Origin of the sequence: Sporosarcina sp. OR05 (genome assembly GCF_041414805.1) — a bacterium.
GTDB classification, from domain to species: Bacteria; Bacillota; Bacilli; order Bacillales_A; family Planococcaceae; genus Sporosarcina; species Sporosarcina saromensis.
Genome location: NZ_JANKJL010000007.1, coordinates 115,343 through 160,464, shown reverse-complemented (window position 1 = coordinate 160,464; position 45,122 = coordinate 115,343). Strand labels below are relative to the sequence as shown.

Here is a 45,122-nt window from a genome sequence, read left to right as displayed (position 1 = left end):
CGATATGCGGCGAATGGGAGAAGTATGCCGCGATTTTTGGAGATATACGACGATTGGACGCGGGTGGTTGGAGTATGAAGGATGCGTGGTCGCGCAGGAAGCTCTTCACAAGCTAGGGGCTTAAGTAAGCAATAACGTGTGTTAATGATTAAGTTGATTCACAAAAATTGTTGTAAATTGGTTAGATTTTCATGAAATCCTTTTTCACTCCTATGCTAAAATAAAGTCAAAAGCCCATGAATAGGAGTGTTGCAGTATGAAGATCATCCCCTCAAAGAAAATGTCAATTTTTTCTCCAGCAATTTTTGGAGACTTGAAAGCTGCAGCAACTGCCAAGAAGAATACGGGTGCAAACGTTGTCGATTTAAGTCTAGGCAGTCCGGATTTGCCACCAGATGAAAAAATCAGACAAGTGCTATCTGAGCAAAGTGCATTAGCAACCTCTTACGGATACACGTTAGGTGGTACAAAAAGGTTTAACGAAGCGGTTGCAAACTATTATAAACGCCGTTCAGGAGTACAATTGAATCCGGAAACGGAGATACTTCAAACGATGGGCTCGCAAGAAGGATTGGTCCACCTTCCTTTTGCTTTTTGTGATGAAGGGGATGTCGTCTTAACGACAAATCCCGCATACGTTGCGTATGATGCAGGTATTAAATTAGCGGGTGCAGAACCTTATTATATGCCGTTAAAAGCAGAGAATGGCTTTTTGCCAGATCTAAGCGCAGTCCCAACTGAGGTTGCCGAGAAAGCGAAACTCATGATCCTAAACCTTCCGGGGAATCCGGTGCCGGCCATGCCGAGTCCAGAATTCTTTGAAGAAGTTGTTGAGTTTGCAAAAAAACACAATGTCATCATTTTGCATGACGCTGCGTATTCAGAATACTATTTCACTGGAGATCAACCGATGAGTTTCTTGTCGACACCTGGCGCAATGGAAGTTGGAATGGAGATCAATTCCCTATCAAAAAGCTTCAGTCTCGCAGGTGCGCGGATTGCTTATATTGCAGGGAACGAGGAAATGGTCCAACTCATCAAACAGCTCAAGTCGAATTTGGATTACGGTACATTCGGTCCAATTCAAGAGGCGGCAGCTGTGGCACTTGATCATGGAGAAGAGATAACGGACCGGTTGCGGAAAGAGTTTTCCCTTCGCCATAAAGTACTAATGGAGGGATTAGCGAAAATCGCCTGGACAGCAACACCATCAGCGGGTGGGATGTTCGTATGGGCAAAGTATCCTTACGACATAGATGATGTGGAATTTGTATTTAAAGCAATTCATGAAGCCGGTGTCGTCATGGTACCTGGAAGTATTTTTGGTTCTGAAGGGAAAGGGTATGTCCGAATGGCACTCGTGCAGAACGAACAAGCGTTGAGCCAAGCGGTTGACCAATTGAGTAAATTAACGATCGATAAATAAGATGAAGCGTTAGTGGACACGTCGATATTCCGTGGACACTAACGTTTTTAATTATGTCTTAAGTTAAGGGAATATATATACCTTTTTCAATGTTCATGGTTATAAGCGCTAATTCATTCATGGTTGAATAGGAAAATAGTACGCTCTTGAAAAGAGAGAGTAAATCTATAAGACATTGTTTACATGGTGACATATGACGCAATGAACATGTTATTTCAATTTGGATTTTTCCTCGCAGCAGCGGTAACAGCCTTTGTAGCGATTATTGCGTTGTTCATTAACAGAAAAAAGTAACCACCCTCCGCTACTGCTAGGAAGCTGAGTGGTTACTCCTTGTAACACCTTAATCTTTTTCCTGGCCAACCGCACTTCATGCGGATGTCAGCTGCATTGACTAGGTGTTTGCGCACCTGGTCTTTTTTAGAATATGCCTAGTTTAGCACAATTATGTTAAGAATACACATATAAAATGCCGTGGAAAAGAGTTAAAAGAGTCTCGCTAGAAATAGTTTTCAGTTGAGGAGAGAATAAAACAAAGAAATTAGCTTCGAGTCTTTTTGTGCACCAAATTGGCTGGCGGCGGTCTAAAAAAACACTTGCAAAAAAACTTAATAGGAAGTATGATAATGACTAGATGACCAAATTCGTATTTTGGTCATAACGGTAGAAGAGGTGAGGAAGTGGATCGTAGACAGGAAATTATGGAAGCAGCCGCTAAATCATTTTCCTTGTTTGGGTATAAGGCGACGACGATGGATCAGGTGGCGAAGATCGCGAATGTCGGCAAGGGAACAATTTACACGTTCTTTTCAAATAAAGAAGAATTGTTCAATGCGATTGTGTTGAAAATGATTGCTGAGATGCAAGCTTCTACAGATGCTGTAACAGTGGAAGGCGCGCCGTTTGCACAAAATGCACATGCACGTCTCATGCAAATCTTAACATTTCGGAAGACGCATCAATTGTATGCAAAGCTGATCGAAGAAGAAAAAGAGCTTCGTACGCCTGCGGTCATTGAAGTATTAGCGAACATAGAAAGTGAAATCGTCTCCACCATCCAAGCGAAAATCGAACGGGCCATCCATAAAGGCGAATTAAAACCTTGTGATAGCGAACTCGTTGCTTATCTCCTCTTTAAATCGTATATGGCGTTAGTCGTCGACTGGGGAAAAACGCATGACGAGGAATTGACGGAAAAACGGATTGCGGGCTTATTAAGTGGTACAATTTTTAAATGTCTCTTAGCTTGAGACTCTTTTTTTATTCTAAAATGACCAATTGAGCATTTTGGTCAATTCGTATTAAATGGAGGAATTGTAGATGAAAAAATCAATGATAGGTGCTGAATGGAAGCAGTTGTTTCGGACGAGAAAAATGCTCGTACCACTAATTGCGATTCTATTTATCCCTGTTTTATATGCAGGTATGTTCTTATGGGCGTTTTGGGATCCGTATGCGAATATGGATGCATTGCCTGTGGCGGTCGTCAATTCGGATGAAGGTGCTGAGTTGGAAGGCAAACAGCTTGCGATCGGTGACGAGCTTGTGGATAAACTGATGGAGAGTAAGAATTTCAACTTCCAAGTTGTATCCAAAATGGATGCGGAAGAAGGCTTGAAAGGACAAGAATACTACATCGCGATTGAAATACCGGAGAACTTCTCGGAGCATGCAACAACGTTGTTGGATGAAAGTCCTGAGAAGCTGACGATTATTTACAAGCCGAACGAGGGGTATAATTTCCTTTCCGCTCAAATCGGTGAAACGGCGATGGATCGCATTCGGGCTGAGGTGAACGAGAAAGTTGCTTCGACGTACGCTGAGCAGTTGTTTGACTCGATCGCAACAATGGGTGACGGTTTTGGCGAAGCTGCGGACGGTGCAGGTGCGTTGCACGATGGGGCGAGCAAACTTGCGGATGGTGCCAATGATTTGAAAGGATACTTGGAAACATTGGCGTCAAGTACAGTTACACTGAAAGACGGTTCCGATCGTTTGGCGAAAGGAACTGCAGACGCTGCAAAAGGCGCTGCTGAGTTGGATCAAGGGATTGGCACATTAGCTGCTGGTGCGAAAGAGTTGGAGGCAGGTGCTCAACAAGCTTCCGGCGGAGCGGCTGATTTGCAGAACGGCATTACAAATTATACAGCTGCAGTCGCAAAATTGAAGGACAGTTATGCACAAATCGGTCAAAAAGAGCAAGAGTTTGGCCAAGCGGTTGCGACGGTTGACGAGAAGACAGGTACGTTAAACGGGGCGGCACAAAAACTAACAGCCGGCTCTAAAAATGTCCAAACGGGCATTACGAACTTGTCCGATCAATTAAGCCCCGTGCTCGCTTCACTCCCTGAGGAACAGCAGGCGGCGCTCAAAAATGCACTTGCTCAATTGCAACAAGGCAGTGCGGAATTGGCAGGCGGCATGCAGGAGTTATCAGCAGGAACAGCGGCACTTCATGAAGGAACGACACAATTGCGTGACGCAGCTGGACAGTTGAGTGGCGCGCATGGGCAAGCACTTGCAGGAATCAATCAACTGGATGAATCATCTAGCCAATTGGTAAATGGTTCGGAAAAACTTGCAACAGGAAACACCGCTTTGGCGCAAGGTCTTGCACAGCTTGCGGATGGTGCAGATAAGGCGCAAGCTGGATCATCCAGTCTTGTTGCTGGATTAAATGAATTAAATGCAGGAACAGGTTCGTTGAAAGAGGGAACAGGTACACTGGCAACGAAATCGAAGGAGCTTGCGGATGGATCAACAACGTTGACAGACGGCATGAAAGAGTTGGACGAAGGGACACTCACTTTGCAGGAGAAATTAAAGGAAGCGAATGAAACTGCGAGTGAAGTAAATCCGAATGAAAAAACGTACGACATGGCAGCCGCTCCGGTCGATGTCGACAAAGAGGGGATAAACGAAGTACCAAACTACGGTACCGGTTTTGCACCGTATTTCTTGTCACTCGGTTTATTCGTAGGTGCGTTGTTATTATCGATCGTCTTCCCGCTCGTCGAACCGGCCATTCACCCGACCGGCGCATTCAGATGGTTGGCAAGTAAAGTTTCCGTCTTAGCAGTCGTCGGTTTGATACAAGCGCTTGTTGCGGTTGTCATCATTAAATACGGACTCGGGATGGAAACTGTCAGCACGCCGTTGTTCATCTTGACGGCAATCATTACGAGCTATACGTTCATCGCGATCGTCCAAATGTTCGTATCGATCTTTGGTGACCCGGGCCGCTTTATGGCGATCATCGTATTGATCTTGCAATTAACGACAAGTGCAGGAACGTTCCCATTGGAATTAATTCCTGAACCGCTGCAAGTATTTAATACAATCTTGCCGATGACGTATTCAGTCCAAGCGTTTAAAGCAGCGATTTCGACAGGCGATTTCACACATTTATGGAACAGCAATGGCATCATGATCGGCTTCATGGTCGCATGCCTTGCGTTAACGTTTGGCTATTTCGCGCTGTTGTTCAAAAAACGATATTCACGAGAAACAGTAGAAGCATAAGCAAAAGCGATCCCCGGATACGTTCGGAGGATCGCTTTTTTGAATCGCGTTATGATGGTGCGTCGAGAGAGATTGAACGGTCCGCGTATTGGGAGTAGGTGTTGCTCCACGTCTAAAGTGAAGTGCTCCGCGCTCAAGCTAGCGAGTCCCGCGATCAACCAAGCGAAATCCACGCGAAAAAAAGAGCGGCTCGCTTACCCGAACCGCTCAACTCTAATATTCAACCGCTTTAAGATCCGACAAAATCGCCGCCGTCCACATGAATCGTTTGACCTGTCATATAACTGGAGTCAGTTGATGCAAGAAATACATAAGCAGGTGCATTTTCGGCTGGCTGTCCTCGACGTTTGACCGGGGTATCCGCGCCATGCTGCTCCACTTGTTTTGCGTCAAATGTAGCAGGAATGAGTGGTGTCCAAATAGGTCCCGGTGCCACGGCATTTACGCGGATGCCTTTGTCTGCTAAATTTAATGCAAGGGAGCGCGTGAAAGTCGTAATGGCCCCTTTAGTTGCCGAGTAATCGATTAAGCCTGGCGAGCCGTTGTACGCGGTGACGGATGACGTATTGATAATCGTATCGCCTTTTTGCATATGTGCCAATGCAGCTTTTGATAAATAAAACAACCCGAAGAAGTTTGTATCGAATGTTTCGCGCAGTTGATCGCTTGAGATGTTCGCAATGTCGTCTTGAGGGAATTGCTTCCCAGCGTTATTAACTAATATGTTCAAACTTCCAAATTCGCGTACCACGTTGTCAATCAACGATTCGCAATTCTCTTCTTCACTAATATCAATCCGAAACTTTTTAGCTTTGCCACCATATTTTTCAATGAGCTCCACGGTTTTATTCGCATCGACATCTTCTTCCTCATCCAAGTACGCAATGGCGACGTTTGCACCTTCTTTTGCGAAAGCGACCGCTACTGCTCGTCCAATCCCGCTATCTCCACCAGTAATTAATGCGTTCTTCCCTTTCAATTTTCCTGAGCCTTTGTAATTTTCATCGTCATAAATCGGAGCAGGATCCATTTCTGCTTCAATGCCTGGTTGGTGTTGTTGCGTCTGTGGTGTAACTTGTTCATCTGTTTTTTCATATTTATTATTCATCGAAAGTCTCCTCCTTGAATAATGTCTGCTTCAAGTATTCCCTCTGACATTGTTCGTAAACGTTCACGAATTTAGGGAAAAGAATGTGAAGTGACAAGTGCATGCTGTAAATCCGTTATAATGAATCGGAGGGGGTTGATGATTGTGAAGACATTATTACTGACAGGATTTGAACCGTTTTTGAAGTATCCCGTAAATCCGACAATGAAGATTGCACAGGAACTACATGGAATGGAGATTGGTGGATACCGCATTCATAGCGAGATTTTGCCGGTGGAGTTCAGTGTGTCGGGCGACCGACTTGTGGAGCATATCGAAGAAGTAAAACCGGATGCTGTTCTGTCATTAGGATTATCTGGTGGGAGATTCAAAATAACACCAGAGCGTATTGCGATTAATGTGAATGATGGGCCAGCAGACAACAGTGGACATGTACCAGTTGACGAGCCGATTATGGAAGATGGTGCGGATGGGTATTTTACGAATATGCCAATTCGAAAAATGGTGGATCGTTTGAAGCAAGAAGAGTTGCCAGCAGCCATTTCTAATACAGCTGGGGCTTACTTGTGCAACAACGTCATGTACCGCGCGCTTCACTATGCGCACGTTCAACAACGAGGAATGCTTGCGGGTTTCATCCATATTCCAGCCTCGCACGAACTCGCCGTCGAACATGGCCGCGTACCGAGTTGGTCACATGCGGATTTAAAGCGTGGCATCATTGCATGTATTGAAGTTTTAGGTGAATAAAACAAAACGCCAAAGTGCAATCACTGCACGATTGGCGTTTTTTTTCACGGATTTATTCGCGTAAGCTATCTATTGCTAAACTGATCGATACAATTCTTTTCGCTATGTTTTGTCTCCGTCGTAATGGACTCGCCACTTGCATGATGTTTGCTGCAAAACTGTACGACGTTCTTACCTTTTTTCGTTACGCCATAATAATATTGCAGGTCAGGTTCGTCGTGAAAAGTGACTGCATAATGACCGTGATAGACATCTTTTGAAATCGTGTGTTTGGGTTGAGCATAGCTTTGCCATTGTATGTCGCTATCCGTATACCCTGCCTCTTCCAAGTGCTGAGGGATATATTTATTGACGAGGTATTTATGATAGGGATTACCATTGTTCAAAAAATAAATCGTAATAAATGGTGCTGCTACAAATGCGACCAATCCGAGAATCCCAATAATGATCGGTAGCCGCTTTTTCTTTGACCGATTCGTAATGACAAACACCTCCACGTAGCAAATGAAAACACAAATGCTTGTATTTTCTATATTTTACCACAAGTCGCTTACTCGTCAAAGAATCCCCCTACACAAACCATAAAAATCCGTAACCTGAACTGCGAGATTACGGATCAAAAACTTATAAGAAGAACAGTCCTAGACTTACAACAATCCCACTTAACACTAACACGAACACACAATAGCCCATAATATCTTTTGCACGCAAGCCTGCAATTGCAAGAGCTGGTAAAGCCCAGAAAGGTTGGATCATATTCGTCCATGCATCTCCCCAAGCGATTGCCATCGCCGTCTTGGAATAACTCACGCCAAGCGTTTGTGCAGCATCCAGCATGATCGGTGCCTGCACCGCCCATTGTCCACCGCCTGAAGGGACAAAGAAGTTAACGAGACCAGCTGCAAAAAAGGTGAGCACAGGGAACGTCGCTGCTGTAGAAATACTAACGAACCATTCGGACATTACCAGGGCAAGACCTGACATGACCATCATGCCCATAATCCCTGCGTAGAATGGGAACTGGATGATGATTCCTCCAGACGTTTTCACTGCATTAGCAACTGCAGCTAGAAAACGTTTCGGTGTGCCGTGGAAAATGATACCGAGAATAAAGAATATCATATTCACGATATTTAGATTCAAGTCAAATCCTTTAGAATAAAAGTGCATGAATAAGTAAACAAGACCTAAAATACCGATGAGCATGGATAAGGTGAAACTGTTTTCAAGGCGGGAAGCGGGTGTAAGGATTTCCTCCTGCTTCACTTCCACTTTCTCTTCCAATAGCTTCGGATCAATCGATACTGTGTCTGCAGGCTTAGGCATCATGAAACGATTCAATAGCGGTATTGTAATGAATAAAATCGCTATGATGACTAGGTTATATGTTGAGAAAATAGTTTCTGACGTCGGGATGATACCCATCGTAGATTCAAAGTCATGATTAGGTGTTGCAATCGCTAACGGAATCGATCCGCCAAGCCCTCCATGCCAAATAATAAATCCGGAGTAAGCGCTTGCAATTAACAGACGATAATCGACCGTTGTTACTTTTCTTGCAATCTCTTTCGCGAATAAAGCACCGATGACAAGTCCGAAGCCCCAGTTAATCCAGCAAGCAATTAACGAAACGACCGTGACGAGTAAAATTGCGGTACCTGGTGACTTTGCCAAGCTAGCTAACGAACTTAATAATTTTTTGAACAAAGGACTACTGGCCAACACATGTCCCGCAACGAGTACAATGACCATTTGCATCGTAAATGCTAACAGTTTCCAAAATCCATCTCCCCAATGGACGACCATGTCTAGTGGTCCTGAGTCAGTAAATACAATGCCTAGTCCGAATACGATGACCGTTAAAATCGCTACGAATATGTACGGATCTGGTAAATAACGTTCCATAATCGTATTCGAAAACCTTGTGAGTGTTTTCATTTCCAATTCTCCCTCCTATTTCCCTCGATTTAAGACTATCATATTTAACTCAGTTAGTAGATATGTTTTTTTAGAAAAATGAAACGAAATTGAAATACAACAGTCTACTCTTGTAAAGGGACAGAAAAGGAAGGGTGTTTCAAATGCGGAAACCAGTCATTTGGCTTGGCGTATCAGCTGTTATCGGCGTAATGGCGCTGACATTTGCATTTTTTATTGAGAAGGTGACCGTCTTGGCGACAGAAACCGCACTGACGGAGAGCGGTTGGCAAGTGTATTTTTCGGAACCGTTAGCGAGCGACTCAGTTGAAGCGGGGCATCTTTATGTAACGGATCAGCATGGGAAGAAGATGCAGCCAGAATTTGAATTGCTTGCAGGGAATAAAAAACTGCAAGTGGCCGGTTTAAAACCGGGTACGTACACGTTACACATGAACAAGAAAGCCGTTAACGGAAATTTCTACAAAGTGATGAAGACCGAGAAACTCGAATTTACTGTGTACGACGAGATTGAATCAATTCGTTCGAACGAAGATTTATTGACCTATTTCAAACGGGCAAAAGATCACATGACTCTTATACGAGCGGATATGGAGTTTGAGGAAAGTGCGATGGAGAGTGATACTTCCGCTGAATCCTCCAAGGAATCCTCCAAAGTTGCGAGTGACGGCGATTATTCTACAACGAATGTACAAGTGGAAGGGATCGACGAGTCGGATATTGTCAAGACAGACGGGCGATTCGTGTACTCTGTATTCGGAGAAAATGAAGTCGAAGTCCTTGATATTCAAGATCCTCAACGTATGAAGGTAGCTTCACGAATTAAAATGGATACGAACTATTATCCATCACAGCTATTTCTTCATGATGATGTACTCATTGTCATCGGTAGTAAGAGCGAAGTAATTACTGAAGATAAAGCGCAGGCAAAGCATTTTGCACCGTCTACTAGTTTTACGACAGTCCGTTTCTATAATGTAAGCAATCCACAACAACCTGAATTCATTCGTGAAGTAGGGGCGGAAGGCTACTTGAACAGTGCAAGAAAAACAGAGAATATGTTGTATGTTGTAACGAATGTCCATCCGCATTTCTGGGCGATGGACGAAATCGAAGAAGATGCTTTGCGTCCGAAAGTTTTTGATTCCTCAAACGAAGAGGATACGTCTTATATGAACTTTGACGATATTTCGATTTTGCCCGGGGCTACGGAACCAAGCTACTCCGTCATTACAGCCATTGATGTATCTTCACCGGAAAGTAGTCAGCTCGAGACGAAAGGGTTTCTCGGCAGTAGCGAGCAACTGTATATGACGAAGGACCATCTTTACTTAACGGCTACCACTTATGACGTGGAGCAGTCCAATAAGGCGTCAAGGACGACAATTTGGAATCCTGCCAACGTCCAAACAGAATTCTTTAAGTTCAAGCTGAACGGAAGTAAAGTGGACTATTTTAGTCATGCTGCATTGAAAGGTAGCATCTTGAACCAATTTTCCATGGATGAACACGAAGGGCATTTCCGGGTCGTCATGACGGAAGGAAATATGTGGGATGACAGTAATCCATCAAAAAACCATTTGTATATTCTCGATGAAAGCATGGAACTGACCGGTTCCGTTGAAGGCCTTGCGAAAGGAGAACGCATCTACTCCGCGCGTTTCATGGGGGATAAAGCATACATGGTAACGTTCAGGGAAACAGATCCACTCTTTGTTATCGATGTCGCGAATCCATCCAAGCCAGAAGTATTAGGCGAATTAAAGATCCCAGGCTTCTCGAACTACTTGCATCCACTCGATGAAAACCATCTGATCGGCTTCGGATACGACACCGTTGCCAAAAAGAATCCGTCTGGTGGCGAACCGTTGATTATTACAAAAGGTATGAAAATTTCCTTGTTCGATGTGTCTGATTTCCACAATCCAAAAGAGAAGTTCACAGAAATCATCGGAGGGCAAGGTACGTATTCTCCGATCCAATATGACCATAAAGCTTTGTTCCAACACAAAAATCGGAACTTGTACGGCTTCCCGGTAAGCGTCTATGAAGAAACAGCGAAAGAATTTGAGTTGGACTACAAAGGCTCAGGAGCGCTCATTTACGAAATCACACCTGAGAAAGGCATTGTGTTAAAAGGGGATTTGGTAAAAGGTTTAGCGAAAGGCCAACAATATGAAGAATGGGAAAAGCAAGTCGAGCGCATTATCTATAGTGGAGACAATTTGTTTACAGTCGCGAGAGAGGAAATCATTAGTTATGACCTGAAAGATTTTGAGGAGATTAGTAAGCTGCAGACGAAACAGAGGTAAAACCCTACACTAAATATTCTTAGCTTAAGTTGATAGAAGACCATGGAATCGCAATAGATTCCATGGTCTTTTGAATGAAGTGTGTGTGTTTTATACTTTGGCTGCCCAGATTTCTATTTCAACTTTTATTTCAGGTAAGCCTAATTTATCTACATACCCAACGGTCATAGAGGGATAGTCCTTATGAAATAATTGCTCCCATTGTTCATCAAAGAAATTCCAATCAATTTCTTCGGTTGCCCATATGTTGACTTTTATAATGTTTTCAGCAAGTAATTCTTCAGATACCAACACTGCCATAATATTGGTGAATGTGTTTTGCACTTGGTCATTTAAACTTTGTGGGAATTGGCCATTTCCATCTATCCCCACTTGACCAGATGTCACATACAACTCTACATTCCTAGGGATTTTAGTAATATGTGCGTAATTCCCGACGGGTGCTGGCATGCTTGACGGGTTTTTTCTTGTAATTTTAGTGCTCTCCAAAATTAATCATTCCATTCAATTTTATTCTGCTGTACTTCAAGACAGCCTACAATTAGACACACTTCACCCTTTGTAGGTCAATCTAGAAAAAAACAGCAGTGGAGTATCCGTATCCACATGATAAATACATCAGTATTTTTTTCTTCATTGTTGGACACTCCTTCCTGTTGAATGAAATGACAGTAGAATTTATGTCATGATTTCAAGTTTTATAAGTAGAAAAATGTTGAAAGCTATAAAACTTTCTTTAGTAACATGTTACTAAACTTCTTGCCATAATTCTACAAATACGAAATGTGTGTAAATTCAGTGAGGTAAATGCAGCACCTTATCATCTTCCTACAAATTGTTTTTTCAAACTGTGTCCTCTAAAATGAAGGAAAAGCGGATGGAGGTGGGGACATGAAGGTGACTGACAAAGAGTTGGCGATTGACTGTTGTTTGCTTGCGGGACGCCTTATGATGGAAGCAGGAGCGGAGACGTATCGAGTGGAAGACACAATGGAGCGGATGGCTCGGACACAGGAGCTGTCTGCGGTTGAAAGTTTTGTGACGCCAACGGGCATTCTCCTATCGCCAGGTAGTCCTCATCATACAAAATTGGTGCGCATCAAAAACCGATCAACGGATCTAGAAAAAATTGCACTCGTCAATGACGTATCGCGCAAGTTGTCCACAGGCGACTATACTTTGGCTGAGGCGTATGCGCGTTTGCAGGACATTCAACGCGCAAATGTTATGTTTCCGATATGGCTGCAGCTCGTAGCAGCAAGTGTAGCGAGTGGTTGCTTTCTACTGTTGTACGGAGGTTATTGGTCTGATGTTGTCGCTGCAGTGGCGGCAGGAGGGGCTGGTTTTCTTGTCCTTACAGTGCTTCATGAATTGACGAAAGTAAAGTTTTTCGCTGAATTTCTCGCCGCGTTAAGCGTAGCGCTTGTTGCTTTCCTTGCAGTGCGCATGGACTTAGGAACCGAACTGGACAAAATTATCATTGGAGGCGTCATGCCACTTGTACCGGGTTTGCTAATTACAAATGCGGTGCGGGACTTAATGGCAGGACACTTTATGTCTGGTTTATCAAAAGGAGCGGAAGCGTTTCTGACCGCATTTGCCATTGGAGCGGGTGTTGCACTCGTCTTGTCGTTTTGAAAGGAGTGACACGAAATGGATTGGATTGTGCAAGCCGTACTCAGTTTTCTCGCCGCGGTAGGGTTCGGTGTTATTTTTAATGCGCCACGTAAAATGCTGTTCTATTGTGGATTTGTCGGCATGGCAGGCTGGATGATTTACAGTTTGTTTGAATTTTATTCGGGGGATGCCGTGCAAGCTTCTTTCCTCGGTGCTTTTGCAGTCGCGTTATTCGCTCACATGTTTGCGAAGCGCTTTAAAACGCCGATGATCATATTTAGTGTCGCCGGCATTATTCCCCTTGTGCCAGGAGGAACCGCGTATAATGCAATGCGTCATTTTGTGGAAAATGATAATTTGACGGCCATTTCCTTTGCGGTGAAAGCCTTCATGGTATCAGGGGCCATTGCGATGGGACTTGTTTTTGCGGAAGTATTTATACAACTACTCTTTCGGTCGCGATTCAAGAAAAAACAAGCACAGCAACTGTTCAATGACAATCGACCGGTGTAGAAGGGGGAGAATAAGTTGAACAAAAAGTATGGCTATATGCTCGTTGGTGTATTGATTTTCTTACTCATGCTCGTGATCTTTAAAAATTTACAAGCTGTTTAGTGTACATTAAAAACGGAGCGCCTCAACGAATTGAGATGCTCCGTTTTACGATTAGATGTCAGTTTCCTTCATTGGGACACCGATGTAATAGCCTTGTACTGCATCGACGCCCATTTCTTTCAACGTTTCAAACTGTTCTTCGGTTTCAACACCTTCTGCAATGACATATAAGCCCATCGATTTACCGAATAAAATCATGCCTTCAACGAGTTGTCGCGTTTTTGGCATCGTCGTTAACGATTGAATAAAGATCTTATCAATTTTCACTTTGGAAATCGGCAAGTTTTGCATGTAGCGGAACGAAGCGTATCCTGTTCCAAAGTCATCAAGGATGAATTGGATTCCAGTATCTTGAAGCGCTTTCATCTCATTGACAATCGCTTTTTCTTGTTCAGCCTGAAATGCAAATTTTTCCGTGATCTCCAGCTGAATTTTCTCTGGTGGACACATCGTTTGTTCAAGAATTGTAGAAAGCTTCTCTCGCATTTGCGAAGAGTTGCTGAATTCACGCACAGATGTGTTGACAGAGATGCTAATATCCGGTTTCTCCGTCGTCAATTTCACTGCCAGATTTGCAGCTTCTTCGATGACGTACGCACCAATCGCATGGATCAAACCGTTTTCTTCCGCGATTGGAATTAACTCATCCGGAGAAATTTGACCAAGTTCCTCGTCTTCCCATCTGACGAGTGCTTCATACACATGTACTTTTCCGGTGGCGATATCCAATTGTGGTTGATACACGACTTGCAAATTGCGATGATCCAGTGCGGTTAGCATTTTTTTATCAATAATCGAACGACGATTTAAATCTTTGTGTGATTCGACAGATAATGAAGAAATGCGTCCGCCTCCTTGCTCGCGGATCGTTTTTGTCGTTGCCAATGCTGCTTTAATAAGGTGTGTATAGGATTGTTGGTCTTCTGGATAACGAACAATTCCACCGCTGATCGATAACGGCAATGACTGATGATTGATGTAGATGGGTTGCTCTTTCAAAAATGGCAAGAAGCCTTGTACAAACCATTCACCGAATGATGTAAGCACAACAAATTGCCCGACGCCAATGCGAGCAATCGGATCTCCTTGGAAAAATCGTTTGAGACGATTCGTAAATTCCTGAATGAAAATAGATTCTGAATCATAGGATTGCAAATCTTTCAGTGTATAATAGTGATCGATTGCAATGTAAACGAATGAAAAATGCTTGTTTTCAGCAATGTTTTCGTTTACCATCGTTTCTAACTTGTGACGGCTCATCAGTCCAGTTTCAAAGTCGATGAATGCGATTTGTTCGAGTTTTTCTTGCAACTCAACGTCCGCTGTAATATCGAGCTCTAAAAACATAGCTGATTCGAGGGAACCTTCCTCGTTCATTGTTGGGATTGCCATCATCTTTACGAAATAAGGCTCACCGTTTCGACTTGTTTTTTCTGCTGTACCAAACCACGGCTTGCCGTTGGTGATAAAGTTCCATATTGCATGCGCCTGCGCTTGTTTTTCTTCATCTTCGGAAAACATTTGCCAAAAGGATTTTCCGATTATACGTTTAGGTGTCCAGTTACTTGTAACCAAGAAGTTTTGATTTGTATAAGTAATTAGTCCTTCACCATCCGTACGTGTTACCATAAAGAATTGCACGAGACTGTCCATGATATACGGTAATTCGGTTTTTTCGATTAAAGTAGCCGAATCCATCTATCTGTCTCCTTTCGGATGTTATATGTACTTTATTATATAGGAAGATTGATAAATAAACAGTACATCTTTTATGAAGATAATAGCACATCTTAGACTAAGACCAAAATCATATAAAGGTGGTGGAGCGTCATGGAAAGAGCTAAAGGGATTTTCATGATTATCATTGGTGCGATGATGTGGGGTGCCACAGGACCTATGATGGAATGGATATTGAACACAAGCACAATGTCCGTATCTTTCATGCTGATCGTCCGTTTAGTATTGGCAGGAGCGGTCGTTTTACTCATTTTGAAACTAAAAGGCGTAAAAGTATTAAAGCCCCTTCGTTATAAAGTGTGGTTGCGTCAAATGGTCCTCTTTGGCGTCTTTGGAATGCTTGGCGTCCAATTTACTTTTGCAGGATCGATTGATTCAAGTAATGCCGTCATCGCTACACTTTTTCAATTTTTAGCGCCAATTTATATTATCTTATTCGTATCCATGAGACAGAAAGCGACGCCTCCAGCAGCGCAAATCATTGGTATGATTGTTACAATGGGTGGCCTCTTCCTTCTATTAACGAACGGCACATTATCAGGCTTTGCGCTTAGTAAGGAAGCAGTTTTCTGGGGAGTGGCCGTCGGTTTTGCATTTGCCTTTTACACACTATACCCCGTGCGCCTGATGAATGAATGGGGCGTCCTCCTGGCAGTCGGATGGGGGATGCTCATTGGTGGTGTCACGCTTCTTATTGTAAATATCGGAAGAGTCGGCAAGGAAATCGGTTCATTGACAGAATGGAATACAACTTTTGTTTTATTCCTCGTCATCGTAATCGGAACGGTCGCATTCCTACTCTTCTTAGGGAGCATGAAATACATTTCACCTGTTGAAACAAGTATTTTATCCAGTTTTGAACCGCTGACAGCGATGATTATCTCGGTCATCTGGTTCGGAAGTGTATTAGGCTTTTGGCAAATTGTCGGCGGGCTAATCATGCTACTAGGTGTGACGGGTCTGTCGGTCGCGGGTAGTAAAGTGAAAAAAGAATAACGGTTGGTTACGAGAATAAAGGTTCAGAGAGTGGGAAAAAGTGAGATCGGGGCGGCCTGATTTCACTTTTTCTTTTTTGTTTGTGTGGGGTTTAGTGAGGCGTGGCGTCAAGTAGAATGTTTTATTGACGCGATAGGGAGGAAAATAGAATCTTGCGTGTCATAAAGAGTGGTTTAATGACGGGATAGGCATGAAAATTGCAGCTAGCGCGTCATAAAGAGTGATTTAATGACACGATAGGCATGAAAATTGCAGCTAGCGCGTCATAAAGAGTGTTTTAATGACGCGGTAGGCATGAAAATTGCAGCTTGCGTGTCATAAAGAGTGTTTTAATGACGCGATAGGGAGGAAATTTGGAGGTTGTGCGTCATAAAGAGTGTTTTAATGACGCGGTAGGAATGAAAAATGAATCTAGCGCGTAATAAAGAGTGATTTAATGACGCGGTAGGCATGAAAAATGAAGCTAGCGTGTCATAAAGAGTGGTTTAAAGACGTGCTAGGCATGAAAAATGAATCTAGCGTGTCATAAAGAGTGATTTAATGACGCGATAGGAATGAAAAATGAATCTAGCGCGTCATAAAGGGTGGTTTAAAGACGCGTAAGGAAGGAAATCTGCAGCTAGCGTGTCATTAAACATAGTTTTAGCATAATTATTGCCCGTCACCCTCGAAACCGGCGCCTGGCGGTCAAATAGGAATGCTCTATATGCCTGCCAGAGGAGAAAATCGGCGCCCTCAGTCAAATAGACCCCCTCTAATTGCCCGTCACCCTCGAAACCGGCGCCTGGCGGTCAAATAGAAATGCTCTATATGCCTGCCAGAGGAGAAAATCGGCTCCTGCGGTCAAATAGACCCCGTCTAATTGCCCGTCACCCGCGCAATCTGCGCCTAGCGGTCAAATAGAAATGCTCTATATGCCCGTCAGAGGAGAAAATCGGCGCCCTCGGTCAAATAGAACCCGTCTAATTGCCCGTCACCCGCGAAACCGGCTCCCACGGTCAAATAGAAATGCTCTAAATGCCCGTCAGATGAGAAAAGCGATCCCCGCTGTCAAATAGACCCCCTCCAATTGCCTGACAAACCTCGAAACGCGCTCCACGGTAAGTAAAATGCATTTTTATCCCAAATGAACCTTAAAAGTTCCTCTCCAAGTTAAAATATCTCCCGCAGTTCCCGGAAATCCCCCGCAAACCCCGTTCTACTTCTTGGAAACTTCTCGAACATTCAAGAAGACCTACTCCCTATACATAATTTTTGATGTGTGGCATAATAGTGACAAAAGAAAAATAATTCGTAATACGAAGTAGTTGTTGGGGGTCTGGAATTTTGAAAACAGTCTTTTCCTATGCGAAGCCATATAAATGGCCAATCTTCATTGCGCTATTCCTTATGCTAACAGAACTTTCCGTGGAGCTCATTCAACCTTTATTAATCGCAAAAATCATTGATGAAGGGATTTTAGCGGAAGACGTTACGGTCATTTGGACGTGGGGCAGTGTCATGATGGGGCTTGCATTCGTCGCATTTTTCTCAGGGGTGATCAACTCCTATTTTGCTGCACATGCTGCGCAAAGTTTTGCATTTGATCTTCGTCAAGCCTTATTTCGTCAAGTTCAGGCTTTTTCGATGGCGACGTTTCTGCGTTTTCCAACAGCAGGATTGATTACACGGTTGACGAGTGACGTAACGATGGTGCAGAACGTATTGTTCATGGGACTTCGGATCATGATGCGCGCGCCATTACTTGTCCTCGGCAGTTTGGTCATGGCTTTCGTCGTGAATGTGAAATTAGCATTTTATTTAGTAATTGGTGCACCTCTATTACTTATTTTTCTATTCATTATGGCGCGTAAAGGAGTTGGTTATTTCTCGAATGTCCAACGCAGATTGGACCGGGTGAACCGGGTCATTCAAGAAAATTTGCAAGCCGTTCGTTTAATCAAAGCGTATTTGAGAGGCATGTACGAAGCGAGTCGCTTTTCAAGAGTCGCGGATAAGTTACGTCATGACACAGTGAAAGCGATGCGGATGATGGAGCTTATTCTTCCTGTGCTTTTATTCGTCATGAATGTCAGTCTGATGGCGGTTTTATGGTTTGGTGCTGTCGAGATTGGCAACGGGGAGGCACAAGTCGGTGAGCTTGTAGCCATCGTCAACTATGCGATGCGCATGACAGGTGCTTTTTCAATGTTCGCGTTCATCATCGTTGCATTCTCGCGTGCGAAAGCTTCTGCTGAGCGGATGGAAGAGGTGCTTGTGGCGAATGATGATTTGGAAGTGAATCGGTCTGAAAGCTCGGGCTTGAGCCAGCTTGAAGGCGAGTTGCGTTTTGAACATGTTTCCTTTACGTATCCAGGAAAACCGGAACCGATTTTAGACGATATCTCTTTCCATGTCGCACCTGGTGAAAAACTCGCCATCATGGGAGCGACCGGTTCTGGAAAGTCCACGTTATTAAATTTAATTCCTCGTATTTTTGAGGCGACAGAAGGGGAAATCTTTGTCGGTGGAACTGAAGTGAATGAGTGGTCGCTAAAGGATTTGCGCGATACAATCGGGCTCGTTCCTCAACAATCCATTTTGTTCACGGGCTCCATACTAGACAATCTATCATGGGGAGATACGGAGGCAGCGCCGGATGAATTGGAGGAAGCGGCGAAAAAGGCGCAAATCCATGAGTCGATTGATTTATTCCCACAAAAGTATGGCACACGTGTCGGGCAAAAAGGTGTCAATTTGTCAGGTGGGCAAAAACAGCGGCTTTCCATTGCGCGGGCGCTTGTACGAAAACCATCCATCTTGATTCTTGATGATAGTACGAGTGCGCTCGACGTGAAGACGGAAATGGCTCTTTGGGAAGCGCTTGAGAAAGAGGCGGCGACGATGCTAGTCGTGACGCAAAAAGTGCAAACGGCTAAAGGTGCCGATCGAATTCTTCTATTGGATGAAGGGAAAGTTGTCGGCTATGGAACGCACGCTGACTTAATGCATCAGTCACAGCTCTACCAAAGAATTGCACAATCACAAGCGGAAGAGGAGGTGATCGTCGATGGTGAGGAGCATTCGTAAACCGTTCGGATATGACCCGATCATCAAGAAAGAAGACATTAAAGGACCAGGAAAAAAGAAAGCTGAACGGGCCAATGATTGGAAGTCTGTATTGTTGAGGATTTGGAAGCTTGTCGATGAACAACGGGGACTTCTCATCGCAGTGCTTGCGCTTGTTCTTGTCAGCTCCGTCCTATCATTACTCGGACCGTTTTTGATTGGAAAAATCATCGACAACCATATTATCGCGATGCAATTCGACGGACTCGCAGGGAAAATTATTCTCCTCATTGCCATCTATGCCGTTTTGTCATTCGCCTTGTATTTTCAAAGTTTCTGGATGGTCGGGATTGCACAGCAAACCGTCTTCCGTCTACGCACAAGTTTGTTCGCACACCTGCAAAAACTACCTGTCACGTTCTTTGACAAACGGCAACACGGGGAGCTCATGAGTCGCGTGACAAATGATATTGAAAATGTCAGCCAAACGTTAAATTCGTCTTTCATCCAAGTGTTCTCAAGTATATTGACGCTGACAGGAACATTTGCCGTCATGCTGTATCTGAGCCCGATATTGACCTTGCTGACGATGACAATCGTTCCCGTCATGTTCATCGCCATCCGGTGGATAACACGTCGGACTGGCTTGCTGTTTAAAGAGCAACAGCGAGCGGTTGGTGAACTAAATGGCATGATTGAAGAGACGATTTCAGGACAACGAATTGTCAAGGCATTTTCCCAAGAAGAACGCGTCATGGAGGAATTTGCACAAAAAAGTGAACGACTGCGCCGCACCGGTTTTTGGGCACTCACTTATTCAGGTTTTATTCCAAAAGTGATGAACATGCTAAACAACGCGAGTTTCGCAATTGTAGCGGGCGTTGGAGGTTTATTGGCATTGAAAGGGGATGGGCTCGTCACGATCGGAACTATCGTCATTTTTTCCGAGTACGCCCGTCAATTTACGCGTCCACTTAACGACCTATCGAACCAGTTCAACACGGTGCTTTCGGCAATTGCTGGTGCCGAGCGGGTTTTCAAAATTATGGACGAGCCAGTCGAGAAAGATGATGCGACAGGTCATGCTGAAACAGTTCTAAAAGGTGATGTTGAATTTAGAAATGTGTCTTTCGGCTATGCAGTGGATACGGATGGCTATACGGTCGACGGCATTTCATTCCACGTCAAACCGGGCAAGACCGCAGCGTTTGTCGGGGCAACTGGTGCAGGGAAAACGACAATTATGCAATTGCTTGCACGTTTTTACGAGGCGAATGAAGGGCAAATCCTCATTGATGGCATTCCTATCAATGAATTGCCGCGTGAAACATTGCGGAGCCAAACCGCTTTTGTCCTTCAAGATCCTTTCCTCTTTGAAGCGACCGTCATGGAAAATATCCGCTACGGAAAACTTGACGCAACAGACGAAGAAGTAATCGAAGCTGCGAAAAAAGCGAATGCCCATAGCTTCATTTCACGCTTGGAGGCAGGTTACAATACCGTGCTCACAGCGGATGGCGGGGAAATCTCACAAGGTCAAAAGCAATTGCTCTCCATCGCAAGGGCCCTCGTTGCCGATCCGGTCTTACTGCTGTTGGATGAAGCAACAAGTAGCATCGATACCGTGACAGAACTCCAAATTCAAGAAGCACTCGATCGTCTGATGGAAGGTCGCACAAGCTTCGTCATCGCCCATCGATTGAACACCGTCCGAAAAGCAGATACTGTTTACGTCATGGGGCAAGGGAAGCTCATAGAATCCGGATCGCAAGAAGCATTAATTGCACGAAAAGGTGTGTACTATACGATGCTCATGGACGCAACATCCTGACAGGTTAAGCATCGACTACATACGAAACCCGCTTAAACCGAACAGCATCGGCAAGCGGGTTTCGTGTCAGTGCTTCTCTTCTACATCTAAAATCGTGCCATCATCAAAATACACTTCTAAGTCAAACTCGGTATACGTATCCACGCCGAACCACTCCAACAACTTATCGATCGCTTCCTGCTTGGAAGTATCTTTCGTGAAGAGGATGTCAATGAACATCTCATCCAACTTCACCATCGCCTCATCATCTTTTAAGTCAATACCGGCCAATTGATTTTTATAAATGGTTTCCATATTGCGATCCATCTTATACTTCGCCTCAATCATATCATGCCCATCCACCTCAATCTCGAGCTCAAACTGATCAAAGCCATACCCATTCCCCGTCTCCAACGAACCGCCTTCCTTCTCATTCTCATGCAAAACGGTCGCATCCTCCCGGTTCCGATCATCAGGATCCTTCCCGAACCCACAAGCCCCTAACACGAGCAACGCAAAAACCAACACTGCGCCATACTTCACTATGTTCTTCATGTAAGCAACCTCCCAAAGTAATCTCTCCTCAGTATTTTCCTTCCTGTTTGAAAATTAAACCCAACACCCCAAGACCTTTTTGGAGAATCGCGAATGAAAGAAGGCGGGGAAGTTCATTTGAATCCGCATGTATGGGCTCAATGGAAGTAGAATGCATGCATCTTCATGAATTTTGTTAATGTGGGAATCGGTTTAGTATTGTGATACGTCGGCTATACGTTGTGATGCGACACGCAAACGTTGTGATACGCGTGGTTTACGTTGTGATGCGACACGCAAACGTTGTGATACGAGCGGTTTACATTGTGATACGGAGCGAGTATTGTGATACGCCGGCTATACGTTGTGATGCGAAACGCAAACGTTGTGATACGCGGGGTTTACATTGTGATACGCGCCGTTTACGTTGTGATACGGAGCGAGCATTCTGTTATGAGCGTTTTCCGTTGTGTTACGACGAGTAAGTGTAGTAATGAGTAACACCCTAACCATGCAGATCTAACTAAATGCTCTTAGCCTTCTCAAAGCACTTCTCACATTGGAAGTTGAGAAAATAGTGTGTTTGATTCATGGAGAAAAAAGGCAAAACAAAACCAACTAGCAAGAAGCCAGTTGGTTCATTTACCATTTTACCCGATGATCTTCGACACATCCGAGCATTTGGCGGATGCGGAGCGTAGAGCCATCTTGCAGCTGTACGGTGCCGTTAAAATAACCCACGTATTGATTCGCGATCCTTTTGACGTATTGGGCATTCAAGTTGGACGTTTGCTCAAAGAATGGTGTAAAGGAAAGATCCACTTGCGAAGTAAATTTTGTGCGAATGATCCAGGGTGTCTTGAAATGTAGAGGGTCGGTCGTAAAAATCACATCTTCATGAATTTTTGTCATCCTTCCATCGACAAAGACTGCATTTTCCGTCATGCCAGTACCTTCTGTCCACTTTGCACCCAAATTCAATCCGATTCGACGTCCGCCTAACCGTTGAGAAGCCAAAGCCCAGTATCGTTCTGATTTCCGTGGCCATATACCGCGCCCGTAATCCAAAACGGCAAAACTATAATCTGGATTAAAATCATAGCGTCGAGACCCAATTTTTACAAAACCGGTAGTCGGCATGCTATGCATTTTGGCTGTGAATTGGAACAGATCTCGCTTCCGAGGAATGACAACATTCAAGGAATCATCTTGTTCGGGATGTTCGATATGCAAATCGGCATGCAGCACTTCATTATCAAAATCCTGAATGGTTACAGATAAGTGCGTTTCTCCTTGAATATGCACAAGTTGAACAGAAATCCGTTCGTTGATGAACTTCACGCTGCCAAGCACATCATCCGGCATTTTCACTTTCCGGCCAACGGGTAACACAACCTGCTTTTCATAGGAACGTTGTGTCTCGTAATCGAAAATCGAAACTAAACAGATTGCTGCATAATCAAAATGGCTGATGGACGCAGAAAATAGAAGGTCCTCACCGAACACACACCAATAATTCCACTTCTTTTTGCGCATGAAATGTCCCTTCAGATTACTCTCTACAAAAGGACGTCGAGCGAAGCCGATTGCTTCAGGATTCAACATTCCTTTCTTATCGCAGAGTGTAACAGGACCCGTAATTTCCCTTTCAGCATGTTGCAAGGAGAAAGCCCCCAATCTATTGTCTTTTACAACTGTCATTGTTATAATTTATAGTATAGCAGATAGTCGGGGCATTAGCTCAGCTGGGAGAGTGTCACGCTGGCAGTGTGAAGGTCACCGGTTCGAACCCGGTATGCTCCATAAGTAATAACATTGATAGGACGGCGTTTCTTGAAGGTTCCAAGCGAATCTTTAAAAGAAACGCTATTTTTATGCCGACATTTTGCCGACTAAACAGAAAAACAAGCTTGCTTTGAATAAAGTTAAATGTATTTTTTTTCTTCATTTCAACTCTTTTTAAGAATAGAATCAAATTTATCTGTTGCGGCTTTATCGGCTACTCTCAAAGCGTGTCCGTATGTATTCATGTCGATTTTAATATCTGAGTGTCCAAGTCGTTCTGAGCTTATTTTCGGGTGGACTCCTGGACTGCTCCATGTGCAGCAGAAGGTGTATTGAGATATGTTAAACGATAATTTTATAAAATGCTTGGGAATACGTTTTCTTACATTTATAAGATGAATGAATATAACTCCCGTTAAGTCGTCGTTTTTCACATTACAATCGGAGCATAATGTACAACAGAAAGGTCCTATTACCAAAGTTTCTCTAATGGGCGAACTATGTTACCATCATATAAAATTCATCAACTAACAAGAATTGTTATACAAAAGTCATGTTTGAACATCGTTTTTCAAACATGATATTTATAAGAAATAGGAGCTGTATTAATGCATTTTATTATCAGACAAGAACAGGAAAGCGATTATGAATTAACTGAGAAGGTCGTAGAAACCGCATTTGCATCTGCGATTCAAAGTGACCAAACTGAGCATAAATTGGTTTCACGAATCAGACAAATCGATTCATTTATTCCAGAGTTATCCTTGGTAGCTGTTGACGAAGAAAACAATAAAATATTGGGGCATATTCTTTTATCTAAAGTGTTCATTAGTGATGCCAACAATCAAAAAACGGCGTCACTTGCACTCGCACCTGTTTCAGTTTTACCTGAATACCAAAACAAAGGTATTGGAAAGTCATTAATCCGAAAGGCATTAGAAGTGGCGAAAAAGCTTGAATTCCAGTCAGTATTCGTACTAGGTCATCCCGAATATTATCCGAAATTCGGTTTTAAGAAGTCATCCTTATGGCAAATTAAAGCACCGTTTGAAGTGCCAGAAGAAGCTTTAATGGCTATTGAATTACTGGAAGGCTCTCTTGATCATGCAGCTGGTATTATTGAATATCCAAGTGTCTTTTTTGAGTGAAAATTTTACAACTACACTTGTTAGTTTTGCAACAAGAGATCTATTAGATTCCTTGGGGTTTATTAGGTTTTGGGTGCAACAGGATCGATCTGAATAGCCTTCTTATCTGGAAAACTCTCTGCATAAATTGGGTATTGTTTAGAATGTGAAAGATTAGATAGAACGTATACATTAACGTTCAGATTGTTGGTTTTGTCTCTAGTTCTTGCTGGGTCTAAATAATAGTTCGTTTTTACCGATAATAACTACTAGCTAGTATAGGTTTAAAGGAGTGTCTATTATGATTCAACAAGAACTTTTAAGGTCCATTAATAAATGTATGGATGATTTAGATTTTATTTCTGCCAGAAAATACATGGAAGAGAACATGGAGATGCTAAAAGAGAATAAACATCATCTTAGAAGGAATGCGAGGGAACTATTCAATTTTCTCATTAACAATACAGCTGAACCCATTACTCGACGAGAAATGAATATAATTTACTCAATTAACAGTTATGCTTCTAACTTTAATGTTAGAGGATTGAAGATGTTGATAAAAGACAATGTGGATTTAATGCTAAGAGAAGAAATCATTTCTTATCTTAATGAGGACGCAAAAACAATTTTAGAAAGCATGCAAGTAATAAATAAGTTATAAGTACACGAACGCCTATGAAGGGCGTTTTTTGTTTGACCAAAGAGAAAGTTTCAGTTTATCCACTCGCTATGGAAAATTGGTGCGAAGCCGGCAAATAGGGAATCATTTATTCGAGGCTTGATAAATCAAGGGGTCACATCGGAAGAAGCACAGAAGCAATATGAAGCCGAGCTTCTTTTTTCTCAAGTATTTAACATAGATTCCGCGTTGGTTTGTGCGCTAAACATGAAGATTACTTTTGGGGATATTGTGAGTGGTCTTACTGATTCACATATGGAGTAAGAGCGCGCTGTCTTTTAGCAAAAGAAGGTCGTCTTTTGGCGATCTTTTTTTGTGCAAATCTTCTTCGTGTAGTTCATTGCATCAAGGTTAAACTTGCTCATTCACTAAAAACTTCAGCCAAATATGTCACCGATTCCACAAAGCCGGCACGATTCAGTAGTGAAGAAATACTATAGCAGTATAGTGAAAGGTTACAGTCTTTCATTTAGTAAATCGAAAGGATGGAAGGAGTTGAAGCAATGCAGTTTGTGAAGCCATGCGAAGGCTATATTACGAGTCTTTATAGTAGTGCGCGTTTGGATCCGGTAACGAACAAAGGTGTGAGACCGCATTGGGGAATTGACTACGGATCGGCGACGAATAATGAAATCTGGGCAGCGGCTAGTGGCTATGTTCGTTATATTGGGTGGGGACATGCCACTGCGGGCAATTATATTGTCATAAGACACACGAATGGATGGGAGACCGCATATTTGCATTTACAGACAATAGCCGTATCGACCAAACAATACGTTTCTCAAAGTCAGTACATTGGCATGAAAGGGAGCACTGGAAATTCAACGGGCGTTCATCTGCACTTTGAAATGAGTAAAGGGACGTGGCCGGGCGGTTATGCCAATCACGTGAACCCTGCTCTATATATCATCGATTCTACAGTTAAGGTTGTGCAAGAGCAGTTAAATCGATTGGGCTATCAATTGGTGGTGGATGGCCTTCAAGGGGATCGTACAACGAAAGCCGTGATGGATTATCAGAAGAGCAGGTCATTGCCTGTAAATGGTGTGGCAGACCATTTGACGAGATCGAAGCTGACAAAAGAAATCGCTGAAAGAGAGAAGCCGTCGCCACCGATTGTACTGCCGATAGGGAAGGAGGAGATCATGTTGGAACTCAACCAACGTCAACGAGAAGAATTGGCGAATGTGTATCAATATGCACGAGAGCTTGGCGTATTTTCTTCTGATGAACATGAGAAAGAAATGAGAGAGGGGAAAATGACGGTGTCCAAAGCCATTTACTTAAACGGGTTAATTGCTGGAGCTGCACTTGCAGATGGGAAAAGAATAGGTGGATAAAAAAGTGCGCTTCAAAATCGTACGATAGTGACTAGAAGTCATCCTAATCTCCTTTCTATACGAACTCGAACAAACGCTTTTGTAATGAATAAATTAGCTAGCACATACTTCATACTACAAGTTAGAGTAATGTACAAGTCATGCTTTTTAATGTTAAAATAACTACAGCAGTTTGAAAAGGAGATGGAACAATGGGTAAATTAGAAGAAAAAGTTGTTATCATTACCGGCGGAGCTGGTGGGATTGGTAGCGGCATGGCAACAGCAATGGCGAAAGAAGGCGCAATAATTGCGATTGTCGATTTGAATGAAGAAGCCGGTGAAAAGACGGTCGCTGAATTACAAACGATTTCTCCAAAGTCCACATTCATTCAAGCAAATTTAATGGATCACCAAAACTTAGGTAAAATTGTTGAGAAAGTGATTGATCAATACGGTAAGTTGGATGTGTTAGTGAATAATGCGCATGCATCTAAGCAAATGACGATTGAAGATGCAACGCAAGCAGACCTTGACTTATCATTCGGTACAGGATTCTATCCGACGTTCTACTTGATGCAAGCGGCACTTCCATACTTAAAAGAAACAAAAGGGAATATCATCAATTTCGCGTCAGGAGCAGGCCTTGCAGGACATGAGACACAAGGTGTTTACGCGGCTGCGAAAGAAGCGATCCGTGGCTTGTCTCGCGTAGCGGCAAATGAGTGGGGCAGATTTGGCATTAACGTCAACATTATTAGCCCGATTGCAAACACACCAGGCGTTGAAGCTTGGGCGAAAGCGCAGCCTGAGTATTACGAAGCGGTACGAAGTAAAATTCCATTGGGTCGTTTCGGTGATATTGAACAAGACATCGGTCGTGTCGCAGTATTCTTAGCATCCGAAGACTCCCAATACATTACAGGACAAACGATCATGGTTGACGGTGGGTCAATCATGTTGCGATAAGCTGTCGCTCAGCCTGTGCAAGAAGAAGATCCGTGCAAACGGGTCTTTTTTTGCATGGGCTCACATGTATGTTCATACGCTGTTAGTAGGGGGTGGTAGGCATATGTACAATCGAGAGGCTGCGGTTCGGTATGCGGATGAATGGTGGAATGGTCGCAATCCGGCATTTCCGTCGTTCGATGTGGATTGTACGAATTATATTTCGCAATGTTTACTCGCTGGAGGTGCTCCGATGTACGGGCAGCCAAATCGAGAGCGTGGCTGGTGGTTACAACGTGGGAACAGAAATTGGAGTTTCAGTTGGGCGGTCGCTCATTCGATGCGTTGGTATTTAGCAGGCTCCAAAAAAGGGTTAACAGCTAAACAAGTCAGTTCGGCGGAGGAGTTGGATCTTGGAGATGTCATTTGCTACGATTTCCAAGGAGACGGTCGTTTTGATCATACAACGATTGTGACGGCGAAAATGGGGAATGTTCCACTCGTCAATGCACATACGTATGACGCGTTTCATCGGACATGGGACTACAAAGACTCCTATGCATACTCCCCAAATGCCAAGTACGTTTTCTTTAAAATAAACGACCAGTTTTCATAATGAAAAGACGGATACCTCAACAGGCATCCGTCTTATTTTAATACCACAATACCGCAAGCGTTCCTTCTCCTGCATGTACTGCGAGCGTGGAACTGACATCCCCGATAACGACTTCGAGTTGAGGCGCTTTTTCTTGAATCATTTGTTTTAACTGGTTTGCTTGTTCTAATACATTTCCTTGCATGAGATAAATTTTTCCTTGGCCGGAAGGATGCGCTTCGATCACTTTATCGACTAAATATTGAAGCGCTTTCTTTTCGGAACGGACTTTGTCAGTTGCTTCTAGTTTCCCTTCAGACGTAATTTGAATGACCGGTTTGACTTTAAGCAAACTTCCGAGGAAGAACTGTACGCCATTCATGCGTCCGCCTTTGTACAATTGCTCGAGTTGTCCCATGAGGATGTAGTTATTCAATGTTCCTGCCATCTTGTCGAGTTGTGCTTTAATGTCTTCGACAGAAGCGCCGTCTTCGTATAACTCCATTCCTTTCTCCAACAATCCAGTAATACCGTAAGAGAGGGAAAGAGAATCGACAAATGTTATCGGAAAATCTGCAATTCCTGCCCCTGCGATAGATGAAGCCAATGTTCCGCTCAATTCGCTCGATAAATGCACGGCTATTGCCTGTTCATAGTTTTCCGCGATTTCCTTAAACTTTTCCGCGAATTCTCCAGCTGAAGGTTGAGAGGTTTTCGGGAACTCTGTTGCGTTTTTTATTTGCTCGTATAACTCTGCAGAAGTAAGGTCAACTCCATCGATAAATTGCTTTTCCCCGAAATGTATATTTAACGGGATTACATAAAAATCAGGGTGTTGCTTCAATTCTTCTGGTATAAATGCAGTGCTGTCAGTTATCCATGCTAATGGTTTTTTTGTCATTACGTCAGCCATCCTTTTCGAAACTTTCACTTCTTTCATTACTATACTACAGAAAGTAATTTCATGAAATAGTATTTGGGCATTTTGGTAGAGAAAATCCTAATCGTCCCTTACATTTCCACGAAACTTCAAATCATGTATAATGGTGAATAGTATGTTTTAAAGGAGAGTTCTTATTATGAATGAACAAGCATTGTCGATTAGGGATGCAATTGTTAACCGTCGTTCGATTAAAAACTTTAACGGTCAGCCGGTTGATCTCGAAAATATAACAAGTATTTTAGAGAATGCAATTTGGGCACCGACTCATGGATTGCGCAACCCGTGGCGCTTCATCGTCGCTGCGAATAAACAATATGCCAAAGTGTTAGATGTGCTGAAAGAATACGGAGTGCCAAAGTGGAAAGAGCTTTCGGATGAGGACTTAGAAAAACAGATGAAGAAGTTTAGCGCAGCCGGAGCGGTCGTTTTCGTCATCGTTCAAGAAGATGCGCGTCAAAAAGAGCGTCTTGAAGATTTTGCGGCAGCAAGCGCACTTGTTCAAAACGCAATGCTTCTTGCGTGGGATCAAGGAATCGGTACGTGCTGGAAAACACCACCTTTCTTGGACAACCCGAAATTCCGCGAAGAGCTCGGTGTAAAGCCGGGGGAACGGATCATGAGCATGTTGCAATTCGGGTATTTTGATGAAATTCCTAAACCCCGCACACGTACACCACTAGAAGAAATCGTTACCTATTATGGAATGGAAGATGAAGAGACTAGCGTTGAAGTCGAACAATAAGTGTAAAAGCCGCGTGCAGACAAGTTGCAATTCACTTGCTGGCACGCGGCTTTAGTTAATTCAAGAAAAAACTTATTTTGTTAACGCGTCTTTTGAGAATTGTGCGAGCTCGCAATAGTAATCCCCAATCACACGAAGTCCTTTATCGAAGTTCTCTAAATGGAAGTGCTCGTTTGGTGCATGGAAGTTCTCGCTTGCAAGTCCGAAGCCCATGAGCACGACAGGCAAGTTAAGAATTTCGTCAAATGCAGCAACGATTGGAATCGAGCCACCCATGCGTGTGAATGCAGTTGGGACGTTGTACACTTTTTCGTAAGACTTGCCTGCTGCTTGAATTGCAGGATGGTCGAATGGTGTGATGAAGGGCTTTCCTTTATCGAATTCACTTACCGTTACGGTTACGCCTGCAGGCTTATGTGCTTCGATATGGGCTCTTAGTTTTCTTACGATATCTTCAGGATCTTGGTCAGGAACGAGCCGGCATGTGATTTTTGCCCCCGCTTCAGATGGTAAAACCGTCTTAATGCCTTCGCCTGCAAATCCACCAAATACGCCATTTACTTCAAGTGTAGGGCGAGTCCACGTTTGCTCTAAATACGAATAGCCTTTTTCTCCGAATAATGCTTCCACGCCAATTTCTTGCTTAAGTGCCTCTTCGTCGAAATTAAGAGCTTGATACGCTGCACGTTCTTCATCCGCTAACGGCCGTACATCCTCGTAAAAGCCATCGACTGCAATCGTGCCTTCTTTGTCATGGAAAGACGCGAGTATTTCAGAAATAGCGTGAATCGGATTTTGCACACCACCACCGTAAAGCCCTGAATGCAAGTCGCCCTTTGCACCTTTAACATCAATCTGTACACCGGCTAAACCGCGTAACCCGTAGCAAATTGCAGGTTTGCCAGGACCGTACATGCCTGTATCAGAAATAACGATGATGTCCGCAACCAATTTCTCTTTGTTTTCTTCAATATATTTTTCGAGGTTCGGACTACCGACTTCTTCTTCACCTTCAATAATGAATTTAATATTCACTGGCAAGCTACCGTTTTCATGCATTAACGCTTCAACTGCTTTAATATGCATGAACACTTGGCCTTTATCATCGCTCGCTCCACGTGCATATAATTTATTGTCGCGGATTTCGGGGTCAAAAGGACCGCTTTCCCAAAGATGCAACGGGTCAACCGGCTGGACATCATAATGTCCGTAGAAGAGAATTGTCGGTTTGCCTTCCGCATGAAGCCAATCACCGTACACTACTGGATGACCATCAGTTGCGTCGATTGAAGTGTTTTCCAAGCCTGCTTGTTCGAATGAATGCTGTAACCATTCAGCTGCTTTTTGCATGTCTGCTTTGTGTTCAGACAGTGCACTAATGCTAGGAATGCGAAGGAAATCTGTTAGTTGTTGCAAATGCTCATCCCTCTTAGATGTGAAGTACGTATCAAGTTGTTGGTATTGATCCACTCTAATCCCTCATTTCAATTATTATTTCGTGAATAGAAACAGTATAGCATGTAGAAAAGGATTCGAGTGATTCTAACGGACGAGTGACGGATAAGTATGTTATGATATGTAAAAGTTACTAAAAGAACAAGCTGTTGAAGACTAGAAAATCCTGGAGGAATTACTTTTGTTTATAGCACTAGGGTTCTTTTTATTCATGTCGTTCTTCCTGTCAGGAAGTGAAACGGCACTCACTGCAGTCAACCGAATGAAGGTACAACTTCGTGCCGAGCAAGGTGACCGCAAAGCAATTACCGTAAGAAACCTCATCGCGAAACCAGATCGTATGATTACGGCGATTCTAATTGGGAATAATATTGCCAATATTATGATGCCGACAATTGTTACGATGATCGCAATTGATAAGAATTTAAAAGTCGGTGTGTTGACGGGGATATTAACCGTCGTCCTCATTATCTTTGGTGAAGTCTTGCCGAAAACAATAGCAGCAACATTTGCAGACCGGGTCGCGTACATAGTAGCTCCAGTCATTACAATCCTTGTAAAAATACTTATTCCGTTAACGGCGTTACTTGCGATGTTTACAAATGTGTTTATCCGCATTATCTCAAAAGGGACTGTGACGGAAGCGACATTGACGAAGGAAGAGCTTCGTTCCATGGTAGATATTGCTTCGACAGAGGGAACATTTGAACAGGAAGAGTCGCAACGGTTAAAAGGCGTGCTTGATTTTCCTGAAAAAGATGTATCAGACGTTATGGAAACGCACCGTACAGATGTCATTGGTTTGCCAATTGACTCGACGTACGAAGAAGTGCGAGACACCATTCTCGAACACTTTTATACCCGTTATCCGATTTACGAGGAAAGCATTGACCGGATTGTCGGCGTGTTTTATTCTAAAATGCTCATTGAATGGTCAATCCATCCAGAAAAGAAGTTGTCCGAGTTGATGGATAACGAGCCGTTGTTTGTTGTTCAAACGGCTAGTGTTGAGAAAGTGTTCAAGTTGATGTTAGCAAAAAAGAAGCATATGGCAATTGTTTTGGATGAATACGGCGGCACGCTTGGTATTGTGACGCATGAAGACATCATTGAAGAAATGATTGGTCAGGATATCGAGGATGAAACAGACTTTGACGAAGAGGTGCTTGTCTATGAAAAAGACGAATCTGTACTTGTTTGTCACGGTCGACTGGAAATCGTGGATGTCATTGAAATGTTCGATGTAGAATTACCGTCAGACCATGAAACAATTGGCGGATTTGTCATGCAGGAACTCGGTCACGTACCTGAACCGGGGGAGCGCTTTACATTCGAAAATCTGTTTTTTGAAATCATGGAAATGGATCGCAGTCGTATTGTAAAGATGAAGATTACGAAACGAACAGACGAAGAATAATAGATGAATCCTGTGAATTCGGTGAAAGCCGAGTTTGCGGGATTTTTTTGTTTTTGTTTTTTTTCTTGCTAACAAGCGTCCTCCGCTTTTCATTGTCTAGCTCCGAGTGGCAGCTGCTCGGGTCGCTTCGGAAATGAAGCAAAAGGCAAAGAGCGCCTTTCGTTCATTTCCTCCATCGCCTGTCGCAGCTGAACGCCACTCTCCGCTTTTCATTACTTACATTTTTGTAAGTTAAGTGAAAGGGAAAGCGATAGATTGTAAGGGGGCTTTTGCTGATAATAAGGGTAACAGTTACAAAACGGAGGGCGTTACTGATGAAAATGGATTTAACAGAGCTGTATGAACAATACGGCCGCTATATATATCACTTATGTTTAAAATTGACACGTAATAAAGAAGAAGCGGAAGATCTCATGCAAGATGTGTGGGTGAAAGTTGTCCGTTACAGTGGAAAGATGGACAGTGTTGATCGTATGAAAGCTTGGTTGACAACGATTTGTATGAATACATTCCGCGATCGTTACCGTAAAGATGTGCGAAGAAGTAAGCACGTTATGAACCAACCTGATACATTGGACGTTCCGATTCTCGATTTGGTTCCCAGCGATAATCCGACGCCTGTCGAAATGATTGAGCAAAGTGACATTCAACGCATGGTGCAACAAAAGATTGGCGAGTTAGACGGGATTTATCGGACGACGATTGAGTATTTTTACGTCCATCAATACTCGTTGATTGAGATTGCAGAAATGATGAAAGTGTCGATTGGAACCGTGAAATCACGCTTATTCCGCGCGAAAAAGTATTTGAAAGATTTAATGATGGATGATTCTTCCGTGCGGGAATATGTTATTGCGTAACGAAAAGTGTCGGCTTCATGCCGATGCTTTTTCTTTTTGGGCAATTTTTTTTAAAGGAATGCGGCGTTTGCGGGAGTTATGCGGCGTTTTAGCCTATTTATGCCGCGTTTAGTAGAAGTATGCGTTGTTTGTCCGTTTTATGCTGTGTTTGAAGGATTTATGCGGCGTTTACCCGACTTATGCGGAAATCGTTTAATTGGCTAGAGTTGATTAGTACCGCGGGCGGAATTTGTTGAGGGGGTTGTAGTCGCGCAGCAATGTTTTTGACAAATAGAGGGTTGGTAGATAAGCGGAATGCGTCGTTTTAGCCTATGTATGCCGCGTTTGAGAGAAGTATGCTTTGTTTGTCGATTTTATGCCGTGTTTGAAGGATTTATGCGGTGTTTACCCGACTTATGCGGAAATCGTTTGATTGGCCGAGTTGATTTGTACCGCGGGTGGATTTTGTTGAGGGGGTTGTAGTCGCGCAGCAATGCTTTTGACTAATTTGGGTTGTACTTTCTTTATATTGCTAGTTTGCTAACTCCTGATTGTTGGGTATGAGTGGAGTAGAAAACGAGGTTGATGAATATGAAGAAGAGACGGAAGTGGGTACGGCCGAAGTGGTTTGTGTTAATGGGTGTTTTGTTGTTTTTATTCGTCTATGTCGGCGTCATCAGTTGGCATACATATAAGCCGTTGCCGAAAGGGCTTAACTATCAGGGTGATATCCACTGGACAGATGATGTGGAGATGTTTACGGACCTGACGTTTGCTCAAAACAAAGAGGGTGACGGCATGGTGCATGAGCTGACGATTTTCGACGAAATTTATAAGATGATTGAAGAGGCGGAGTCATTCATCGTGTTAGACTTTTTTCTAATGGATCATTATTCGGATGAAGATGTTGACTTTCCTAAAATTGCTCAGACGTTAACGGCGAAATTGGTGGAAAAGAAGGAAGCCCATCCTGACATGGACATCATTTATATTACTGATCCGTTGAACACGGGGTATGGGTCTTACGAGTCAAAATGGTTTGATGCATTAGAAGATGCAGGAATCGAAGTCGTCTATACGAAGTTGGATCCATTGCGTGATTCCACGCCAATCTATTCCGGTTTGTATCGGACGATTTTTAAGTGGGTCGATTTTGAGACAAAAGGATGGATTGATAACGCGATGGCGAGTGAAGCGCCTAAAATGACGTTGCATTCTTACATGGTGTTAATGAATGTGAAAGCGAATCACCGGAAAACAATTGTGACGGACAAGGAAGCATTGGTCACGTCGAGTAACCCGCATAACGCAAGTGGTTTCCATGGGAATGTAGCGATGAAGGTGTCCGGTCCAATTATTAATGACATTCTTGAAGCAGAAGAGGCGGTTGTGAAATATACAAATGGCGGATCTTTGCCGCGTGTTGAGGTGAAAGCGCCAGCTGACGGGGAATATGCAGTTCAATATTTGACGGAAAAGAAGATTCTTCAAGCGTTAGTAGGAGATATTGCGACAGCGCAAGAAGGAGATACAATTCGAATGGGCATGTTTTTCATTGCCATGCCGGAAGTCGTTGAGGCGGTTGAGGATGCAGCGAACCGAGGCGTGAAAGTTGAAATGATTTTAGATCCGAATGAAAACTCATTTGGCAATGAAAAATCCGGACTTCCAAATCGTCCCGTTGTGCAGAAAATGATGGACGAAACAGACGGGAAAATTGACGTGCGTTGGTACAATACCGTTATTGGTCAATACCATACGAAACTTGTAACCGTACGGACAGCGCAGGATACGTATATTACAAATGGATCTGCCAATTTGACTGGAAGGACGTTGAACAATTACAACTTAGAAGCAAATTTGCGGATCATTGCACCGAATGACAGTGAACTTGTAGGTGACATTGAGCAATACTTTGACCGGTTATGGAAAAATGAAGACGCGCTATATACGTTAGATCTTGAAGAATATCAAAGTGAATTTACATTTTTACAACGTGGCATTTATCAGTTGCAGGAAATGTTAAAACTGACGACATATTGAGTGTTTTGCAGGGAAAACTTTAACAAACAAAAAGCGTGAAGCTCGGGTAAATGTCCGTTGCTTCACGCTTTCGTTTATGTTGGAATACGAGATACCGATTACTTGGACGAATTAATTTTTGCATGTACTCAATTCATCAAAAATCCGGTTACGTTTAGTCGGCCTCTCTATTTCATTCTACGTAAGCTTGAGAATACCGTTATTCTGCTACAGTGGCGAGCTGTTTGTTCAGTTCTGCGAGACGTTCTTCCATCGTGGCAAGGCGGGCTTCAGCTTTATGGACGGAGTCCGCGTTTCCGGTAGATTCCAGTTTTTCAATATCCCCTTGAAGGTTCGTATACTCCATTTTCAGTTCTGCAATTGCTGCTTCCAGTTGTCTTTTATTCATGAGGAAATCCTCCACTGTTTTCCTTCAGTGTAGCATATCCGTCAATGCTTTTCCGCTCGCACCGCGTTTCGGGTATTCAAGTAAATACAAAATGGTTTCCAACACTTTGTCTTTGCCATTCCCTAAATTGAGCGCAAGCTGTCGATCAATTGAACGTTTCCGCAAGGATTCGTGCAATAAAGGCTCCATAATTGCGTTTAGCAAATTGGATTGTTTTACTTTTCGACCAAGCCCTAAGTGAGAAAAGCCATGATGCTCTTTCGGAAATGCGAGTCCTAGCTCAAAATCATTTTGGGAAAGGACGATGCAAGGGATGCCCATAACTGCGATTTCATAAGGTGTATAACCGGAGCCACATAAAATGATGTCAGCGGTTGAAAAGATATCCGGTAGATGATAAGGTGCCTGTTGGACAAACGTATTTCTTCTTCCGAGTGCCATCATCTTGAGCGTACTAATGTCGTGTGCATAACGCTCTCCAATCACAAGTGTCACTTTTAGCGGGATATGAAGTTGTGAAACATGGCGCAGTGCACGGTAAGACAAGTTGCCTTCGTCTTCCTCGCCGAATGAAATGACGAGGTGGGGTAGCGGGCCGGGCTTAGGCTTGGTCAATCCGGACTTTTCATAAGTTCGGAGTGCGGGATCCGCTATGAACAGTTGGCGATCTACGATGTAATGATCGGCATAGCCATCATTCGCATCTTCCAATAACGTTTGTAAGACGAAATCGGCTTGTAAACCACCATCTCCAAAGTCGTCGAAGTGTAAAATGGAAGGGACAATTTCCCGTATTTTTTCAACTTCCTCTGCGACTGTTGAACCTGAATCACGGATGAGTAAGTCTGGTTTGAGGAGGTGCAACGTTTGTAACAGATTCGTATTTTTGCCAATTTGAATGGCTTTACATTCTTCGGGTGGGGCAGGGGAGTTTTCTCCGACAATGAATAACACATCTGCTTGTTGAGAGATCGATTCGGCAAGTACAGCTGCCCTTCTCGCAGGGTACGAACCTTTTCCATCCGTCCACGTAATATGAAATGCGACCACTTTCTTTTTTGAATTTTCGATTGGAATCACCCTTTCTATTCCTATGAATCAATGAAGCTTCTCTTAACCCTATGATTCGTTCAAACAAGTTATGTCCAAATGCGTGGAAAGGGAATGGAAATGTGGTAAACTAACATCTAATCTAGAGGGAAATGGGGTATTTCCATGTTTGATTCTTTATTGTTCGATCTCATGTTTGTCATTCTTATAGGGATGCTTTCCCAATGGGTTGCATGGAAATACCGGATGCCGGCCATCGTTGTTATGGCGGTAGCTGGGCTAATTGTCGGACCGATTTTTGGTTGGATTAATCCCCAACAAAGTATGGGGGATTTGTTTGGGCCGATTATTACATTCGCGGTTGCAATCATTCTTTTTGAAGGTAGTTTAAACTTGGATGTCCGTGAAATTAGAGGGTTCAGCAAACCAGTTGGGCGAATTGTTACCATCGGAGCGTTCATTGCGTGGATTGCAGGCTCTTTGGCGGCCCATTATTTAGCAGGTCTGTCTTGGGAAGTGGCGTTCATTATCGGTGGATTGTTCATCGTTACTGGACCGACAGTTATTTTGCCGTTGTTGAGACAGGCGAAGTTGAAGCCGCGTGTGGCAGCGATCTTAAAGTGGGAAGGGATTGTCGTCGACCCATTTGGTGCGTTGCTAGCAGTATTTGCTTTCGAATTTATTAAGTTCATTAATAGTGAAGTGACGTTTAACGCGTTGATGCTGTTTTTTGCAGCTTCCGCTTTTGCCGTCTTTCTTGGATGGATTGTCGCGTTGGTTATCGGAAATGCATTTGAGCGTGGGAGCATTCCCGAATATTTAAAAGCGCCGATTCTGTTTGTTGTTGTATTGTTCACCTTTGTTTTCTCAGATGAAATCATGCATGAAACCGGGTTATTAGCCGTTACTGCCATGGGGATGAAAATGGCGAATATGCGCTTGACGACTCTAAACGACGTGCGTCATTTCAAAGAAAATATTTCAGTCCTACTCATATCAGGCATTTTTGTCATGTTGACGGCTTCTCTGAATCCAAAAGTGTTAATAGAAGTTTTCAACCCTTCCATCCTCATTTATGTTGCCGCAATGATCTTTATTGTACGGCCGTTGTCGATATGGCTTTCGACGATTGGCACGGATTTGACGACACGTGAGAAATTGTTGATTGGTTGGATTGCGCCAAGAGGAATTGTCGCCTTGACGGTTTCAGGCTATTTTGCAACGATTTTATTAGAAAATGGCTATGAGGATGCGGAACTACTCACGGCACTGACCTTTGCATTAGTGTTATCGACCGTTGTCCTTCACGGTTTCTCAATTGGATTCGTTGCTAAAAAACTGAATTTGACAACGACAGATGAATCAGGTGTGGCGATTGTCGGGGGAAGCCGATTTGCAGCAAAGCTTGCACAGTCCATAAAGGATACGGGTAATGAAGTGCTGCTCATCGATCAGTCGTGGGCGGCATTGGCGGATGCAAGAAAGAGTGGCATCAATAGTTATGTTGGCGATATTTTATCAGAACAGATTGAATACCACATTGACTTGACGCCATACCGATACATGTTGGCGATGACAAAGACGGATGTATATAACGCGCATGTATGTGCAGATTTTGCTCCGGATCTTGGGCGTGATCATTTATTCCAAACAGCCTTCCAAGTAAGTAAGGACGAGGAATTCTTTACGATTACAGGCGGGCAGGCATTATTTAGTCCTGCGATATCCATTTATGATTTGGAAGAACGGATGCATACGGGGCATGTCATTCGAAAAACGTTATTGACGAAGCAATATAGCTATACACAGTATTTGCGTGAACGTGATGACAAAGCGATTTTGTTATACATTTTACGAGCAGACGGATCGATTGAATTCTTTACACCAAAAGTGGAATTGCAAGCGTCCGCAGGCGATGCAATTGTTGCATTGACTTCTCCGGCGAAAACGATTGAACGTGTGAAAGAACGTTTGGAAGGTGAAAACGGAGATCGTGAAGTTCCTTATGAAAAACTAGAAGAACTGTTCACCGAGGAACCGACCCAATCCAAACCTGAAATTCCTGGAGCTGCTCCAATTTCAACGATCCAATCCAAAGGAGCGCTGTAACAGTATTGCTCATAGTGTTATGGTACGATTGGAAATGGAGAAACAGCTTTGAGGAGGATGACCATTGAAAGTTTTGTTTGTGGACGGGACCATTATCGGCAACAAAACGGGCGCAGTGCTCGATACGGTCGAAACGTATGTGAAAGAAAGTGGCAGTGCAATAGAAGTTGAGCGGATGAATTTTGCGGATTATGAGCATCAATTCGTAGATGGACGTCCGTCAGCGCAATATAATGCAGATATGCAACGACTCATAAAGAAATTTGAAGAAGCGGATGGATATATCATTGCCACGCCGATCTTCCAAGGATCCATTCCAGGCGTATTAAAAAACGCTTTTGATATGCTACACCCACATGCGATGCGCTACAAACCAGTGTCCATTGTTGCAAATGGTGGAACGTATCAGCATCATCTAGTCGTCGAAAATCAGTTGAAGCCAATTTTAGATTACTTCCGCTGCCTCGTGACGCCGAATTACGTATACACACATGCCGGACATTTCGATCAAGACAATCGGATAATCGATGAAGATGTACACAACCGTTTACGCGAATTGGTAAGGGTGTTTGAGAAGTATACGGAAATGAGTAAAGGCTTATCCAACGACATGTTGGATGAAAAATAAGCAATAGGAGACCTGCCGACCTTTCAACAGGAAACGGCAGGTTTTTTCTATTAAACGTAGTAAAGCAAGTAGAGGAGTTGGTCATCTAGCATGCAACAATGACCGAACTCCCGTATAATCGATGTATGTAGAAAGGGGATTTTTTTATGTCCAAATCAGTTGTATTAGCCGAAAAACCCTCAGTCGCTCGCGACATTGCAAGGGTGCTCGGGTGTAATAAAAAAGGAAATGGATTTCTGGAAGGTTCTAACTATATTGTAACGTGGGCACTCGGGCATCTCGTCACGCATGCAGATCCTGAAGGATACGGTAATGAATATAAAGAGTGGAAATTGGAATTGTTGCCAATCATACCGGAACCGTTCAAATTAACACCGATTCGCCAGACGACAAAGCAATTTAATGCAGTGAAAGCACAATTACGCCGCAATGACGTGTCAAATGTCATCATCGCAACGGATGCCGGGCGGGAAGGCGAGTTAGTCGCACGATGGATTTTAGAAATGGCTAAAAATCGCAAACCGGTGAAACGTCTTTGGATTTCATCCGTAACCGATAAAGCGATTAAAGACGGCTTCAACAATTTAAAAGATGGTCGTGCGTATGAAAACTTGTATGAAGCAGCAGTTGCTCGAGCAGAAGCGGATTGGGTCGTCGGCATTAATGCGACGCGTGCGTTAACGGTGAAATACAATGCACAGTTATCGACAGGACGTGTACAAACCCCGACGTTAAGCATGATTGCGGAACGTGAAAGACAAATCCGAGAGTTCAAACCGAAGTCTTATTATGGCATGCAAGCATTAACGGAAACGACGAAGTTCACATGGGCAGACCGTACAGGACAGACACAATCTTTCAATAAAGAACTAGTTGAAAAGTTATTGAGTCAATTGGATGGAGTGCATGTCGGAAAGGTGAAGGACGTAAAGACGACGCCGAAGCAACAGCCCGCACCGCCATTATTCGATTTGACGGAATTGCAAAAAGAAGCACACCGCAGATGGTCTTGGTCGGCAAAAGAAACATTATCGACATTACAAGGTTTGTATGAACGGCATAAAGCGGTGACATATCCTCGAACAGACTCCAAACATTTGACGACCGATATGGCAGGAACGTTAAAAGAGCGTATTAAAGCGGTGGATGTTGGCGCGTACCGGAAAGCGGTCAATGTGTTGCTGCGTTCGAACAGTGTGAAGCCGCAAAAAGGCGTCATTGACGACAAGCGTGTATCGGATCACCACGCCATCATTCCGACGGAGGAAACGCCGGTACTTCAAAACTTATCCGACAAGGAACAGCGGTTGTATGATTTAATTGTGAAACGTTTCCTTGCCGTATTTTTCGGCCCGTTCCGTTACGACCAAGTGACGGTTGAGCTGGAAGTTGGCGGAGAGACGTTCAAAGCCAAAGGAAGAACGGTGACGGATGAAGGATGGAAGACGGTTTACTCCACAGATGACGAGGAAGAAGATACGGATCGCTTGCCTGCTTTCAAAGTAGGGGAGGAAATGAAAATCCGTGCTGTGGTCATGACGAATGGCCAAACGAAACCACCAGCCCGTTTCAATGAAGGAACGTTGCTTGCAGCGATGGAAAACCCTGCGCAATTCATGGCAGGAGAATCCAAAGACTTGATTAAAACCCTTGGTGAAACAGGTGGCCTCGGAACCGTTGCGACACGAGCGGACATAATTGAGAAGTTGTTCAGTTCGTTTGTCATTGAGAAAAAAGGAAACGATATTTATACGACTTCTAAAGGAAGGCAGTTGTTGGAACTTGTTCCAGAAGACTTGAAATCCCCTGCTTTAACAGCTGAATGGGAACAAAGCTTAACAAAAATTGCGAATGGGAAAATGAAAAAAGCGGTCTTCATGAAAGAGATGATTGCATTTTCAAAGAAAACAGTCCACGAAATCAAAACGGATGAGAAAAAATTCCGTCATGATAATGTGACAGGGAAGATGTGCCCGGATTGCGGCAAACCTTTACTAGAAGTGAATGGAAAACGAGGTAAAATGCTTGTCTGTCAAGATCGAGAGTGCGGACACAGACGGAATGTTTCTCAGTTGACGAATGCACGTTGCCCGAATTGTAAAAAGAAACTGGAGTTGCGTGGAGAAGGAGACGGACGTATTTTCGTCTGCAAATGTGGACACCGTGAAAAATTGTCGGCTTTTGAAAAGCGGAGAAACCAATCCGGCGGTAAGAAAGCGGACAAACGTGATGTACAGAAGTTCATGAAAAAGCAGGAAGAACCGACGAATAATGCGATGGCGGATGCGCTGAAAAAACTATTTGAGAAGGAATAAATGCGGCATTTGCTGCCATTGACAGTCATGATTACCTACTTTACGCTTCGATTTTAGCTCTTTTACCGGATACAGTTGTAACTGAAAAATGGGTATACTTATCAATAAGCGAATCCTTTAGGAGGTGAGAGAGCATGAATACCAGTATGCTATTTGCATCGGCCGCGGATCAAGTGCAACGGTACGACGCGACGAAACGCAGACATGCAGAACGAGCGTATGACCGCCAAGCCGAGTACAACGGGCGGCACCAAAAAACAGTGGCGGACTTGGAAGCACTGCTGACAGGAAAAGCGGAGCATTTGGATCGTCGGGATTTTACAAAGCTTGGTGCTGGGCAAGTGAAGCAGGTTGCGATTCCAGTTGGAAAGACGTTGGAAGAAACGATAGACGTGTGGCGGGATGTTAGAAGGGAAGCGATTGCTTCGACAGATCCGACAACGGCAGATTATCAGTTAGCAGCGACGGCTTCTGCCAAAATCATGGAAACCGAAGCACGACTTGCGTTGCAAAAGAGGGAACAATCCCAACAAGTTGCAGAAGCAAACCGAGCAAAAGCGGAAACGTTCAAAGTGGCATCCATGGATCTCCCTACCGATCTAGAACGGGAACTGCTTCTTGAACAAAGGCGTTTTGCGAAAGCAATCTCCGCATACGCCATCCAAATGGAAGCGAAGCAAAATCGGTTTATGACTGCATGGCCAAGTTTTTCAAGAAGCGCATAATGTAGATGAAAAAGTAGTAAGATCCCACCTCCCTAGGGCATCTTGCTGCTTTTTTGTATAGAATTCGGATGCCGAGAGCATCTGTCACGTACAATGTAGCAGGAACTGGTAAAGTAAATGGTATCGGAAGTTCGTGGAAGGGGCGTGTGCACATGGGGAAACAGAAGAAAAACGTGAAGACAAATCCTGTCCGTATTTTGGACAATGAAAAAGTGCCGTATGAGTTAATGGAATATGCAATTGATGATGGATTGGTTGATGGGGTTTCGGTCGCGGAGAAAACGGGGACGTCTAGTGAACTTGTGTACAAAACGTTAGTTTCACGTGCGAGTGTAAATGAATTGTTCGTATTTCTCATCCCAGTTCGTGAAGAATTGGACTTGAAAAAGGCAGCGAAAGCGGCAGGTGTGAAAAAACTTGAGATGTTGCCGTTAAAGGATTTAACAAAGGAAACCGGGTATGTACGTGGGGGATGTTCCGCAGTTGGGATGAAAAAGCGGTATCCGACGGTATTAGATACGACGGCTATGAATTTTGAAGCGATTGTCGTTAGTGCAGGTAAACCCGGTTTGCAAATGAAAGTGTCGCCGCAGGATCTTGCCCGTGTAGTAGGAGCTACATTTTGCGATCTCACAAAAGGGTAATTTAGGCATGTATTGTGCTAAAACTCCATGATACAATGGTAGAATAGGCTATTTAGAGTTGCGCTGATGTAAGATTATAAGTAGTAGAAAGAAGAATGCATATGAGAAAGATTTTTATGTGGCGTTGGATTTTCTTCCTCGTCGGCATGATGGTCATGTCGCTCGGGATTTCGATGACGATAAAAGGGCAACGACTCGGGATCGGTCCGTGGGATGTGTTGCATGTCGGGCTGTACCAAAATTTTGGTTTGTCGATCGGCACGTGGGGAATCATTACAGGGTTCCTCATTATTCTTGTGACCGCAGCTGTGTTGAAACAATGGCCGCAAGTCGGGACATGGTTGAATATGGTGTTAATCGGTTTGTTCATTGATTTGTTCAACTGGTTACTACCGGATTTTTCGTCCATGACGGGGCAAGTGAGCATCTTTACGTGTGGTGTGCTTGTGCTCGCATACGGAATTGGCATTTACGTCGCGCCGAATGTCGGTGCAGGGCCACGTGATAGTTTAATGCTCATTCTCGTCGACAAGTTAGGAATCGGCGTGAAGAAAGTGCGCACAATGATTGAAGTGACGGTTGCCATTGCGGGTTGGTTATTAGGCGGCCCAGTTGGCGTCGGTACGGTCATCATTGCGTTGTTAATTGGTCAAATTGTCCATTATTCCCTACCGCAATGCAGAAGATTGTTGCTGAAAATTATTCAGGAAGATGAAAGTGTATTGTTTATTAAGAAGATGGAGAAGGCATAAGTAGATTTGGTGCTGAGTGAGTACGCTAAGAAACCTAGCACGGGACACACTTCCTATATGGACTGTGTCCCTTTTTGTTGTCGAAGTACTCGAGATGTGCAGTAGAAGCTCGCAAAATGAATGGATAGTGAAATGCCAGGAATGCGTTCTAATTTGGAGCAAGGATTAATCTGAAGTTGAATAAAATCATTTGATTGAATTGCATTTTTAGTGATAGTAAGCAACTCGGTTGTGGTAAAATATAACAGATGAATAAAGTTTAATCGTTAGTTCATCAACAAGATTGGTAGGTTCTATTGTTAGTAGTCAATGGATATTCTGGCAACATTGGAGAGGGACATTTGAAAAATGTAGCAATTGGTGGATTCGTCATGATGGGTGGCTTATTCCTGGCTGCAACCGTCATTATCGCAGGTGCGATCTATGTGCCTGATTCGACTTCGTGGTGGTCTGGTAGGTCAAAGTTTTGGTTTACCATTATAGGCGGAGAGATGTATGGTGAGGACCGGGTAGATTCGTTGTTTTTAGGATTGCCTCTTATTATAGGTTGGGTTTTAGCACTCGTTGGATTAATCATTTTGGGTAGAGAGTACTTTAAAAAAACTTGAAATTATGTTGAGTAAAACGCACAGACGTATTGATCTGTGCGTTTTTTTGCTGTTGTACTTTTAGTCAGTTTCAGGTGTGTTGGTTAACTCTTTATTTATAAATATACCCTCGAACCCTTTTGCTTGCGTACCGGCTTTCCCTGTGGGGTCTCACAATTTGTGCAGTCCCCCCTGGAGTAAGCGCATGCACTCTAGTCAACTAGTATATTGCTAATCACTTTAGTAAATGCTCATCAGGATTGGAGCGGAAGGCGGCGAAGTGCAAAGATGTGCTCTCAACGCTCCGCTTTTGTTCGCAAAAGCCGTTCTTCGTTACGGCATTTCCTGCGGGAACAGCGCGAGCTGAAGACCCTGGACTGAGCGAAGCGAGGGAAGCGGCTGAAGCCGTGCCCGCGGAAAGCGTCCGCCTGAAGCGGAAATCCGGTATTTATCGAAGATTATAAGGAAAACCGTATAGTCTTGTATCCTATAAATTGGTTAATCAACACGCCATAGTCAGTTTAATAGTCTATAATGTGTTATCCAAGATTTAATTTATGTAAGACAAGCCGTGCTTTTTTTATGCGTTAGGCATATGGTAGATGTATGCAAGAAGTCAA

At 43.5% G+C, this 45,122-nt stretch carries 37 protein-coding genes and 1 tRNA gene; 27 read left to right on the top strand and 11 right to left on the bottom strand.

The genetic code is table 11. The annotated features are described in order from the left end of the window. Nucleotides 1-256: 256 nt before the first annotated feature. The 3 genes from NRI27_RS12125 (at nucleotide 257) to NRI27_RS12115 (ending at nucleotide 4,948) form a co-directional block, all read left to right on the top strand. The gene (locus NRI27_RS12125) at nucleotides 257-1,426 is read left to right on the top strand and encodes an aminotransferase class I/II-fold pyridoxal phosphate-dependent enzyme (RefSeq protein WP_371390902.1); all 1,170 of its coding nucleotides are present in this window, start codon (nucleotides 257-259) and stop codon (nucleotides 1,424-1,426) included. Between the two features lie 680 nt (nucleotides 1,427-2,106). Further along, nucleotides 2,107-2,676 carry a TetR/AcrR family transcriptional regulator gene (locus tag NRI27_RS12120; RefSeq protein ID WP_371390900.1) on the top strand — a complete coding sequence of 190 codons (570 nt, stop codon included), beginning with the start codon at nucleotides 2,107-2,109 and terminating at the stop codon, nucleotides 2,674-2,676. Nucleotides 2,677-2,746: 70 nt separating this feature from the next. After that, nucleotides 2,747-4,948, top strand: a complete 2,202-nt coding sequence (locus NRI27_RS12115) for a YhgE/Pip family protein (RefSeq protein ID WP_371390899.1) — start codon at nucleotides 2,747-2,749, stop codon at nucleotides 4,946-4,948. Nucleotides 4,949-5,177: 229 nt separating this feature from the next. Here the strand turns inward: NRI27_RS12115 and NRI27_RS12110 are convergent, their stop codons facing one another. Further along, nucleotides 5,178-6,056 (bottom strand): SDR family oxidoreductase, encoded by an 879-nt coding sequence (locus NRI27_RS12110; RefSeq protein ID WP_371390898.1) that lies wholly within the window; start codon nucleotides 6,054-6,056, stop codon nucleotides 5,178-5,180. 144 nt (nucleotides 6,057-6,200) lie between these two features. Here NRI27_RS12110 and NRI27_RS12105 point away from each other — a divergent pair, with 144 nt between their 5' ends. Continuing rightward, nucleotides 6,201-6,806, top strand: a complete 606-nt coding sequence (locus tag NRI27_RS12105) for a pyroglutamyl-peptidase I (protein ID WP_317944695.1) — start codon at nucleotides 6,201-6,203, stop codon at nucleotides 6,804-6,806. 65 nt (nucleotides 6,807-6,871) lie between these two features. Here NRI27_RS12105 and NRI27_RS12100 read toward each other — a convergent pair whose 3' ends face one another. Further along, nucleotides 6,872-7,297, bottom strand: coding sequence for a DUF3139 domain-containing protein (locus NRI27_RS12100; RefSeq protein ID WP_371390897.1), 426 nt, complete (start codon nucleotides 7,295-7,297; stop codon nucleotides 6,872-6,874). Between the two features lie 133 nt (nucleotides 7,298-7,430). Beyond that, complete coding sequence (locus NRI27_RS12095; protein WP_371390896.1) at nucleotides 7,431-8,744, bottom strand: short-chain fatty acid transporter; 1,314 nt, start codon at nucleotides 8,742-8,744, stop codon at nucleotides 7,431-7,433. A 143-nt stretch (nucleotides 8,745-8,887) separates the two neighbouring features. Here NRI27_RS12095 and NRI27_RS12090 point away from each other — a divergent pair, with 143 nt between their 5' ends. After that, a complete protein-coding gene (locus NRI27_RS12090) occupies nucleotides 8,888-11,056 on the top strand; it encodes a beta-propeller domain-containing protein (protein ID WP_371390895.1) in 2,169 nt (722 codons plus the stop codon). Nucleotides 11,057-11,146: 90 nt separating this feature from the next. Here the strand turns inward: NRI27_RS12090 and NRI27_RS12085 are convergent, their stop codons facing one another. Further along, nucleotides 11,147-11,506: a RidA family protein gene (locus tag NRI27_RS12085; protein WP_371390905.1), complete on the bottom strand. Its 360-nt coding sequence runs from the start codon at nucleotides 11,504-11,506 to the stop codon at nucleotides 11,147-11,149. A 441-nt stretch (nucleotides 11,507-11,947) separates the two neighbouring features. Between NRI27_RS12085 and NRI27_RS12080 the strand changes: the two genes are divergently transcribed. Next, entirely contained in the window at nucleotides 11,948-12,694 is a 747-nt protein-coding gene (locus tag NRI27_RS12080; protein ID WP_371390894.1) for a threonine/serine exporter family protein, read from the top strand. A 15-nt stretch (nucleotides 12,695-12,709) separates the two neighbouring features. Next, on the top strand, nucleotides 12,710-13,186 hold the full coding sequence (locus NRI27_RS12075; RefSeq protein ID WP_317944685.1) for a threonine/serine exporter family protein: 477 nt from the start codon (nucleotides 12,710-12,712) through the stop codon (nucleotides 13,184-13,186). A 153-nt stretch (nucleotides 13,187-13,339) separates the two neighbouring features. On the opposite strand, the gene NRI27_RS12070 is transcribed toward NRI27_RS12075, so the two are convergent. Next, a complete protein-coding gene (locus NRI27_RS12070) occupies nucleotides 13,340-14,986 on the bottom strand; it encodes a sensor domain-containing protein (protein ID WP_371390893.1) in 1,647 nt (548 codons plus the stop codon). A gap of 132 nt (nucleotides 14,987-15,118) precedes the next feature. On the opposite strand from NRI27_RS12070, the gene NRI27_RS12065 reads away from it, so the two are divergent. The 3 genes from NRI27_RS12065 (at nucleotide 15,119) to NRI27_RS12055 (ending at nucleotide 20,900) form a co-directional block, all read left to right on the top strand. Beyond that, the gene (locus NRI27_RS12065) at nucleotides 15,119-16,021 is read left to right on the top strand and encodes a DMT family transporter (RefSeq protein WP_371390892.1); all 903 of its coding nucleotides are present in this window, start codon (nucleotides 15,119-15,121) and stop codon (nucleotides 16,019-16,021) included. A gap of 1,326 nt (nucleotides 16,022-17,347) precedes the next feature. Beyond that, nucleotides 17,348-19,090, top strand: a complete 1,743-nt coding sequence (locus tag NRI27_RS12060) for an ABC transporter ATP-binding protein (protein ID WP_371390891.1) — start codon at nucleotides 17,348-17,350, stop codon at nucleotides 19,088-19,090. Then, nucleotides 19,071-20,900 carry an ABC transporter ATP-binding protein gene (locus tag NRI27_RS12055; protein ID WP_371390890.1) on the top strand — a complete coding sequence of 610 codons (1,830 nt, stop codon included), beginning with the start codon at nucleotides 19,071-19,073 and terminating at the stop codon, nucleotides 20,898-20,900. The genes NRI27_RS12060 and NRI27_RS12055 overlap by 20 nt, the downstream gene beginning before the upstream one ends. A gap of 66 nt (nucleotides 20,901-20,966) precedes the next feature. Here the strand turns inward: NRI27_RS12055 and NRI27_RS12050 are convergent, their stop codons facing one another. Both NRI27_RS12050 and NRI27_RS12045 read right to left on the bottom strand, forming a co-directional pair. Further along, the gene (locus NRI27_RS12050) at nucleotides 20,967-21,434 is read right to left on the bottom strand and encodes a YusW family protein (RefSeq protein WP_317944675.1); all 468 of its coding nucleotides are present in this window, start codon (nucleotides 21,432-21,434) and stop codon (nucleotides 20,967-20,969) included. 621 nt (nucleotides 21,435-22,055) lie between these two features. Continuing rightward, a complete protein-coding gene (locus NRI27_RS12045) occupies nucleotides 22,056-23,075 on the bottom strand; it encodes a DUF2804 domain-containing protein (protein WP_371390889.1) in 1,020 nt (339 codons plus the stop codon). Between the two features lie 68 nt (nucleotides 23,076-23,143). On the opposite strand from NRI27_RS12045, the gene NRI27_RS12040 reads away from it, so the two are divergent. The 6 genes from NRI27_RS12040 (at nucleotide 23,144) to NRI27_RS12015 (ending at nucleotide 27,886) form a co-directional block, all read left to right on the top strand. Then, nucleotides 23,144-23,216: transfer RNA gene (locus tag NRI27_RS12040), tRNA-Ala, on the top strand. 590 nt (nucleotides 23,217-23,806) lie between these two features. Then, nucleotides 23,807-24,346, top strand: a complete 540-nt coding sequence (locus NRI27_RS12035; protein WP_371390888.1) for a GNAT family N-acetyltransferase — start codon at nucleotides 23,807-23,809, stop codon at nucleotides 24,344-24,346. A gap of 280 nt (nucleotides 24,347-24,626) precedes the next feature. Continuing rightward, the gene (locus tag NRI27_RS12030; protein WP_371390887.1) at nucleotides 24,627-24,986 is read left to right on the top strand and encodes a hypothetical protein; all 360 of its coding nucleotides are present in this window, start codon (nucleotides 24,627-24,629) and stop codon (nucleotides 24,984-24,986) included. A 521-nt stretch (nucleotides 24,987-25,507) separates the two neighbouring features. Next, on the top strand, nucleotides 25,508-26,344 hold the full coding sequence (locus tag NRI27_RS12025; RefSeq protein ID WP_371390885.1) for a peptidoglycan DD-metalloendopeptidase family protein: 837 nt from the start codon (nucleotides 25,508-25,510) through the stop codon (nucleotides 26,342-26,344). Between the two features lie 191 nt (nucleotides 26,345-26,535). Continuing rightward, on the top strand, nucleotides 26,536-27,291 hold the full coding sequence (locus NRI27_RS12020) for an SDR family NAD(P)-dependent oxidoreductase (RefSeq protein ID WP_317944661.1): 756 nt from the start codon (nucleotides 26,536-26,538) through the stop codon (nucleotides 27,289-27,291). 103 nt (nucleotides 27,292-27,394) lie between these two features. Next, nucleotides 27,395-27,886 carry an amidase domain-containing protein gene (locus tag NRI27_RS12015; RefSeq protein WP_371390884.1) on the top strand — a complete coding sequence of 164 codons (492 nt, stop codon included), beginning with the start codon at nucleotides 27,395-27,397 and terminating at the stop codon, nucleotides 27,884-27,886. A gap of 37 nt (nucleotides 27,887-27,923) precedes the next feature. Here NRI27_RS12015 and NRI27_RS12010 read toward each other — a convergent pair whose 3' ends face one another. After that, nucleotides 27,924-28,766, bottom strand: a complete 843-nt coding sequence (locus NRI27_RS12010) for a DegV family protein (protein WP_371390883.1) — start codon at nucleotides 28,764-28,766, stop codon at nucleotides 27,924-27,926. 178 nt (nucleotides 28,767-28,944) lie between these two features. On the opposite strand from NRI27_RS12010, the gene NRI27_RS12005 reads away from it, so the two are divergent. Then, nucleotides 28,945-29,550 carry a nitroreductase family protein gene (locus NRI27_RS12005; protein ID WP_317944655.1) on the top strand — a complete coding sequence of 202 codons (606 nt, stop codon included), beginning with the start codon at nucleotides 28,945-28,947 and terminating at the stop codon, nucleotides 29,548-29,550. Nucleotides 29,551-29,622: 72 nt separating this feature from the next. Here NRI27_RS12005 and NRI27_RS12000 read toward each other — a convergent pair whose 3' ends face one another. Continuing rightward, on the bottom strand, nucleotides 29,623-31,020 hold the full coding sequence (locus tag NRI27_RS12000; protein ID WP_371390882.1) for a dipeptidase: 1,398 nt from the start codon (nucleotides 31,018-31,020) through the stop codon (nucleotides 29,623-29,625). A 166-nt stretch (nucleotides 31,021-31,186) separates the two neighbouring features. Between NRI27_RS12000 and NRI27_RS11995 the strand changes: the two genes are divergently transcribed. The 3 genes from NRI27_RS11995 (at nucleotide 31,187) to NRI27_RS11985 (ending at nucleotide 35,304) form a co-directional block, all read left to right on the top strand. Next, nucleotides 31,187-32,422 carry a hemolysin family protein gene (locus NRI27_RS11995; RefSeq protein ID WP_317944652.1) on the top strand — a complete coding sequence of 412 codons (1,236 nt, stop codon included), beginning with the start codon at nucleotides 31,187-31,189 and terminating at the stop codon, nucleotides 32,420-32,422. 314 nt (nucleotides 32,423-32,736) lie between these two features. After that, entirely contained in the window at nucleotides 32,737-33,282 is a 546-nt protein-coding gene (locus tag NRI27_RS11990) for an RNA polymerase sigma factor (protein WP_317944651.1), read from the top strand. A gap of 570 nt (nucleotides 33,283-33,852) precedes the next feature. Further along, nucleotides 33,853-35,304 (top strand): phospholipase D-like domain-containing protein, encoded by a 1,452-nt coding sequence (locus tag NRI27_RS11985; protein ID WP_371390881.1) that lies wholly within the window; start codon nucleotides 33,853-33,855, stop codon nucleotides 35,302-35,304. 199 nt (nucleotides 35,305-35,503) lie between these two features. On the opposite strand, the gene NRI27_RS11980 is transcribed toward NRI27_RS11985, so the two are convergent. Together NRI27_RS11980 and NRI27_RS11975 are read right to left on the bottom strand one after the other, a co-directional pair. After that, nucleotides 35,504-35,692, bottom strand: a complete 189-nt coding sequence (locus tag NRI27_RS11980; RefSeq protein WP_317944648.1) for an SE1832 family protein — start codon at nucleotides 35,690-35,692, stop codon at nucleotides 35,504-35,506. 24 nt (nucleotides 35,693-35,716) lie between these two features. Next, entirely contained in the window at nucleotides 35,717-36,772 is a 1,056-nt protein-coding gene (locus tag NRI27_RS11975) for a PseG/SpsG family protein (protein WP_371390879.1), read from the bottom strand. A 135-nt stretch (nucleotides 36,773-36,907) separates the two neighbouring features. Here NRI27_RS11975 and NRI27_RS11970 point away from each other — a divergent pair, with 135 nt between their 5' ends. The 7 genes from NRI27_RS11970 (at nucleotide 36,908) to NRI27_RS11940 (ending at nucleotide 44,523) form a co-directional block, all read left to right on the top strand. Continuing rightward, the gene (locus tag NRI27_RS11970) at nucleotides 36,908-38,851 is read left to right on the top strand and encodes a cation:proton antiporter (RefSeq protein ID WP_371390878.1); all 1,944 of its coding nucleotides are present in this window, start codon (nucleotides 36,908-36,910) and stop codon (nucleotides 38,849-38,851) included. Nucleotides 38,852-38,915: 64 nt separating this feature from the next. Next, the gene (locus NRI27_RS11965; protein ID WP_371390877.1) at nucleotides 38,916-39,479 is read left to right on the top strand and encodes an NADPH-dependent FMN reductase; all 564 of its coding nucleotides are present in this window, start codon (nucleotides 38,916-38,918) and stop codon (nucleotides 39,477-39,479) included. Nucleotides 39,480-39,625: 146 nt separating this feature from the next. Then, nucleotides 39,626-41,794 carry a DNA topoisomerase III gene (locus NRI27_RS11960; protein ID WP_371390876.1) on the top strand — a complete coding sequence of 723 codons (2,169 nt, stop codon included), beginning with the start codon at nucleotides 39,626-39,628 and terminating at the stop codon, nucleotides 41,792-41,794. 134 nt (nucleotides 41,795-41,928) lie between these two features. After that, complete coding sequence (locus tag NRI27_RS11955; RefSeq protein ID WP_371390874.1) at nucleotides 41,929-42,519, top strand: hypothetical protein; 591 nt, start codon at nucleotides 41,929-41,931, stop codon at nucleotides 42,517-42,519. A 152-nt stretch (nucleotides 42,520-42,671) separates the two neighbouring features. Next, nucleotides 42,672-43,163 carry a Cys-tRNA(Pro) deacylase gene (ybaK, locus tag NRI27_RS11950; RefSeq protein WP_371390873.1) on the top strand — a complete coding sequence of 164 codons (492 nt, stop codon included), beginning with the start codon at nucleotides 42,672-42,674 and terminating at the stop codon, nucleotides 43,161-43,163. Between the two features lie 101 nt (nucleotides 43,164-43,264). After that, on the top strand, nucleotides 43,265-43,915 hold the full coding sequence (locus NRI27_RS11945; protein WP_371390872.1) for a YczE/YyaS/YitT family protein: 651 nt from the start codon (nucleotides 43,265-43,267) through the stop codon (nucleotides 43,913-43,915). A 341-nt stretch (nucleotides 43,916-44,256) separates the two neighbouring features. After that, nucleotides 44,257-44,523 (top strand): hypothetical protein, encoded by a 267-nt coding sequence (locus NRI27_RS11940; RefSeq protein ID WP_371390871.1) that lies wholly within the window; start codon nucleotides 44,257-44,259, stop codon nucleotides 44,521-44,523. The last annotated feature ends 599 nt before the right edge of the window (nucleotides 44,524-45,122 follow it).

Excerpts from the sequence above, each read along its gene's own strand:
- NRI27_RS12125 (WP_371390902.1), top strand. The coding sequence starts at position 257 with ATGAAGATCATCCCCTCAAAGAAAATGTCAATTTTTTCTCCAGCAATT.
- NRI27_RS12115 (WP_371390899.1), top strand. The coding sequence starts at position 2,747 with ATGAAAAAATCAATGATAGGTGCTGAATGGAAGCAGTTGTTTCGGACG.
- NRI27_RS12110 (WP_371390898.1), bottom strand. The coding sequence starts at position 6,056 with ATGAATAATAAATATGAAAAAACAGATGAACAAGTTACACCACAGACG.
- NRI27_RS12095 (WP_371390896.1), bottom strand. The coding sequence starts at position 8,744 with ATGAAAACACTCACAAGGTTTTCGAATACGATTATGGAACGTTATTTA.
- NRI27_RS12090 (WP_371390895.1), top strand. The coding sequence starts at position 8,888 with ATGCGGAAACCAGTCATTTGGCTTGGCGTATCAGCTGTTATCGGCGTA.
- NRI27_RS12085 (WP_371390905.1), bottom strand. The coding sequence starts at position 11,506 with ATGCCAGCACCCGTCGGGAATTACGCACATATTACTAAAATCCCTAGG.
- NRI27_RS12080 (WP_371390894.1), top strand. The coding sequence starts at position 11,948 with ATGAAGGTGACTGACAAAGAGTTGGCGATTGACTGTTGTTTGCTTGCG.
- NRI27_RS12075 (WP_317944685.1), top strand. The coding sequence starts at position 12,710 with ATGGATTGGATTGTGCAAGCCGTACTCAGTTTTCTCGCCGCGGTAGGG.
- NRI27_RS12070 (WP_371390893.1), bottom strand. The coding sequence starts at position 14,986 with ATGGATTCGGCTACTTTAATCGAAAAAACCGAATTACCGTATATCATG.
- NRI27_RS12065 (WP_371390892.1), top strand. The coding sequence starts at position 15,119 with ATGGAAAGAGCTAAAGGGATTTTCATGATTATCATTGGTGCGATGATG.
- NRI27_RS12055 (WP_371390890.1), top strand. The coding sequence starts at position 19,071 with ATGGTGAGGAGCATTCGTAAACCGTTCGGATATGACCCGATCATCAAG.
- NRI27_RS12050 (WP_317944675.1), bottom strand. The coding sequence starts at position 21,434 with ATGAAGAACATAGTGAAGTATGGCGCAGTGTTGGTTTTTGCGTTGCTC.
- NRI27_RS12035 (WP_371390888.1), top strand. The coding sequence starts at position 23,807 with ATGCATTTTATTATCAGACAAGAACAGGAAAGCGATTATGAATTAACT.
- NRI27_RS12030 (WP_371390887.1), top strand. The coding sequence starts at position 24,627 with ATGATTCAACAAGAACTTTTAAGGTCCATTAATAAATGTATGGATGAT.
- NRI27_RS12025 (WP_371390885.1), top strand. The coding sequence starts at position 25,508 with ATGCAGTTTGTGAAGCCATGCGAAGGCTATATTACGAGTCTTTATAGT.
- NRI27_RS12020 (WP_317944661.1), top strand. The coding sequence starts at position 26,536 with ATGGGTAAATTAGAAGAAAAAGTTGTTATCATTACCGGCGGAGCTGGT.
- NRI27_RS12015 (WP_371390884.1), top strand. The coding sequence starts at position 27,395 with ATGTACAATCGAGAGGCTGCGGTTCGGTATGCGGATGAATGGTGGAAT.
- NRI27_RS12010 (WP_371390883.1), bottom strand. The coding sequence starts at position 28,766 with ATGACAAAAAAACCATTAGCATGGATAACTGACAGCACTGCATTTATA.
- NRI27_RS12005 (WP_317944655.1), top strand. The coding sequence starts at position 28,945 with ATGAATGAACAAGCATTGTCGATTAGGGATGCAATTGTTAACCGTCGT.
- NRI27_RS11990 (WP_317944651.1), top strand. The coding sequence starts at position 32,737 with ATGAAAATGGATTTAACAGAGCTGTATGAACAATACGGCCGCTATATA.
- NRI27_RS11985 (WP_371390881.1), top strand. The coding sequence starts at position 33,853 with ATGAAGAAGAGACGGAAGTGGGTACGGCCGAAGTGGTTTGTGTTAATG.
- NRI27_RS11980 (WP_317944648.1), bottom strand. The coding sequence starts at position 35,692 with ATGAATAAAAGACAACTGGAAGCAGCAATTGCAGAACTGAAAATGGAG.
- NRI27_RS11970 (WP_371390878.1), top strand. The coding sequence starts at position 36,908 with ATGTTTGATTCTTTATTGTTCGATCTCATGTTTGTCATTCTTATAGGG.
- NRI27_RS11960 (WP_371390876.1), top strand. The coding sequence starts at position 39,626 with ATGTCCAAATCAGTTGTATTAGCCGAAAAACCCTCAGTCGCTCGCGAC.
- NRI27_RS11955 (WP_371390874.1), top strand. The coding sequence starts at position 41,929 with ATGAATACCAGTATGCTATTTGCATCGGCCGCGGATCAAGTGCAACGG.
- ybaK (WP_371390873.1), top strand. The coding sequence starts at position 42,672 with ATGGGGAAACAGAAGAAAAACGTGAAGACAAATCCTGTCCGTATTTTG.
- NRI27_RS11945 (WP_371390872.1), top strand. The coding sequence starts at position 43,265 with ATGAGAAAGATTTTTATGTGGCGTTGGATTTTCTTCCTCGTCGGCATG.